The sequence below is a fragment of the Paenibacillus sp. 19GGS1-52 genome (assembly GCF_022369515.1).
Taxonomy (GTDB): domain Bacteria; phylum Bacillota; class Bacilli; order Paenibacillales; family Paenibacillaceae; genus Paenibacillus_AQ.
On the sequence record NZ_CP059724.1, the window covers coordinates 4,728,713 to 4,786,383 of the forward strand.

The 57,671-nt window shown below is 47.8% G+C and carries 55 protein-coding genes and 1 tRNA gene (2 of these 56 running past the window's edge); 12 read left to right on the forward strand and 44 right to left on the reverse strand.

Going from position 1 to position 57,671, the window contains the following annotated elements:
• The 13 genes from H1230_RS22150 to H1230_RS22210 all read right to left on the reverse strand — a co-directional run.
• A protein-coding gene (locus H1230_RS22150) for a response regulator (RefSeq protein ID WP_239712040.1) crosses the window boundary here: on the reverse strand, positions 1 to 1,546 show its 5' portion. It extends 56 nt beyond the left edge of the window; 1,546 of the gene's 1,602 nt are visible here — the first part of the coding sequence; it begins with the start codon at positions 1,544 to 1,546; its stop codon lies beyond the left edge, outside the window.
• On the reverse strand, positions 1,521 to 3,269 hold the full coding sequence (locus H1230_RS22155; RefSeq protein ID WP_239712041.1) for a sensor histidine kinase: 1,749 nt from the start codon (positions 3,267 to 3,269) through the stop codon (positions 1,521 to 1,523). Before H1230_RS22155 ends, H1230_RS22150 begins: the two co-directional genes overlap by 26 nt.
• A gap of 82 nt (positions 3,270 to 3,351) precedes the next feature.
• Positions 3,352 to 4,710, reverse strand: a complete 1,359-nt coding sequence (locus H1230_RS22160; protein WP_239712042.1) for an ABC transporter substrate-binding protein — start codon at positions 4,708 to 4,710, stop codon at positions 3,352 to 3,354.
• A 136-nt stretch (positions 4,711 to 4,846) separates the two neighbouring features.
• The gene (locus tag H1230_RS22165; protein WP_239712043.1) at positions 4,847 to 5,683 is read right to left on the reverse strand and encodes a carbohydrate ABC transporter permease; all 837 of its coding nucleotides are present in this window, start codon (positions 5,681 to 5,683) and stop codon (positions 4,847 to 4,849) included.
• Positions 5,684 to 5,706: 23 nt separating this feature from the next.
• The gene (locus H1230_RS22170; RefSeq protein WP_239712044.1) at positions 5,707 to 6,645 is read right to left on the reverse strand and encodes a carbohydrate ABC transporter permease; all 939 of its coding nucleotides are present in this window, start codon (positions 6,643 to 6,645) and stop codon (positions 5,707 to 5,709) included.
• Positions 6,638 to 8,011: an FAD-dependent oxidoreductase gene (locus H1230_RS22175; RefSeq protein WP_239712045.1), complete on the reverse strand. Its 1,374-nt coding sequence runs from the start codon at positions 8,009 to 8,011 to the stop codon at positions 6,638 to 6,640. Before H1230_RS22175 ends, H1230_RS22170 begins: the two co-directional genes overlap by 8 nt.
• Positions 8,012 to 8,486: 475 nt before the next feature.
• On the reverse strand, positions 8,487 to 9,695 hold the full coding sequence (locus tag H1230_RS22180) for a M14 family metallopeptidase (protein ID WP_239717480.1): 1,209 nt from the start codon (positions 9,693 to 9,695) through the stop codon (positions 8,487 to 8,489).
• A gap of 237 nt (positions 9,696 to 9,932) precedes the next feature.
• On the reverse strand, positions 9,933 to 10,739 hold the full coding sequence (racE, locus tag H1230_RS22185; protein WP_275590928.1) for a glutamate racemase: 807 nt from the start codon (positions 10,737 to 10,739) through the stop codon (positions 9,933 to 9,935).
• Positions 10,740 to 10,954: 215 nt separating this feature from the next.
• On the reverse strand, positions 10,955 to 11,377 hold the full coding sequence (locus H1230_RS22190; RefSeq protein ID WP_239712047.1) for a YtxH domain-containing protein: 423 nt from the start codon (positions 11,375 to 11,377) through the stop codon (positions 10,955 to 10,957).
• Positions 11,374 to 11,865, reverse strand: a complete 492-nt coding sequence (locus tag H1230_RS22195; protein ID WP_239712048.1) for a hypothetical protein — start codon at positions 11,863 to 11,865, stop codon at positions 11,374 to 11,376. The genes H1230_RS22190 and H1230_RS22195 overlap by 4 nt, the downstream gene beginning before the upstream one ends.
• A gap of 95 nt (positions 11,866 to 11,960) precedes the next feature.
• On the reverse strand, positions 11,961 to 12,611 hold the full coding sequence (locus H1230_RS22200) for a helix-turn-helix transcriptional regulator (RefSeq protein WP_239712049.1): 651 nt from the start codon (positions 12,609 to 12,611) through the stop codon (positions 11,961 to 11,963).
• A gap of 26 nt (positions 12,612 to 12,637) precedes the next feature.
• A complete protein-coding gene (locus H1230_RS22205) occupies positions 12,638 to 13,063 on the reverse strand; it encodes a DUF86 domain-containing protein (RefSeq protein ID WP_239712050.1) in 426 nt (141 codons plus the stop codon).
• 316 nt (positions 13,064 to 13,379) lie between these two features.
• Entirely contained in the window at positions 13,380 to 13,667 is a 288-nt protein-coding gene (locus H1230_RS22210; RefSeq protein WP_154117843.1) for a Dabb family protein, read from the reverse strand.
• Positions 13,668 to 13,833: 166 nt separating this feature from the next.
• Between H1230_RS22210 and H1230_RS22215 the strand changes: the two genes are divergently transcribed.
• Positions 13,834 to 14,433, forward strand: a complete 600-nt coding sequence (locus tag H1230_RS22215) for a helix-turn-helix domain-containing protein (protein ID WP_239712051.1) — start codon at positions 13,834 to 13,836, stop codon at positions 14,431 to 14,433.
• 158 nt (positions 14,434 to 14,591) lie between these two features.
• On the opposite strand, the gene H1230_RS22220 is transcribed toward H1230_RS22215, so the two are convergent.
• A complete protein-coding gene (locus tag H1230_RS22220) occupies positions 14,592 to 14,810 on the reverse strand; it encodes an SDR family NAD(P)-dependent oxidoreductase (RefSeq protein ID WP_275590929.1) in 219 nt (72 codons plus the stop codon).
• 191 nt (positions 14,811 to 15,001) lie between these two features.
• On the opposite strand from H1230_RS22220, the gene H1230_RS22225 reads away from it, so the two are divergent.
• Both H1230_RS22225 and H1230_RS22230 read left to right on the forward strand, forming a co-directional pair.
• Positions 15,002 to 15,565: a TetR/AcrR family transcriptional regulator gene (locus H1230_RS22225; protein WP_239712053.1), complete on the forward strand. Its 564-nt coding sequence runs from the start codon at positions 15,002 to 15,004 to the stop codon at positions 15,563 to 15,565.
• Positions 15,566 to 15,653: 88 nt separating this feature from the next.
• Positions 15,654 to 16,457 (forward strand): MBL fold metallo-hydrolase, encoded by an 804-nt coding sequence (locus tag H1230_RS22230; protein ID WP_239712054.1) that lies wholly within the window; start codon positions 15,654 to 15,656, stop codon positions 16,455 to 16,457.
• 69 nt (positions 16,458 to 16,526) lie between these two features.
• Here H1230_RS22230 and H1230_RS22235 read toward each other — a convergent pair whose 3' ends face one another.
• The 9 genes from H1230_RS22235 to rpmG form a co-directional block, all read right to left on the reverse strand.
• A complete protein-coding gene (locus tag H1230_RS22235; RefSeq protein ID WP_239712055.1) occupies positions 16,527 to 17,156 on the reverse strand; it encodes a class I SAM-dependent methyltransferase in 630 nt (209 codons plus the stop codon).
• Positions 17,157 to 17,180: 24 nt separating this feature from the next.
• On the reverse strand, positions 17,181 to 17,927 hold the full coding sequence (locus H1230_RS22240; RefSeq protein WP_239712056.1) for a GNAT family N-acetyltransferase: 747 nt from the start codon (positions 17,925 to 17,927) through the stop codon (positions 17,181 to 17,183).
• Between the two features lie 182 nt (positions 17,928 to 18,109).
• The gene (locus H1230_RS22245) at positions 18,110 to 19,348 is read right to left on the reverse strand and encodes an MFS transporter (RefSeq protein ID WP_239712057.1); all 1,239 of its coding nucleotides are present in this window, start codon (positions 19,346 to 19,348) and stop codon (positions 18,110 to 18,112) included.
• A 323-nt stretch (positions 19,349 to 19,671) separates the two neighbouring features.
• Positions 19,672 to 19,941, reverse strand: coding sequence for a 30S ribosomal protein S14 (rpsN, locus tag H1230_RS22250; protein WP_239712058.1), 270 nt, complete (start codon positions 19,939 to 19,941; stop codon positions 19,672 to 19,674).
• Positions 19,942 to 20,000: 59 nt separating this feature from the next.
• Positions 20,001 to 20,975 (reverse strand): metal ABC transporter substrate-binding protein, encoded by a 975-nt coding sequence (locus H1230_RS22255; protein WP_239712059.1) that lies wholly within the window; start codon positions 20,973 to 20,975, stop codon positions 20,001 to 20,003.
• Positions 20,976 to 20,997: 22 nt separating this feature from the next.
• Positions 20,998 to 21,831 carry a metal ABC transporter permease gene (locus H1230_RS22260; RefSeq protein WP_239717482.1) on the reverse strand — a complete coding sequence of 278 codons (834 nt, stop codon included), beginning with the start codon at positions 21,829 to 21,831 and terminating at the stop codon, positions 20,998 to 21,000.
• Positions 21,777 to 22,484 carry a metal ABC transporter ATP-binding protein gene (locus H1230_RS22265; protein WP_239712060.1) on the reverse strand — a complete coding sequence of 236 codons (708 nt, stop codon included), beginning with the start codon at positions 22,482 to 22,484 and terminating at the stop codon, positions 21,777 to 21,779. Before H1230_RS22265 ends, H1230_RS22260 begins: the two co-directional genes overlap by 55 nt.
• Positions 22,485 to 22,625: 141 nt before the next feature.
• Positions 22,626 to 23,828: a GTP-binding protein gene (locus H1230_RS22270; RefSeq protein ID WP_239712061.1), complete on the reverse strand. Its 1,203-nt coding sequence runs from the start codon at positions 23,826 to 23,828 to the stop codon at positions 22,626 to 22,628.
• Positions 23,829 to 23,878: 50 nt separating this feature from the next.
• The gene (gene rpmG / locus H1230_RS22275; RefSeq protein ID WP_239712062.1) at positions 23,879 to 24,028 is read right to left on the reverse strand and encodes a 50S ribosomal protein L33; all 150 of its coding nucleotides are present in this window, start codon (positions 24,026 to 24,028) and stop codon (positions 23,879 to 23,881) included.
• Between the two features lie 189 nt (positions 24,029 to 24,217).
• Between rpmG and H1230_RS22280 the strand changes: the two genes are divergently transcribed.
• The 3 genes from H1230_RS22280 to H1230_RS22290 are packed head-to-tail and all read left to right on the forward strand — an operon-like array spanning position 24,218 to position 27,112.
• The gene (locus H1230_RS22280; RefSeq protein WP_239712063.1) at positions 24,218 to 25,243 is read left to right on the forward strand and encodes a CobW family GTP-binding protein; all 1,026 of its coding nucleotides are present in this window, start codon (positions 24,218 to 24,220) and stop codon (positions 25,241 to 25,243) included.
• Positions 25,240 to 26,229: a permease gene (locus tag H1230_RS22285; protein WP_239712064.1), complete on the forward strand. Its 990-nt coding sequence runs from the start codon at positions 25,240 to 25,242 to the stop codon at positions 26,227 to 26,229. Before H1230_RS22280 ends, H1230_RS22285 begins: the two co-directional genes overlap by 4 nt.
• Before the next feature lie 37 nt (positions 26,230 to 26,266).
• A complete protein-coding gene (locus H1230_RS22290) occupies positions 26,267 to 27,112 on the forward strand; it encodes a TIGR03943 family putative permease subunit (RefSeq protein WP_239712065.1) in 846 nt (281 codons plus the stop codon).
• On the opposite strand, the gene H1230_RS22295 is transcribed toward H1230_RS22290, so the two are convergent.
• The 3 genes from H1230_RS22295 to H1230_RS22305 all read right to left on the reverse strand — a co-directional run bounded on the left by H1230_RS22295 (position 27,105) and on the right by H1230_RS22305 (position 31,274).
• The gene (locus H1230_RS22295) at positions 27,105 to 27,509 is read right to left on the reverse strand and encodes a NusG domain II-containing protein (RefSeq protein ID WP_239712066.1); all 405 of its coding nucleotides are present in this window, start codon (positions 27,507 to 27,509) and stop codon (positions 27,105 to 27,107) included. The two genes, H1230_RS22290 and H1230_RS22295, sit on opposite strands and share 8 nt — an antisense overlap.
• 79 nt (positions 27,510 to 27,588) lie before the next feature.
• A complete protein-coding gene (locus H1230_RS22300) occupies positions 27,589 to 27,777 on the reverse strand; it encodes a DUF6954 family protein (RefSeq protein WP_239712067.1) in 189 nt (62 codons plus the stop codon).
• A gap of 38 nt (positions 27,778 to 27,815) precedes the next feature.
• Positions 27,816 to 31,274, reverse strand: coding sequence for a PAS domain-containing hybrid sensor histidine kinase/response regulator (locus H1230_RS22305; RefSeq protein ID WP_239712068.1), 3,459 nt, complete (start codon positions 31,272 to 31,274; stop codon positions 27,816 to 27,818).
• A gap of 179 nt (positions 31,275 to 31,453) precedes the next feature.
• On the opposite strand from H1230_RS22305, the gene H1230_RS22310 reads away from it, so the two are divergent.
• Complete coding sequence (locus H1230_RS22310; protein WP_345773369.1) at positions 31,454 to 32,569, forward strand: oxidoreductase; 1,116 nt, start codon at positions 31,454 to 31,456, stop codon at positions 32,567 to 32,569.
• A gap of 216 nt (positions 32,570 to 32,785) precedes the next feature.
• Here H1230_RS22310 and H1230_RS22315 read toward each other — a convergent pair.
• Both H1230_RS22315 and H1230_RS22320 read right to left on the reverse strand, forming a co-directional pair.
• Positions 32,786 to 32,869: transfer RNA gene (locus tag H1230_RS22315), tRNA-Leu, on the reverse strand.
• A 114-nt stretch (positions 32,870 to 32,983) separates the two neighbouring features.
• Positions 32,984 to 34,234 carry a CynX/NimT family MFS transporter gene (locus H1230_RS22320; protein ID WP_239712069.1) on the reverse strand — a complete coding sequence of 417 codons (1,251 nt, stop codon included), beginning with the start codon at positions 34,232 to 34,234 and terminating at the stop codon, positions 32,984 to 32,986.
• A 197-nt stretch (positions 34,235 to 34,431) separates the two neighbouring features.
• On the opposite strand from H1230_RS22320, the gene H1230_RS22325 reads away from it, so the two are divergent.
• Positions 34,432 to 36,147 carry an ABC transporter ATP-binding protein gene (locus H1230_RS22325; RefSeq protein WP_239712070.1) on the forward strand — a complete coding sequence of 572 codons (1,716 nt, stop codon included), beginning with the start codon at positions 34,432 to 34,434 and terminating at the stop codon, positions 36,145 to 36,147.
• Positions 36,148 to 36,456: 309 nt separating this feature from the next.
• On the opposite strand, the gene H1230_RS22330 is transcribed toward H1230_RS22325, so the two are convergent.
• The 8 genes from H1230_RS22330 to H1230_RS22365 all read right to left on the reverse strand — a co-directional run bounded on the left by H1230_RS22330 (position 36,457) and on the right by H1230_RS22365 (position 46,381).
• Positions 36,457 to 37,620: a M20 family metallopeptidase gene (locus H1230_RS22330; RefSeq protein WP_239712071.1), complete on the reverse strand. Its 1,164-nt coding sequence runs from the start codon at positions 37,618 to 37,620 to the stop codon at positions 36,457 to 36,459.
• Between the two features lie 115 nt (positions 37,621 to 37,735).
• Positions 37,736 to 38,533 (reverse strand): carbohydrate ABC transporter permease, encoded by a 798-nt coding sequence (locus H1230_RS22335; RefSeq protein WP_239717486.1) that lies wholly within the window; start codon positions 38,531 to 38,533, stop codon positions 37,736 to 37,738.
• Positions 38,534 to 38,632: 99 nt separating this feature from the next.
• Positions 38,633 to 39,514: a carbohydrate ABC transporter permease gene (locus H1230_RS22340; RefSeq protein ID WP_239712072.1), complete on the reverse strand. Its 882-nt coding sequence runs from the start codon at positions 39,512 to 39,514 to the stop codon at positions 38,633 to 38,635.
• A gap of 350 nt (positions 39,515 to 39,864) precedes the next feature.
• The gene (locus H1230_RS22345; protein WP_239712073.1) at positions 39,865 to 41,085 is read right to left on the reverse strand and encodes an IS110 family RNA-guided transposase; all 1,221 of its coding nucleotides are present in this window, start codon (positions 41,083 to 41,085) and stop codon (positions 39,865 to 39,867) included.
• A gap of 296 nt (positions 41,086 to 41,381) precedes the next feature.
• On the reverse strand, positions 41,382 to 42,692 hold the full coding sequence (locus tag H1230_RS22350; protein WP_239712074.1) for an ABC transporter substrate-binding protein: 1,311 nt from the start codon (positions 42,690 to 42,692) through the stop codon (positions 41,382 to 41,384).
• A 164-nt stretch (positions 42,693 to 42,856) separates the two neighbouring features.
• Complete coding sequence (locus tag H1230_RS22355; protein ID WP_239712075.1) at positions 42,857 to 43,672, reverse strand: response regulator transcription factor; 816 nt, start codon at positions 43,670 to 43,672, stop codon at positions 42,857 to 42,859.
• Positions 43,673 to 43,684: 12 nt separating this feature from the next.
• Entirely contained in the window at positions 43,685 to 45,466 is a 1,782-nt protein-coding gene (locus tag H1230_RS22360) for a cache domain-containing sensor histidine kinase (protein ID WP_239712076.1), read from the reverse strand.
• A gap of 147 nt (positions 45,467 to 45,613) precedes the next feature.
• Positions 45,614 to 46,381 (reverse strand): helix-turn-helix domain-containing protein, encoded by a 768-nt coding sequence (locus H1230_RS22365; RefSeq protein WP_239712077.1) that lies wholly within the window; start codon positions 46,379 to 46,381, stop codon positions 45,614 to 45,616.
• Positions 46,382 to 46,471: 90 nt separating this feature from the next.
• Between H1230_RS22365 and H1230_RS22370 the strand changes: the two genes are divergently transcribed.
• Positions 46,472 to 48,778 (forward strand): FAD-dependent oxidoreductase, encoded by a 2,307-nt coding sequence (locus H1230_RS22370; protein WP_275590931.1) that lies wholly within the window; start codon positions 46,472 to 46,474, stop codon positions 48,776 to 48,778.
• Between the two features lie 177 nt (positions 48,779 to 48,955).
• Here H1230_RS22370 and H1230_RS22375 read toward each other — a convergent pair whose 3' ends face one another.
• Both H1230_RS22375 and H1230_RS22380 read right to left on the reverse strand, forming a co-directional pair.
• Positions 48,956 to 50,401, reverse strand: a complete 1,446-nt coding sequence (locus tag H1230_RS22375) for a DEAD/DEAH box helicase (RefSeq protein WP_239712079.1) — start codon at positions 50,399 to 50,401, stop codon at positions 48,956 to 48,958.
• A gap of 86 nt (positions 50,402 to 50,487) precedes the next feature.
• Positions 50,488 to 51,141 carry an HD domain-containing protein gene (locus H1230_RS22380; protein WP_239712080.1) on the reverse strand — a complete coding sequence of 218 codons (654 nt, stop codon included), beginning with the start codon at positions 51,139 to 51,141 and terminating at the stop codon, positions 50,488 to 50,490.
• Between the two features lie 302 nt (positions 51,142 to 51,443).
• On the opposite strand from H1230_RS22380, the gene H1230_RS22385 reads away from it, so the two are divergent.
• From H1230_RS22385 to H1230_RS22395, 3 genes are all read left to right on the forward strand, one after another.
• On the forward strand, positions 51,444 to 52,406 hold the full coding sequence (locus H1230_RS22385) for an ATP phosphoribosyltransferase regulatory subunit (protein ID WP_239712081.1): 963 nt from the start codon (positions 51,444 to 51,446) through the stop codon (positions 52,404 to 52,406).
• Positions 52,394 to 52,729, forward strand: a complete 336-nt coding sequence (locus H1230_RS22390; protein ID WP_239712082.1) for a His/Gly/Thr/Pro-type tRNA ligase C-terminal domain-containing protein — start codon at positions 52,394 to 52,396, stop codon at positions 52,727 to 52,729. Before H1230_RS22385 ends, H1230_RS22390 begins: the two co-directional genes overlap by 13 nt.
• Positions 52,730 to 52,899: 170 nt before the next feature.
• Positions 52,900 to 53,298: a GNAT family N-acetyltransferase gene (locus H1230_RS22395; RefSeq protein WP_239712083.1), complete on the forward strand. Its 399-nt coding sequence runs from the start codon at positions 52,900 to 52,902 to the stop codon at positions 53,296 to 53,298.
• A 192-nt stretch (positions 53,299 to 53,490) separates the two neighbouring features.
• On the opposite strand, the gene H1230_RS31440 is transcribed toward H1230_RS22395, so the two are convergent.
• The 6 genes from H1230_RS31440 to H1230_RS22420 all read right to left on the reverse strand — a co-directional run.
• Positions 53,491 to 53,625, reverse strand: a complete 135-nt coding sequence (locus H1230_RS31440) for a hypothetical protein (RefSeq protein ID WP_275590932.1) — start codon at positions 53,623 to 53,625, stop codon at positions 53,491 to 53,493.
• A gap of 15 nt (positions 53,626 to 53,640) precedes the next feature.
• Positions 53,641 to 53,859, reverse strand: a complete 219-nt coding sequence (locus tag H1230_RS22400) for an SHOCT domain-containing protein (RefSeq protein WP_239712084.1) — start codon at positions 53,857 to 53,859, stop codon at positions 53,641 to 53,643.
• 327 nt (positions 53,860 to 54,186) lie between these two features.
• Positions 54,187 to 55,167: a carbohydrate kinase family protein gene (locus tag H1230_RS22405; RefSeq protein ID WP_239712085.1), complete on the reverse strand. Its 981-nt coding sequence runs from the start codon at positions 55,165 to 55,167 to the stop codon at positions 54,187 to 54,189.
• A 19-nt stretch (positions 55,168 to 55,186) separates the two neighbouring features.
• On the reverse strand, positions 55,187 to 56,026 hold the full coding sequence (locus tag H1230_RS22410; protein ID WP_239712086.1) for a carbohydrate ABC transporter permease: 840 nt from the start codon (positions 56,024 to 56,026) through the stop codon (positions 55,187 to 55,189).
• 11 nt (positions 56,027 to 56,037) lie between these two features.
• Positions 56,038 to 56,958, reverse strand: coding sequence for a carbohydrate ABC transporter permease (locus H1230_RS22415; protein WP_239712087.1), 921 nt, complete (start codon positions 56,956 to 56,958; stop codon positions 56,038 to 56,040).
• 18 nt (positions 56,959 to 56,976) lie between these two features.
• Positions 56,977 to 57,671: the end of a glycoside hydrolase family 32 protein gene (locus tag H1230_RS22420; RefSeq protein WP_239712088.1), read on the reverse strand. It continues 1,144 nt past the right edge of the window; 695 of the gene's 1,839 nt are visible here — the last part of the coding sequence; its start codon lies beyond the right edge, outside the window; it ends in the stop codon at positions 56,977 to 56,979.

Consider the following 57,671-nt stretch of genomic DNA (forward strand, 5'->3'; position numbering starts at 1 on the left):
TTCCACTGTACTTCTTGAACACCTTGGAAAAATAGGCGCGGTCGGAGAAGCCGAGGGTATACGCAACATTCTCGACGGTTTCGTTACGGCGCCCCAGCATCGTGATCGCCATATTCATTTTGTACTGATTAACGTAATCGGTAAAATTGATACCCGCTAATTTTTTGAAATATCTGGAGAAATAGCTGGCATTCAGATGCAAATGTTCCGCCATATCGACTGAAGTCACGATCTGGTCGACATGCTCCGCAAGAAAACGATCAACAACCTGTAACCTCATATCCTTCTCCTGAGAGAGGATAGGCGCAATCGTATGCTGCCCCCACAAATTCCGCAGTTCCCGTTTGGTCAGTCGGGCGACCTCATCAATATGGACTGTTTGTTCCAGATGGATGAAGAAATTGTCCTCCGCATACCCATTGACCTCAAAAGCCATCTGGCGGACAAAGTTTCCGCAGATTTCCTTCACCAGACGGGGGAGCAGCATCTCCGAGGAGACGTGTTGAATCCAAGGATTAACGGCCAGATCAATCCATGCGGCATTGTATTCCTCCAGCGACAGTACCAGCATACCCCGCTCCTTATCCCCTCTCCATTCCGTCGTTTGTTGGAAATGAATGTGGGATTCTAAAGCGGCCACCGGCTTGGTCGAGGTGTAAAAGTTCGAATCACGAGCTTCTATTAACATCTTATACAGGGTATCGAACTCCCGGACTGGAACCACATCCTCCGAATAGAAACCGCGCACAGAGATCTTTAGATATTGCTCTGCCTTTTCCCGCACCGATTCCATAAATTGAACCAGTTCGTTATCCAGATAGCCGGGGCCTGCAACATTCCAGACTAAAAAAATATCGGCGTCTTTGGTCATAATTGGCGTGATGGAGGTCAGGCCGGCTGACAATTCCATGGCAATATTGTTCACGGCAAAATGAATCAGCGGCATATCCTTATACTGGTAACGCTCAATCACGGAAGCCGCGTCGATATGGATAAAGCCTTGACGAAAAAAAGGAAGCTTCCAGGATATCCCCAGACGTTCGCCAAACTGAAGCGTGTTCTCCCAATTCGCTCCAGACAGCAGCTGTTTCAGGAAGCTCTGCTTCAGCACCTCCTTATTACGCTCAATCGCCTGCCGGAACAAATACCGCTCCAGCAATTCCTCATGACTTTGAAAACGGCTAATCGCCTTGCAAAGACTGGCCTTCAGCTGTTCGGGAGATAACTCGTCCTTTATGAGATAATCATCAGCTTCCAACTGGAAGGCCCGCTTCGTATAATGAAAATCCTCATAGCAGGTCAAAAAAATAAGGCGCACCTCCGGTTTCGTAATGCGGAAGGCATCTGCCAGTTCCAGACCGTCCATACCGGGCAGTCCAATATCGATGATCACCAGGTCGGGCAGTTCGATATGAAACTGCTCCAGTGCCTGCTCACTACTGGATGCGGAGGCGACTAGCAATAGATCCAGCCCAAGCGGCTGCAACAAATATTCTACATATTCCAGCATGGGAACATCATCATCGATCAGCATTAAAGTCATCATAAGGGACCACCTCCTTGACATTCGTCACCGGAATGCAGAGTGTAAAGACCATGCCCCCGCCAGTGCGTGCTTCTGCGCTCAGACGCGCCCGATAACCGTACAGTACCTGCAGTCGCCGTGCCGTATTAATAAGACCTACACCCTTATCAGGCCACTGCGTCTCATCATCCGGCCCGAGCAGCCGACGGTTCAGGCGATTGATCTTATCCTCTGTCATCCCCCGGCCATTATCACCAATTCTAATTTCCAGCATATCGTTCACAAGAGAAGCTTCCAATGTTATGACCGGGTGGGTAGGACGGGCAGAGAACCCATGACTAATTGCATTCTCAACAACAGGTTGGAGCAACAGTCTTGGCAGCATGATCGATTCCGTCGCCGAACCCAGCAAGCAATCAAAGCCAATATCCAGCCGGTTACGGATTTGCATCACTTCCACATAACTGCCCAGCACCTTGCACTCCTCGGCTAGCTCGAGCGGCTTGTCGACATGAACATAAACCCGCAGCAGCTTCATCAAAGAGTCAATCATTGAGCCATGGGAATGGTCTCCGGCAAGCAGCAAATCCACTTTGATTGAATTCAGGGTATTCAGCAGAAAATGAGGCCGGATCTGTGCCGCCAGTGCCTGAAGCTCAAGCACCCTCTTCACCTCCTGCTCACTCTCCACCTGCTGCAGAAGCTGATTAATATCATCCAGCATCTGATTGAAGGCGGCGGACAGAACAGCCACTTCATCCTTGCCCTTGACCGGTATACGCACAGCACGATTGCCGCCAACGTACTGTTTGATACTCGTGCGCAGCAGGCTGATCGGTTTATTCATGTATCCAGCCCACAGCATGGACAGAATCAGAAATGCCAGGAAGAACAGACCCACTAATGATGTGGACACCAGAAACTCACGGTTGATATGGCTGTCAATGGAACTGCGCGGAGTTTCACTAGACAGCAGCCAGCCCACCTTCGGAATCTGAACCTCGCTCACCAGCATATTTTCCACAACCTGTGATTCGTGCTCTCCCTTGAGAGCGATCATTCTTCCCTGCTGATCATGCAGTGAGAGGATATTGGCGGGGTTGCGCGTATCCAGCAAATTTTGAAAATAATGATTTGGAATCCCGATGAACAGCGTCGCCAGCTGCTCATGATTCCGTGGGTCGGTAATGAAACGCGCAGCATAATAATATTCTGGAGCGGAATTGACAACACCGACGGGAAACCACTGCAGCACCGTCTTTTCACTCTCGTTAAGCTTACTGCTCTCTTGCAGGAACCGCTCCGGCATCGCCGAGAAGACGGGAAGATCCAAATTACCCATAATGATCTTATTCTCGCGGTTAACCATCATAATCTTCAAGTCTGCATCCAAGGACTGCACGGACAGAATATTAGCCATGGACTTTAGCTTGGCATAGTGGCTGTACACTTCATAATTCCCAAAATTCTTAGCATCTTTTAAATATCGCAAGCTTTCCAGCACATCTGGATCATAAGTCTCAGAGAAATAAACAGAGACAAAAGAGATGCTGTCAACCGTTTTTTCAATTTGATTAGCGATAACCGTAAGCGTCTCTTCATTGGAACGTATGATTTTATCACTCACATTTTGTCTTACGGAAGTGTAAGACCAGAAGGTTACGACGATAAAAGGCAGCAGAATAAGGATCAGGAACGAGAACTGCAGTCTACGATGGAAAGAAAAACGGCTTAACCATTTCATAATGTATCCATCCTTGTCCTGAAGTATAGAATTAACGTTCCTATTATAATCCATATCGCTGCCACCAGTATCAAGTTAAACTTTATTTATTGGACTCTACAACCTTTTCAACTTCCTTCGTCATTTCTTGCTTAACCTCTTCAAACTTGCGGTTATCCAGCATGTAGCTGGTAAAACCGTTCTCTACAATCGTTTTCAACTCGCTGCCATAAGGCACACTGAAAGTATCCGGCATTTTAATACGGGTATCGAACAGTGTTTTGGACAACGAAACCGTATCGATCAAGTTCTCATTTTCTCCGAAAAATTCCTTCACCAATGCTGCTCCGTCCACACCTTTGAAGGCTGGAATTTCTTTCGTATATTTATATGACTCCTTGGACATCCATCTGATGAAATCATACGCGGCTTCCTTATTCTCCGATTTCGCGCCCATGGCCAACCCACCACCAGCGATGTTCGTCATCCCGATATCTTTTGAATCCACTGACCGCGGTAGAGGAGCATACATTGTCTGGAACTCGTGCGGGAATTTCTCCAGATTCAGAGTTGCTCTAACTGCATAGCTAGGTACAGCCAACATAGCGGCTTTTCCGGCAAAAAATTGCTGCAGTACATGATAGTTGGAAGCGAGCACATCCGCATAGGGTTCTACACTCTTGTCCTCCTGCTCCATAACGCGGCGAAGATTGAAGAAGTACTCAAAGGACGGATCATTAAAAATCGGCTTCAATTCAGCATCAAGCTGTGGATTCGGGCGTTCCGTATAAGCGATAATATCCGCATATTCTCCCCAGGTATGAAAGTACGTTCCGTAATGTTCTTTCGTTGTCAACTTCTTGGCATAATCGCGGAAGTCATCCCAAGTCCAGCCCATTTCGGGCAGTGTAAGTTTGGCTTCTTCCAAATAATTCTTGTTGAAGATCGTAAACCACTGCGTGGAACTAGGCATAAGGCCATATACTTTGTCATCCAGCTTCAAGACCTTGAAATACTCATCCTCCGGCTTTACGTTCTCCTTCTCAAAGTAAGAGTTAAGCGGTTCCACAACTCCGCGGGAAGCGCGTTCCATCAATTCATCCTCATTACCGGTCATAAACACATCGACCACTTCTCCGCCGGCAACCATAATATCCAGCTTCTTCATGAAATCGGTGCTGTCGCTATTCTGAACCAGCGAAACATATTCCACTTCCACCTTGTCCTGTACTTTGTTATACGCCTCAACAGCTTGAAAGATCGGCTCTTCCGGCTTGTCGGATTTGTACGTATAGAATTTGATCTTCGCTTTACCTGCAGGTTGGTCGGCATTGCCGCCTTCAGTGGCAGTCGGATCGGCCGACCCATTTGTCGCGGCAGAATTATTGCCGTTGTTCCCTCCGCACGCACTGACGGAGAGAATCAGGATCAAGCTGACTAACAATAATGATAATTTCTTCAAAGCAATACCCCCTCGTATTGGTTGCTGCAGGCTCATTATACTATCTAAATCTGGCGTACACCGTGTACAGTATTGCGGTGTACGCGTACACATTTTTGACCTTTGGATATTCAATTTCGTCCTTGGCGGATAGTAGCTAGCCTTTGACTCCACCAATCGAGATCCCTTCAATCACCTGCTTCTGCAGCACCAGGAACAGCACAAGCAGTGGAACAATTGCCGCGACGGAAGCCATCATCATGACCGAAATCTGTGTGCCAAACTCTTCTTTAAAAAACTGCATGCCCAGCGGAATCGTATACAGTTTCGTCGAATTCAGCATAATCAGCGGTCCCTGGTAATCGTTCCAGGTCCAGATGAATTTGATAATGCCCACCGTAGCCAGTATGGGCCGGCTGAGTGGCAGCACGACGCTCCAGAATACACGGAAGAATCCGGCACCGTCCAGCTCGGCGGCTTCCAACAGGTCATTATGGATGCCAACCATAAACTGGCGCAGCAGAAACGTGAAATAACTGGAGAACATGCCCATCAGGATTAACGCGGCATGGGAATCGTATAGCCCCAGCTCTTTGATCATAATATAACGCGGAACTAGCGTCGCCTGCTCCGGAATCATCATGAAGGCAAGCATTAAGGTGAAGACCATGCCCCTGCCTTTAAAATTCAGTTTGGATAGCGCATAACCGGCCATGGCAGAAATGACAATAGTAGCCAGTGTTGAAATAACCGCTATTTTGATGGAATTCATATAAAATAAACCAAAAGATATATCTCCCATCCACACGGTCTTGAAATTGTTGATAAAGTTCCAATTCTCCGGAATCCATTGGATAGGGAACGTCCAGACATCCTGCTCCGTTTTGGAGGCGGCAGACAGCATCCAAATTAGCGGCAGAAGAAAGAATAACGAGATAACGGCGAACAGGATAGTCAAAATAACGCTGCCAGTCTTTAATTTTCTCTTAGTCATTGCATGTGTTCCTTTCGTCGGGACTAATAATGGACTTTCCGATTCTGTGAAATCCAGGTAATGGACGTTACGAGCATGATGATGAGGAACAGCACCCAGGACATGGCCGAGGCGTAGCCCATTTTAAAGTGCTCGAATCCTTCCTCATAGATTTGGTACACGATTACCGTACTGGAATAATTGGGTCCGCCGTCCGTCAGGAACTTGATCATATCAAAGATTTTGAATGAAGAGATGGTGCTTGTAATAGCTAGGAAAAAAGTAGTTGGGCCGAGCAGCGGCATCGTAATACGCCGAAACTGCTGAATGCCGGTTGCGCCATCAATCGTTGCGGCCTCATACAATTCTTCCGGAATATTCGTCATTCCGGCCAGAAAAATAATGATCTGATAGCCTAACAGCTGCCAGACATAAATAATCATAATCGCAATCAGCGAGTAGCTGGTATCTACCAGCCAGCGCGGCGGATCGGAAATACCGATCTGCATAAGAAGTTGGTTGAAGGGGCCTTTAGATGGATGATAAAGCGCTTGCCAAACTGCGGCGATCGCCACCGTCGAACAGATATAAGGTACAAAAAAAGCCACTTTAAAATACGCTTTTGCATACAGCTTCTTATGGATAACCGCAGAGAAAATAACGCCCAGCAGCATCGTCAGCGGCACCGTGCCGATCGTGAACAGCACATTGTTCTTCAGCCCCTGAATAAAGCGATTATCATGAAACAGATTGATATAGTTATCCAATCCAATAAAGTGGATGGCGGATAATCCCCCCACCAGATTCCACTCGGTCAGGCTTAGAACCAGACTGAACACAAGCGGAAACACCGCAATAACCAGCATGCCGATCACTTCAGGTGCTATAAAAATCCAACCAGCCAATTGCTCCCGCTTTTTTCGTGTCCAGAATATTTTGGGTGGCGCCTCGGCCGTTTTGCGGATCATTGCATGTTCACTCATTGTGTTCGCTCCCCACAGACTTGGGCTGTAATTCTGGTAAATATGCGCCTTCTTCCCGCAAACGCCCGCGCAGCAGTTCAACATTGACGGCATGAACGTCACCGTCGTTGTGTCTGACGGCCAGTGCTGCGGCCAACCCCGCTGCTTCTCCCATGGCCAGACAGACTGGCATTACCCGGACGCTGCCCAGTACCCTGCGATCGCAGGAAATGGAACGGCCGGCTACCAGTACATTGCGCAGCCCAAGTGGCGTAAGGCAGCGGTAAGGTATCCCGTGCGATTCCCCCGGCCCGTAAAGCGTAATGGACAGGCCCGACCCTTCGCCGCACTGCTGCTCTGTCTGTGTACCGTGCACATCGATGAAGTAGCTGTTGCGGCAGATCTCATCGCTAAAGCTTCTGCGGGAAATGTAGTCTTCCGCCGTCAGGATGTAGTCACCGGTAATTCGCCGTGATTCACGCGTTCCAATAAGTGTGCCTGTACTCATGACAAATGCATTGCCAAAAGCAGCGGGCTGGACAGCCGCGAGCATATCCCGGTAGTCCGCCGCCATCTTGCGGCCCTGAATCAGCGCTTCTGATACCGAGAACGCATTGGTGTTGTCAATTCCCCAAAGATGACCGGCATTGAAGCCTACAGCGCGTGGAGCGACCATATTGTTGCACAAATGGGTATCCGGAATCCCCGGGTAATCCCCCGACCGGACGACTTCATGTATCGGGCTCTGCAAGTTGTCCGCATGCAAATTTGGACCATTCAAATAGGCGTAATCGTCCACGTTGCCAAGGATGAAGCAATGGGTGGCTGGCTGAAGCTCGCCGGTATCTTCATCTCCCTTGCGATAGTCGGCCCCTGCCCATGCAGCGACATCGCCATCACCTGTACAGTCGACATAAACCGCTGCCTGGAACGCCTGCAATCCACCCTTATTCAGGATAATGAGTGCCGTGATGTTACCTTCAGCATCTCTCTCCACATCCGCCAGCATGCTCAGGAACAAGACATGCGCGCCTGCCTCCGATACAAGATCGTCATAGACTCTTTTGAGTTTCTCCGGATCGATCGGCACCCAATCCAGCGCGTCCTCCTTCACATGCGGCATCTGTGCTTTCAATGTATCGAACACCTTCGCTGCAAGTCCCCGGTAGATCACTTTCTGCTTGTCAGAGAATGGGCACCAGGCGGGCACTAACCCGGACGTTCCCATCCCACCAAGACTTCCGGTCGCTTCGATCAGCAGTGTCCGCGCTCCTTCTCTTGCCGCCGCGGCCGCTGCAGTACAACCCGCCGGTCCTCCTCCGACTACAATGACATCATAGGAGGAATAAAGCGGTAGTTCTTTGCTCTTCAGCGTATAGTTCTCCATATGGGCCTCTCTTCCTGGCAGACAGCTTTATTGTTATTGCAGCCGTCCGCCACTCTTCTATGTAACTTATTGTAACAAGAGAATTTTTGGAGTACGGTATAGCTTTCATACGCCTTGATGTGCATTATTTTGACTATCCGTATAGCAAACCTGAATTTAAAGAAGAAGAGGCTGTCCCATAAACTATGAAATGGCCATGGACCCACTACCTACCAATGTATTCAGAAGAAGATATCCCGAGCCAGCACCCCAAAATGCTAACCAAAGTCATTATTCACGCCTACACTCAGCGCATGAAGATGTCCTCGAAACCGTGTTTACCGCCGCGTTGCAGTTCTTGGCTAACGAAAACGAGCCAGTCTCCAATAACCCGGAGACTGGCTCGTTCTTTAGCTTTTAAGGCTTTGAAGTACAAAAAGCTCTCTATTCAAAATATCTACTTTTGAGACAGCCGCTTCTACGAGAAATATTATGTTCACTTTAAATTCGAGAGGATATTCGCCAAAATAAGTCCGGTCTCCAGCGCCATATCTTCAAAATCAGCAAGCGGTAGCGGATTTTTGCCGATGCCCAGCTCCACAGTGAAGCCGGGTCTGCGGAAACGCTGAATGAACCAATCCTTGTAACCAGCGTCACTGCCGGTCAACTCAACCGCCTTGTACCCGCTGGCCGCTGCCAGACTTAACGCAAGCTCCTTGCTCTCAGGTGGTTCATACCCTCGGTAATTCCAGTAAATCTCTCCCCCCTGGCTATGCAGGGATACAGCAGCAGTGCCGGGAACCTCCTCCGCTAGTTGAGCCAGTGCGGCGGCTTCCGGCTCACTGAGCGGAGCGGGTCCGCTGTAGTCACGTGGAGCCGGCCCAGGCACTCCCCGTCGGGTCCGCTCCTCTTCCCAGTGGGCCGGAAACTGGTCACCTAAATCCACTCCGTGGATATTGGCCTTCCAGTGCCGGAAGCTGCGCCGTCCACCATTCCATTTCATCAGTTCCTCATAAAAAGGATGGCCAGATAGAACACCCTCCTGCACCAGCTCCACACCATCAGGATTGACCATGGGCACAGCCCAGATCGTCCAATTGCTGTACCATTCTTCAGGATGGTGGCCATTCCAGGCTTTGCCTTCAGCATAAGCCGCCGCATACTGCTCTATAAATGACATCAGACAAGGTGCAGTCAACCATTCATTGGCGTGCAAGGCGGCGTTCACATGGAGATGGCGGGAACCGTTGCCGATCTTCAGCAAGTGAAGCGGCTTGCCTAATACGCTTGTGCCGACGCAGTCTTTTTGAATAAAAGGATACTTGTTCTGCAGCTTCCCAATATCTGCTTCGACCTCGACGGGTCCGTATTCACCACGCAGATATACCTCTGTCCGGGGTGCGGCGAGAGGTATAACTAGCTCTTTACCGGGAACGCACAAACGTCTTGAGGTCACCCCCGGATTCAGCCTCTCAAGCTCATCCACGCTTACGCCAAACAGAGCGGAAATGCTCTCCGCATCGTCCCCCTCTTGCACAGCATAACGTTTGCGCGGGGCGGAAGGCAGGAACAGCATTTGTCCCGGGAATAAATAAGGCTGCCTGCTAGCCCATGGGTTTCCTTGAACTACATGCTCCGGCGTTAGTCCATGCCTCGCGGCGATCCGGCTTACGGTATCTCCATGATGGGCAATATATTGCTGCATAGGTCTCATCCTCTCGGCCCTCTAGTTGCCGTCATCCACTGCCTTCAGCCGGATACTTCCGTGAAGACAACGGGACACAGCCCTCAAATCTATTGTATGCAGACCCTGGGGTCTCGCATGAAAGAATCAAGAACGGTGAACAATAATACATAACAAGACCGGAACATCGCTGTCCCGGTCTTGTTATGTACAGCTCTATTAGGGGTTTGTCCCTATTCAATTCGTCACTGATACTGTCTATAGTGTGGATACTTGCCATACGACAGGCGTACGTTTGATTTGCTCTCCCAGCCAATCCCGGGCAATTCTCTGGAACATTTCAGCATCCCCACTGCAGAAGAACTGGTGTATGGGACTCTCATTCCCGCTGGCCAGCTTTCCTTTGTCGTACAGGATCGTGCTGATTTCGCGTGCTGTCTCATCGGCAGAACTGATCAGCTTTACTCCTGGACCCATCACTTTCCCGATTGGATCAATTAAAAAAGGATAGTGGGTGCAGCCCAGAATTAGTGTATCAATAGATTCATACTTGATCCCGTTTAGGGATTCTGCCACGGCGATTTGACTTTCTTCCGAGCGAAACATCCCCTGCTCCACAAGTGGAACAAGCGCTGGGCAAGCTTGACTAACAACTTGAACAAACGGAGAAAGCTGCTGCAATGCCACTGTGTAAGCCCCGCTCCCAATTGTTCCGACGGTGCCGATCACACCGACCTGTCCGCTTTTGGTGGCGCTGATTGCCGCACGAGCACCGGGATGAATCACTCCGATTACGGGTATGGATACCTTGGTAGAGATATAATCAAGAGCTGCCGCCGTTGCCGTATTGCAGGCGATAACAATCATTTTAGGATTGAATTGTATTAAATAATCCACGATTTGTTCGGTAAACAACTTCACTTCCTCGGTCGAACGGGGTCCGTACGGGGCTCGAGCAGTGTCTCCGAAATAAATGATTTTCTCCCTTGGGAGCTGTCTCATCACTTCTTTGGCAACCGTCAATCCTCCCACACCTGAGTCTAATATTGCTATTGCTTGCTGCACGAACACACCGCTTCCTTCTACTTGTTTTGTGTAGCTTATGTAAGGCTTATAGAAAATGTACCTAGCTTTAAGCCCCAATTGCAGATAATACTCCTTTTACTCCTTCAGTTCAAGGCCAAACAGGTAGAGCCGCCTTCCGCCCGATGCGAAAAAGCGGCCCCACTCTAAGAGAGCGTATGTTTTGGAATGAGCAAAAAAAGCGACAGCACACTGATTTATAGAATGCCGTTATTATCCTTGTCATCCACATCAGTGTTATTTACATCAGTGTTATTTACATCAGTGTCATTTACATTAATGTCATCAGCCTCAACCGTAATAACAGATTCCTCAGTAGTAATTCCACTAACCACAAGTTTATCTTCTTCATCTTCAGCAGATGTACATTGTTTAGTCCATTCCCGAACTTCCTGCACAACTTGTTCTACGCTCTCTTTAGCTTTGCTATACAGTTCGACGCTCTTATCTCCTGCCTGTGTGGCAATTTCCTGTGCCTTCTCGAGTGTCGAAGCAGTTCCTTCCGCAATATCTTTACGCAGCTCTTTACCCGGTTTAGGGGCGAACAGCAAAGCTGTCACTGAACCCACTACACTTCCGACGACAGCTCCCCACAGCAAGCTTTTTGTATCCTTCTTCATCGTTTCATCTCTCCTTTTAGATTCATTGTGCCCCCAGCAGGGTGAGAGTCCGAGTTCACGCCTTGAGTTCGCGATCGCAAGGCCTGCCATAAGGAGAACCCGGCATCCAGAGTGCGCAGCGTGATTTCCAGATCGTGTTCATTCCGTTTGTGGGCCCGCTTTAGCGTCTCAGCAGCGGATTGGGTACACTTTCGGCTTACCTCCCGAAGTTTATCTCCCGCTTCAGTCAAAGAGTCCCCTGCACGCCCTAGCCCCGCAGACAGCGGTCTTAGCTCCTGCAGTCTTTCCTTGGCTTCTTCTGCTGTTGTTGACGTTGTCTGCAGCGTGCTCTTGATATCAGCAGCCAAAGCAATGCTCAGCCCTTGTAGATTACTTGCCAGTACCCGCAGCACTGACAATGTCTTCAATACGGCTAGCGTCAACAACACGACCGCAACACATAGAATGCCAAACCCGATCACCATGACTATGTTTATCCAGTCGTCCATGGCCTTGCCTCCTCTCCCACCCAACCAGGCGAATGCCTATATCTGCTTTATTATAAGCAGGGAGAGTCTGTTTTGTGACTGATTCTACAATCTTTTCAAGAAGGTTTGCCCGTTGATTTCGGAACGATAGCATACCGGCAGCATTGGCCGCCTTCAGCCATACATTCACCACGAGTTACTGTTGCATCAAGGAGCTCTTCAAATAGATTCTGTTCGCATTGGCAAGCCTTACGGTATTGAGTAGCAACTTGACGAATAGGGCAATTATATTCCCGCATGACATACGAGCCATCTTCTTCACGGTTCCATTCCGCCATGTATCCCCCTGCATTTTGAATGGAGGATAATTCGGCTACCCGTTCCTCCAAATTCCGGCGTTCCATCATTGGGGAATATTGAGCAAGCATCCGGCGACGGCGGCCTTCAAACAACACATTAACCGCCTCGGTGCCACTGATATGATCCAACTCACGCAGCAGCTCCAGCGCCAGATTATGATAGCTTTTTGGAAAATACTCTTCTGCCCGCTCAGTCAGCGAATAGACATGCATGGGCCGCCCCATCGCTTGACGCACTACTTTGGTCTTGGCAAGAGAATCCTGTTCCAGCTGCAGCACATGACGGCGAACACCCATCTCGGTGATTCCCAACTCTTCTGCCAGCGCGCTGATGGTCAGCGGGCCTTTCATCTTCAGGAGCGTCATAATCATGCGTCTAGTCGAGCCACTTTCCTGCCCCTTCTTCATTGTTAAGGCCCCCTTTTCATTCACAGCTATCCCAGCTCCTGATCTAAATATCGATGTACCTGAGTGGCGAATTGCTCCAGCACTTCAGGAATTGCCAAGGTAAGAGGATGCAGTTCGCTGCGGTCCCAGTCGAAATAGTCCTGCACCAGCGGCTTGCGGAGCGCGACCAGCTCTTTAAGCAACTCGAAAATCTCAGTTCCGCCAAACACCTTCTCTTCATGAATAATCGAAATGATATCTTCATAGCTGCCCGCATCGCGCATAATAAATCCGTCAATCACACAGCTGCCGACATCGGTAATAACCTCAATGGCCAAATGAAGACAACGCTCCTGGACCAGTCCCATGATCGTACCGCCATCCCAGGATGCTGCCGCTGTCCGAAGACCTGTATTAATGTCTGGTATTTGACCAAGAATGGTATCTATTTGCTTCCGGTTGACATAATACACTACAAGACCTCCACCTTAAAATAACTAGTAAGAAAAATTGATTTCTGTCTACTTTCTATGTTTGCCGCGGCGTTTTAACCAGAAAAACATGATCAAACTGGCCGCTAGAAACACAACCAAATAAGTTAACGCTTCCATCGGATACTCTAACTCACGCATTCTGCCACCGCTTTCTTAAAATATAAGAATTTATATGTTCCACACGATAAATTTTCCTTATATTTCTCGAAGAAACGGCTACCGTCCATAAAAAGGACATCCAAGCTGTTTCTTCTTGATATATAATGGTGATGCCGCATGTCAGCGACCTATCCCTTTAGAGTTCGTAATCAACAGCCAGTGAAAGCTCTTTAACTTCGTTAATATGTGCAATAACTTCCTTATGGGCGGGATGCACCTGATAGGCCTGCAAATCCTCCAGAGAAGCTACAACAGTCACCAGTGCAATATCAAACGAACGCTCGGAATGAATGATATCTGCACCAACTTCGACCGAGAGAAGCTGTGGAATTCTGCCTTCCATATTCCGTAGTACCGCGACGGTTACCGCCACACTCTCAGGAGATCGGTCCTTCAATTTGAAAAACACAATATGCTTGATCATTCTATTTCGCTCCCTGTTCTTTAAATATTGTAAATTGGTTACTAAAAATATATCATAAGACCAACCGTTCTGAAAGAAACTTAACTTAGAACTCAGCGTTACACTATTGACAGATGCTAAAAATTAATAAATAGTGTAAACCATTTTTTTAATAATTGGAGGAAGTATGCCTAAAAATCAACTAGAACCTCATAAGATCCAGGCCTGGTCCCTAATCAACCGTAAATACCTTGGAAAAGGCGTTCGTGTCAAAAGATTCCGGCGTCCTACGCGCAGTCAGATCCGTAACCGAGTACTGCTAGCAATACTAATGGCTAAGGACATGAAACTCTCCCGATTTGCCGAAGAGCTTGACGTATCCTCTCGCAGTGTAAGTGCCTGGGTATACGAAGGACGTATTCCTTCTAAAAATAATCTGGACAACGCCTGCCGCCTGCTTGGTTATCCACAACACGTCTTGTTCAATGAGGCGCTTTTGCGGCAAAGTCCAATTGTGTGCCAGCCTAAGCCATCCCGATTTATGAAAAGATCCCATAGCAGCTCCCCAAGCAGCAATATCATTTTGACGGGTCTCTGCATGGTATATGACTTCTCCGTTACCGACGTCAGCAACTGGATTGGTATTCATCCCGGCACGTTCCGCAAATGGCTGCATTATAGTCATCTGCCAACCCCGGCTATGCAGGAAAAAGCGGAGGTATTCTTTCGGATTCCGCGGAATATTCTGTTCGCAGATTGTGAATTCCGCTCTTCCTCCCATAATTAGTTGAACTGTGAAATACAAATAGCAGCCAAAACCTGTAAATAGGTTCTGGCTGCTATTTGTGCGCAATAGTTCATGATAATTGGAACGTTTAATCCAAATACAGTTTGAGATATTCTAGGGGTAATTCAAAAGATCATTGGATCATACACTCCAATATTTCAATAGCCGGCATTGTTAACGACAACATCGAGCGCTCCGAATTCATCGAGTGCCAGTTGAACAGCGGCAATTGCGGCTGCGGCGTCGGTCACATCAAGTGCGGTAGCGCGGATACTTGCGCCATACAGCTGCACAAGCTCATCAAGTTTCTCTGGACGACGGGCAGTTGCGACCACTCTCTCTGCTGTCGAGCACAGCCTTGGCGAGTTCCCATCCAAAGCCGCGGAAGCTGTCCGTGATTAAGCATACTTTAGACATACTGGTCATCTCTATCACTATTTTGGAATTTTTATTCCAAAGTGGTTGTAACGCTGTGGAAGAATTAAATCAATATAAATTGAAATGAGATGATGAGATAGCTATTATTGTATGATATGAGGATACGAATGTGGAATTAGAGAGGTGTAAGATGAGTAAACGTGAGGATATTATGAATGCTACACTGGATCTGATCGATGAAGAGGGCTTGCAATCCGTAACTTTTGCCAAAATATTAAAAAGTGCAAAAGTGGGCTCTGGGACCGTCTTTAACTATTTTCACAATAAGGAAGAATTGGTCAACGAAGTTTATAGGGATGTACGAATGCATATGGGCCAGTGCCTTCTACTTGGCTACAATTCAGAATTAAGCTTGTATGAACGCTTCAAATGCCTTCAGCTGAATCGACTGAAGTTCGCCATTGCTTTTCCCAAGGAATTCCGCTTTATTGACAGCTATTCTTATTCACCGTACATTTCGACTGAATTACGCATGATGGATGATCCTAGTTCTTCACGGGAAGTCGTAATGTCGCTCATCATTGAAGGGCAGAAACAGGGAATGATCAAAGAAATGGATGCCCAATTATGCCATTCGGTTATCCATGGTATCATTACCGCAATTGTCAAAGGTTATTATGTCCAAAAATATCCGCTGAGCGAACAACAGGTGCAGCAAACGCTAGAGTCCTCCTGGAAAGCGATTCAGGTATAAATTTATTGACATGCTTTTTTTTCGGCAATATTGGCAATGCTACTCCATAAGAAATCCTTAAGCAATTCGGGAAAACAGGAGGAGCAATATGAAACATAGAAGCATGATCGCTTCCGGCTTTACCGACATGTGGGAGGTAGCTCCCCAAGTTATTGGCCTTCGCACTTTGTTTGTCAATCTTGCTTATGTAGGCTTGCCCTCTAAGGAATGGATTCTCGTAGATACGGGACTCGGCCAGTTCGCAGACAGCATTCTGCATACGGCACAGGAACGGTTCGGCAAACCTCCACTATCCATCGTCTTGACGCATGGTCACTTCGATCATGTCGGGACGCTGAAAAAACTTATAGCAGAATGGGATGTGCCTGTCTATGCCCATCCGCTGGAGCTTCCGTACCTAACCGGTAAAGAGGATTATCCTCCAGCCGACCCTTCTGTAGGCGGGGGACTGATGGCAACAGTGTCGCCTTTATATCCGCATCGCGGTATTGACTTCGGCCCAGCGGTGATTCCGCTGCCTGCGGATGGAAGCATTCCGGGGATGGAGGGGTGGAGCTATATTCATACTCCGGGGCATAGCCCGGGGCATATTTCACTGTTCCGCGCTGCGGATAAGGTAATGATCGCTGGCGATGCTTTTATCACAGTTAAACAGGAGTCGGTATTCGCCGTTCTAACCCAGCAGCAAGCTGTTCATGGTCCACCCGCCTATTTCACCACGGACTGGGATGAGGCGGAGCAGTCGGTTCGTCAACTTGCTCTACTTGATCCCAAGGTCGTTCTAACAGGGCACGGAGCTCCCATGTCTGGTGCAGAGCTGTCCAAGCAGTTGGCGCATTTATGCAAGAACTTCAAGGAAGTCGCTGTCCCAACTCAAGGAAAGTACGTTTAATAACAAGGAAAAGGACAAAAAAGGCAGGTGCGATTCCTGAAACCTCAGAATTTCATGCCTGCCCCGCCATTACAAAGTGCTCTTTCGTGCAAGGATATATCTTAGTATGTATGTATGAGTAACGCCTTGGGGACTACGCAAAGTCTCCAGCTGAGTACCCGTCTCCAAGACTTCTGTCTCTGCAAAATGCTCTCTTAAACCAATTTCGCTGAAGAAGTGGGCATATTTTCCCTCTTTGTATTCATAGGTATCAGGCTCAATCATTCTTCCGCAGCCATAATTGAGATCTTCATCCGAAAAGCTGGTGAAAAACAGTAGTCCGCCGGGACGAAGCTGCTCCAGACAATTAGCTACTAGCCTGCGACGGTCTTCCTCCAGAAATAAATGCAGCACATCATAGCAGTAAATAGCATCTACTTGCCTATCCAATTTGCAGTACAAGGCAGAACCAGCGATATAATAACTCATTGGGTCCCATTCCACTGCCATTTCCAGTGCGATCTGGCTTAATTCAATGCCGTAGGTCTGGAACTCCTCTGAGAATACCTTCGTATTCCGACCATATCCAGCACCAGGAACCAGCACAGACTTCAGTTGATACTGCCGGAATGTATCTCTTGCCAAGAGAGCTGTTGGGCTAGGCTCGCTTCCCCAGATCATGCCCTCCTGCCTAAATCTTTGACTCCAGTATTCTGACATACGCTCTTCCCTCCCGCATACTTCCTAACCTTTGACTCTGTACCAGTATTGATAAATCTCCTGAAAACCCAGCTTATCATACAGAGCAGAAGCTCCATAATTCGCCAACACCACTTGCAGAAAGAAAGTCTTCGCGCCTTGCTCCCTGCCCCACTGAAACATTCCAAGCAGCAGCTGTTCGGCTATTCCCTGTCTTCGATGAGCGGGAGACGTGACAATATCATAGAGCCCTAAATAGCCGTGTTGAATGATCCCTAGGCCGCAGGCCATGGGTTTGCCATCTTTTAAAACATAAGCATAACCTTGCTTCAAATGAGATGCTGATAACATTCTGCGCAACGTATTTCGGTTAGCTGCCGACAGTTCCGTAAATTCAGCGAAAATGTCCAGCCATGCTTCGCTCAGCTCGTCCTGCACCTGAACCACATACCGAGAATCGGGAACCGGCAAACCTTCCAGATCCAGCACCCTTACGGATGAAGGTTCGACCTGATGGTAACCGCGTTCTAACAGAATCTCATCCAAGTCTGCCGGCTGAATGTAGGGTGTGATTTTGAATACTGGCTTCAGACCGGCTCCCTCATAATACTGTTCCGCCAGCTTCACCTTTTCCATAATGTTATTGCTGGGTTCAGCGGCTTCATATAGTGGATTGACGGAATTGGCCCGCTTCGTATACCCGGATGCTGAACGGAGCACCCAACCATCCAGCAAAACACTTTGCTCCGCAGGCCAGGTATTCAACGTAATCTCTTCAATAAACTTGGACATTGGCTTCCTCTCCTTATAAGTCGCATTTATTCCCATAGCGGACTGTTCTTTTATGATAATCCACAGTCACCATAAAGCATAGCAAAGCTAGGAAATCTCGTTCTTAATGAAGATAGGCGGCTAAGCTGCAACCGGAGCAAGTATGGTATATTGATTCGGCTAGAAATGACAAAGTAGGTAGGTTATATATTTACTTGCGTACGCTTATTATATAAAACTGGTATGGCCGCTGCTATAAGGATCATCCCCATAAAAGCGGGGGCGGCAGACCCAAGCGATACATAGATTTGACCTCCAATAATAGGCCCAATCATTCTTGCTAAAGCTTGAATAGATTGGCTACCTCCTTGAATTCTTCCTTGTTCACTAGAATCGACAGACTTGGAGAGCATTCCGTTGAATGTAGGCCCAAAGATCGAATCACCAAAACCAAATATAAACATTCCAGCTATAAACAGAGGATAGAAGGAGAACAATGTCGATGCCGCAATAAGACTGTAGCCTATAATCTCTGAAACCATTCCAAGAATTGCTATCTGTTTATCACTAAGTTTTTTCAACAGCTGTGGCATGATGAAACCTTGTGAAACGATGTCTTGGACGCCCATAATTGAAAACATAAGTCCGATTAGTGCAGGCTTCCAACTGAAAGAATCCATTGTCAATTGTGAAAAAACGGCCTGTAAAGATCCGTTGGGGATCCAGATTAAGAACGCTGAGATAAGCAGCCGGTTTAAGTTCTTCATGGAAAGTAGGTTTGCGAGCTGTATAAATGGATTCAGTCTTACCAAGGTGATCTCTTTCAATCTATTCTTCTTGTCAAGACTCTCAGGCATAAAAAAGAATCCATAAGCAACATTCAATAATGTTATTACTGCTCCAAAATACAGGGGTACAGAATAACCAAACTTGGCAAGTAATCCGCCTAGAGTTGGGCCAATGACGGTGCCTACACCTACAACCGCACTCACCCATCCAAAGTATTTGGTTCTCTGTTCTGGAGGAATGATGTCTGCAAAATAGGCGAAGATAGTGCCTATGCTACCGCCTGTTATACCTTCTATTATACGACCAGCGAATAGGACCCATAGAGCTCCTCCTATACCAAATACTACGTACCCGATGGCGGAACCCAAAAGACATACTAAGAGCAATGGACGACGGCCATATTTGTCACTCAAAGCTCCAAGTACGGGGGCCGCAAAAAACACGCAGAGTGCATAGACAGAGGTCAGCAGCGTAACAACTATAGCTTGTTCTCCCGGATTGCTTGTATAAGGCTGCACTAAGAATGGGATGACAGGCATTATGATAGTGAAGCCTATTCCGCAAAGAAACACAGAGATCAAACCGAATATTAAAGCATGTTTATCTACGGTTTGTTCAGTATTCTGTTTATTGTGTGATCTTGATTTAGACATTAAATTCTCTCCTCAAAAGTTGTGTTTTTAGTTCCTAGGAAACAAATTTATCGTATCGCATTTTTGTTTCCTTGTCAACAAAATAATAACAATAAAAAAGCAACCTGTTCTCAATAGAGTCGGGCTGCCTGTGATTTCATTTTCATTATTCAAATTTATTCTGCTTTCAAATGCCTACATAGATTTCTTTCTTGTTATCCGGCTTCGGGAAGACTTATAACCCTAGAATTGAGCTATATGTGAAAAAAGAGAGCCAAAAGCGCCTGCTGCTGGAATGCTATTCTGTTATGTTCCTATATATTCTTAGCAGCGCACTTCAGCGATTACCAGCTCGACTTGGTGATGCCGGGAATCTGGCCTTTATGGGCCAGCTCACGGAAAATGATCCGGGAAATCATAAATTTGCTCAAATAACCGCGCGGTCTGCCGGAAACCTGGCATCTATTCTTCTGGCGGGTTGCCGAGGAATCTCGGGGCAGCTTTTGCAGTGCCAGATAATCCCCGTTCGCCTTTAATTCTTTTCTTCTCTCCGCATACTTCACGACCAGTGCCTGTCTCTTTAATTCTTTGATTACTTTGGATTTCTTCGCCATGTTGTGGCCTACCTCCAGCAGGTTTAATATTCGGTATCTCGTAATTAAAATAGGTTAACTTATTCGTTTAACGCTAATTGGAGTGCTTTAAGATTCTGACGCATAATTCCTATATAATCAAGATTGTTGCTGCGATCCTCATCGGTCAGACCTTCGATCGGGTTCAATACAGCCGACTTAGCACCGATTTCCTTGGCGATCGTGTCTGCTACACTGGAGGATACCAGCGTTTCAAAAAAAATCGTCTTCACGTTATTCGCTTTGGCAAAATCCACAATTTCAGCCATTTTTGCAGCGGAAGGCTCCTGTTCTGGAGACAGCCCAGCAATTGGTACCTGGATCAGCCCATATTCTCTGGCCAGATAACCGAATGCGGCATGCTGGGTAATGAAATCTTTGCGCTTGGTATCCTTTAGGCCATCCTTGAATTCTTGATTAAGTTGTTCCAGCTTTGCTACATAAGCATCAGCATTCACTTTAAATGCTGATGCATTCTCAGGCGTGGCTGCAGACAATGCAGCTTCAATGGTCCGTACTTCCTGTATGGCCAGTGCAGGGTCCAGCCATAAATGCGGGTCCAATCCGCTGTGCTCATGTTCTTCCTCTTCAAAGCCATCCATAACCTGAAGACCTTTACTAGCCTCTACCGTGACCAATTTGCTGTCAGACGCACTATCCAGCACTTGGCCTACCCAGCCTTCCATCCCGGCTCCGTTATATACAAGGATATCGGCATCGGTAATTTTGGCCATATCTTGTGCGGTCGGCTCCCAGTCATGCGGCTCGATGCCTGCAGGAATCATGGCTTCTACATCAGCCAGATCACCAGCTACATTCTTGGTAAACTCGTACATTGGATAAAAGCTGACTTTAATGTTCAGCTTCGCTGCTACCGGAACCGCAGTAACTTCTGTCGCTCCCGCGGGGGCATTGGTTGCGTTAGTCGCAGCGTTATTGTTGTGATTGCCGCAGCCAGCGGCAATCAACAGGGAAGACAGAGACAGAACAGCAAGATGGCGGATACGAAATTTCATGGGTAATATGAACTCCCTTTCTTTATATAGGTTTATGAATAATGCGCCGATTCTTTCGTCTGATCAGCTTCTGCACTGCAATGGAAATTAACAGGAATAAGAGCAGAATGAGAGAAATAGTGCCTCCAGGTGGTGTATTGATGTAATAAGATGCGGTCAGACCGCTGAAGACTCCAATCAGTCCAACGCCAATCGAGATCAAGATCGCGGCAGTGAAGCCAGACGCTATACGCAGAGCAATCGAAGCCGGCAGGACAATCAGCGCCGATACCAGTAGGACACCAACAACAGGCATCGCTGCAGCCACGGTCATCCCGGTCAGTACAGCAAAAGAAAAGGATAACAGACCTACACGCACGCCGCTGATACTGGCCGTTTCTTCATCAAAGGTCAGGTTGTACAGCGGTCTGCGCAGCACAATGAAGAACGCCAGACCTATAGCAGCTACGATGGCAATAATCAGCAGTTGGGTATTGCTGACTGCCACAATGGAGCCGAACAGATAGGAAGTAAAACTTTTGCTTAAATTCTGTTTTAGACTCATCAACACAACTGCCAGCGCCAAGCCAGAGGTCATAATAATAGCTACCGGAAGCTCACTGTATGTACGATAAGAACGGCGAAGCTGTTCAATGACCACCCCGCCAATTACAGCAATAGCGAAACCGCTTAGTGCTGGATTCAAGTGCAGTACAGAGCCAAGCGCCACACCGGCGAGTGAAACGTGCGAGAGTGTATCCGCCATTAACACCTGACGACGAAGCATGAGATAAACACCGAGCAATGGGCCGATGATTCCGATTAACCCTCCGGCCCAAAATGCACGCTGCATGAATTCGTAACTAAACATTTCCAGCCTTCGTTCTCCTTTCGTTCCAGACTGATTACTGAATCCAGATAGGAACTTGTCTCCTCCAAGCCGTGCGTTACCATAATTACCGTTCGTCCGTGCTGGCTGACATAATGACGCATCAATTGATAAAACCCCCTGCGGCTCGCCAGATCCATACCCGTTGTTGGCTCATCCAGCACCAGTATCTGTGGCTGCTGCGCGAGTGCACGGGCGATGCAGATCCGCTGCTTCTGGCCACCCGACAGCTCCCCGATTTTACGGTTGCGGAATTCCCACATATCGACCTGCTTTAGGCTCCGTTCTACAATATGCTCTTGTTCCGGTGTAAAGCGTCTGAACAAGCCCAACCGTGAATAACAGCCCGAGCGAACCAGCTCGATGACCTTACTGGGGAAGCCCGCATTAAATGAAGCCACTTGCTGCGGTACATAGCCAATGATGAGCTTCCCGTTATCTTCCAGTTCCATATTCAGGCTAACGGTTCCGCTCCACGGCCGCAGCAGTCCGAGCATAAGCTTCAGCAGTGTTGTTTTGGCTGCGCCGTTCGGACCGGTAATTCCAATAAATTGTCCTGCATGAATATCAAGTGACATGTTATCAATTACAGGCTCATTTCCGTAACCAAACACTACATTTCGCATCGATGACAAAATCATGGTTAGGCAACTTCCCTTCTGACTCAGCTAATTTGCTAGATCAGCTAAAAAAATTGAAATAAAAATCCTACGATTGTTTAAATCGTAATTATTACGCATTAACTTTTATGATCATATCGTAATGATTACGATTTGTAAACCCTAAAACGCCGCCAGCAGTTCCTCGGCAGGCCAAGGGAGCGGATTGTTAAACTTGCTCCAATTCTGCTGCATTTCTGCCTCAGTCAGCAAACACCTGTCCAATCTCGCCTCAATATCAGTACGATCCATGCTGACACCGATGAAGACAACCTCATTGATGCGGTCGCCCCATTGATCGTCCCATTTTGCCTTCACATCAGGCTCGCTCTCCAGCACCTCTTGCTGCTGATCTTCCGGCATCGTAGCTAGCCAATAACCTGCAGGCCCAAACTGAATGGAAGGTCCGGCCTGACTTATCGTAGCTGCAAGATCACCTTCAGCGGCCAGCCATACAAGCCCCTTCGCCCGCACAACCTCCTCCGGCCAATTGCTGAAGAAGTAGCTTAATCGTTGTGGATGAAAAGGTATTCTGCGGCGGTATACGAACGAGCTAATGCCATATTCTTCTGTCTCCGGCGTATGCTCCTCCTTGCCTAGCTCTGTGATCCAACCGGACGACATGCTGGTTCTCTCAAAATCGAACAATCCAGTATTCAGGATTTCCTTAGGATCAACGATCCCTTTTACGGTACGGATGATTTTGGCTGTAGGCTGAAGTTTGCGCAATACAGCTTCAAGCTTGTTCAATTCTTGCTCGTCGACCAGATCACATTTGTTCAACAGTAGTACATCACAGGTTTCAATCTGGTCAATCAGCAGATCCACAATATCCCGGAAATCTCCTTCACCAGCCGTCTGATTACGGTCGATCAGCGTGTCACCCGAAGCGAAATCATGCCAGAAGCGATGGGCATCCACCACAGTAACCATCGTGTCCAATCGGGCGAGCATGGTCAGGTCTATATCCAACTCGGGGTTAGCGTAGGTAAAGGTCTGGGCCACCGGAACAGGCTCGCTGATGCCGGAGGACTCGATCAAGATATAATCAAAACGACCCTCCGCCGCCAGCTTTTGCACCTCAACAATTAAATCATCACGGAGTGTGCAGCAGATACAGCCGTTAGACATTTCCACCAGCTTCTCCTCTGTTCGGGAAAGGGTATTTCCAGACTTCACCAGATTGGCGTCCACATTCACTTCGCTCATATCGTTGACAATAACAGCTACCTTAAGGCCATCACGGTTATGCAGGATATGGTTCAGCAAAGTTGTCTTCCCGGAGCCCAGATATCCGCTGAGTACGGTAACAGGAATTCTTTTCATTATTCAAACCCCTTATGTTTATTAGATTTAAAGGTAATAGCGTCTTGCTCTTAGCGAGTCTCGCGATGCAGGGTAACTCTCTTCAGACGAGGGCAATATTTCTTCATTTCAATGCGTCCTGTTTGATTTCTCTTATTCTTCGTAGTGGTGTAATTGCGGTCACCAGTTTCTGTACACGCCAATGTAATGATTACTCTCACTATATTCATCTCCTTATGTTAATCGTAATATTTACGATTAACATATCGTACACGGATTGTTTACTCTCTGTCAACCCCGATCTTCGGAGAAACATAACTCTCTTATATTTGTGGTCTTTCCGGCGGACAATTTACGTATAGATGGAATTATAAAAATATGAATCTTTAAATGGAGCGGGAGTGTGGGAAATGAAGATACCGGTCATTATATTGAGTGGATTTTTGGGGAGTGGGAAAACGACCCTGCTGCTGACTCTGTTACAGGAGAGCTTTGCTAGAAGTCTTAATCCTGGCGTAATCATGAATGAGCTGGGAAAACGGGATGTGGACGGGTATATTTTGCAGGAGCATACTGGCACCAATGTGGAGAAGCTGTTGGACGGTTGTGTCTGCTGCAGCCGCAAGGAGGAGCTTGCGGACAGTCTTTCCGAACTGCAAAAACGACGTCCGGATGCCATCTATATCGAGCTTACTGGTGTGGCTGATCCGGAGGAAATCATCAAACTGTTGCACGAATCACCGCTCAGGGAACGGCTAAGCCTGCATTATTCTGTCACCCTGCTGGATGCTGAGAATGCCTTGGAATATAACAGCCGTCTCTCAGCTGACAAGCAGCTTATCCAAACACTGCGCAAGCAGCTTAGCTCTGCCGATCTCATTGTCGTCAATAAAAGTGACCTCGTAGAACCAGAAACCTTATGGAAAATTGAAAAAGTCGTCCGCAAGCAAAATAAAAAAGCCGAAATTGCCTTCACTCATTACAGCAAAATCAATCTGTACCCGGTGCTGGCCGGAATCATCCCGCAGGCGCCCTATGCCCCTGCTCCGCAACGCGCACACCAAGACTTTACAGGAGCTCCGCTAAAGCGCCTGAATTCCGACCGAGGAAGTATAGCTGTAAAAGAAGCGCCTGAGAAACATAATGCCTCTTACTCCCAAGTGTCTGCCGTAACCTTGACCTTTCCACAATCAGGGGCTAGGCTGCTCTCCAGAGAAAGGCTCGAAGCGTTCTTTCAAGAATGGGAAGGTATTCTACTGCGGGCCAAGGGACATGTTCAGCTCTCGGAGCCAGAGCCTGTTCAGCTTGTCCAATATTCAGGCATGCACACGTCTTGGGAAGATTCGCGTTATCCCGGTTCACCATACGTGGTATTTATCGGTATAAATCTGAATGAGGCCACACTCATCGAACGCTGGACTGCCTTATTCCTTTGACAACCCAATCTCCATTCAAAATATTGCCGCTGCTGCTACCCGCTGCCTTTCTTATTATTCTCGGCGTCTTTTGGCTGCCAGATCATCTAGAACTGCTGGATAATGCCTATATCGACACCTTCAAAACAGCCTTTATCGGCATTTTGCTGGAAGCTTTACCGTTTGTGTTAGCCGGAGCACTACTCTCCTCGCTGCTGCAGGTGTTTGTACCGGATGAAATGATCTCACGCTGGATTCCGCGGCGGCCAGTACCAGCGATTCTATTCGCCTGCCTGCTCGGAATCCTCTTTCCAGTCTGCGAATGCGGAATGATCCCACTCGTCCGCCGCTTAATTCATAAGGGCATGCCGCTTTATGTGGCTATTGTATTTATTTTAGCAGGACCGATCTTAAATCCGGTTGTTTACGGGGCGACGCTGACCGCCTTTCGCAGCCACCCAGAACTGGCTTATGCCCGCATGGGCTTAGCTTTCAGCGTGTCCTGCATCATTGGCCTGATTATCTATGCAACCGTGAAGAAATCACCGTTACGACTGTCTGTCCAACGTGAGAGTGAGGATACGCATCACCGCAGTACACGTGGGGGAAGACTGGCATCCGTCTTTGTGCATACCTCTGATGAGTTTTTTGAAATGGGCAAATATTTGATCATTGGCTGCCTGTTAACCTCAGCTATCCAGACGTTTATGGTGCGTGACAGCTTAATTGCGATAGGTGATAAACCACTTGGCTCTTATCTTTTTATGATGGGACTGGCCTTTATACTCTCCCTTTGTTCTACTTCGGACGCCTTCGTCGCCTCGACCTTTGTGCATACTTTTTCGGCGGGCTCCCTGCTTGCCTTTATGGTGCTTGGTCCGATGCTCGATTTCAAAAACTCAATGATGCTGCTGGCGCTATTCAAAACCAAATTCGCCCTCTATTTGTTCTTTCTGATCATCTCTGGCGTATTTATCGGTGCCGTGTTGCTTTCCGTGTGGCTATGACAATCCAATCCTTTATATAACAATGGAGAGAAGGGACATGATGAATGACTCCAAGAGCATCCGGATTCACTATGGTTTACGCGCAGTTATTCTACTGGCCTTCGCCCTCTACATTGGGCATTTGGTCCAGCAGGATGCTCTGAATTATTATGTAGCGCCCAAGCTGGCGCGGTGGGTGAAGCTCTGTCCGGTGCCCCTGGTGCTGATGGCGTTCAGCCTAGTCGTGCAAGCGTTATTCGGCAAAGGCAGCGTATTATGCGACTGCGACCATCGACTCCCCCGCTCAGGTCATAGAAGCGTTGTTCTATACGGATTGTTTCTTTTCCCGCTATTGCTCGGATTTCTCCTCCCTGACCGGGCTTTAGGCAGCATGGCCGTAGCCAAAAAAGGAATTTCGCTTTCCTATCCGTCCTCCGATCCTTATCAGGAAGAATTCGCCATACTGGCCCAGAAATTATTCGCACAGCCTGTCATACCCGTATATCCAGCCATTTTCTCCGAAACCTTTGGCGCCATTGATATCTACAAACACCAATTTGAAGGTAAAGAGGTCGCTGTTGCGGGCTTCCTCTATCCTACTGAAGCCGGATCCGCGAACAATACGTTTGCAGTAAGCCGTTTTCTGGTACAATGCTGTACGGCAGATGCCGCTCCCTTTGGAATTATGGTTGATCCAGGCAAAAAAATAAGCCTGCCGGCCGATACCTGGATAAAGGTTCGGGGCAAGCTTCATATTGTGCATTACAAGGGCCAGGAAATCATGCAAATCACCGCAGAGTCCATCACACCGATTTCTCAGCCTGCTACACCCTACATTTACACGAGCACTGACTCCATTGCTGCATGGGATCAGTTACAGACTGCAGCTAAGACTGCTAAATAACCGCATCCAGCTCATCCTCGTCATCTGCGGACTTATTGGGATTGAAGACCTCAACCATGATGCGGGCCGGAATGCAAATAATCTGCTGCTTGGGTTTGGAGATAAAGCCCATCTCCAAAGCAATTCGCAGCGGCGCATCAGAATATGTCATTTGAATCCCATAATTGAATACTTTAAGCGTATTATGACCAAATTTGGTTTGGATATCGATAATTTGCTCTTCTTTCGTTAACGATACGGTCTTGTACTCTTTGCCATTCACTGTAATAATAGCCTGCAAATCACCCTGTTGATAATGCTCGTTGTGGTTTTTGTATAATTTGACTCCATAGATAGAGGCGGCTGCCAGCAGAACCAGCAGGATGATGAACAAATCACCGCGTTTTATTTTTTGCAATATCGTTACCCTCTCGCTGACTCATTTCAAAACGTAATAATTAAGAACATTACAAATATATTAAGCTTAAAAACAATTGTCAATGCTTACCCCGCCGCTTTAGCACGATCCGCAATAATATTGTGATGGCCACGTAGATTAGAAGAACCACAACCAGTGTTACAGTACGCTCTATATTCGAGCCATCAGCGAACAGGACTGGACCAAGACCGAACAAGGTTGTCAATGCATATAACAATACAAATAGGACATTTATCAACCATATCATTACAAACCCACTCCAATTCGAAATATTACCATAACAACTCATCTGCGGATGCGGACTGAACATTCCTTCAGAACTCTATCCAGCTCAATCACTTGAATCGGCTTCGAGATGAAGTCGTGCATCCCAGCCTGCAGACACAATTCCTCATCCTCTTTCCCCGCAAAGGCAGTAACAGCTACAATCACAGGATTTAGCCCACACTGCTCACGGATAATTCCCGTTGCTTCAATACCATCCATAACTGGCATTTGAATATCCATAAAGACCAGATCATACGAATGAAGGAGCACGGCTTGTACGGCCTCCTCTCCATTTACGGCCACATCGGCCACGTAACCCCGCTTCTTTAGATAAGCCAATAGCAGTTGACGGTTCACAGGATGATCTTCCGCAATCAGAATGGACATAGGTCCGTATTTCCCTTCAGGGGAAATCTCCGCAGCAACAGTTCGCTCCTTATCCGCTGAATAATCGTTCCTGACAGCTTTCTCTTGTTGCTGTTCCTCGACCGGAAGGGAGGCCTGCACTGTAAAATAGAATTCCGAGCCCTCTCCTTCATGGCTGTCCACACCTATAGTTCCCCCCAATAGCTCAGCCAGTTTCTTACTGATAGCTAGTCCAAGTCCCGTGCCGCCATACTTTCGGTTGATGGTCGGATGTAGTTGCGAGAAGGATTGGAAGAGCAGCCCCTGACTTGCTTGCGGGATACCAATTCCGGTGTCATGAACTATAAATTTAATGATCAGATTTCCTGAATCCTGTGACGACACAAGCTTCACTGAGAGGCTTATATCACCGATCTCCGTAAATTTAACCGCATTCCCCACTAAATTCACAAGAATTTGGCGTAATCTTGCCTCATCCGTCACAATTAATGCCGGAAGATCAGGATCAACTTCAGTGTTTAGTAATAGCCCTTTTTCCTTCACCTTCGAATAGAATAGATCGCTGACGCTTTGCATCACATAACGGAGGTCTACCAATTGCTGTTCCAGTGTCATCATGCCAGCTTCAATTTTACTGAAATCCAGTACTTCATTCAAAATATGTAGCAGCGCTTCACTACTTTTATTAATAATCTGCGTATAGTAGTGCTGTTCATCATTAAGCTCTGTTCCCGAGAGCAAATCAGCCATGCCAATAATACCATTCATCGGAGTACGCAACTCATGACTCATGATAGCCAGAAACTCTGATTTAGCCCGGTCTGCCTGTTCTGCCGATTCCTTAGCACGCATAATGGCTTTCTCCTCGGTAATATCCCTGAAGACAACCACCGCACCCTTGCGCATGCCGTTATCAAACAGGGGTGTCATCCGGTATTTCACCAAAAAACTGGAGCCATCCTGTCTCCAGAATACTCCCTCTCTTTCTTCATACGAGAGACTCTCTGAAAGCGACTGGATTAAAGTCTTCTGCCCAGGATACGGATCACCAACAAGCCAGGTCTGTTGAATGGTATGCAGTTGACTGTTGGTGGACAATTCCCGGGGGTCATAACCCAGCATTACTGCCGCTGAAGGGTTAATAAACATCGTTGTCCCCTCAAGGTTAATACCAAAGATACCTTCCGTAACCGAATTCAATATTAGTGCATGCTCATAGCTAAGCTTCTCAATTTGCTCCAGATGACGTTTACGCTCGGTGATATCACTAGTGATACTGAATACCCCTACCACCTGATTGTTTACCATAATCGGTACATAAATAACACTAACCTCAACAGGATGCCCTTCCCGGTGAATCAGCCTGCTGTCGAAGATCTGGGCCTGTCCGTTCGCAGCCTTCCAGAAACGTTCATTCACATCATCCAGCGCTTCTGAATCAATAATTTCGCTATAGTAGGACAGAAGCAGACTTTCACAGGAATAACCCGTCAGCTGCTGCAAACTGGAGTTGACTGAGAGTGTACGTCCAAGCAAATCCATTGCGCTAATCGCCGAAGGGTTGTATTCAAAAAGGGACTTATAGCGATTCTCACTTTCCTGAAGCTTCAATTCGTAGTGTTTGCGCTCGGTAATGTCACGAGTTACGCCCACAACCTCCTGAACCTCACCTTCGCCGGTATAGATATGCCGCAGGGTAGTTTCCACCCAAATATAAGAGCCGTCCTTGCGCAAGAAACGGAAGACTATCGGCTTAAGATTCAACCCCTTCATACTGCTCTGCATATAGTCCAGAACTCTAATGGCATCCATGGAATGAATGTAGTCTTGTCCACTGGTCTCTACCATCTCTTCAGGCGTATAACCAAACATAAAGAAGCAGATCGGAGAAGCATACAAATATGTAATTTGCTCATCCGCAGTACTGCGGAAAATAAAGTCCTGTGAATTCTCGGAGATCAGACGGAAGTTCTTCTCACTGTCCCGCAACTGTTCCTCCATCTGGTAGCGTTCAGTCACATCCTGTACAACGCCGCTAATCCGGATAGGTCTCCCTGCTTCATCTACTACCACTTCCCAGTGGGCCTCGATGATCTTCGGCAACCCCGAAGAGGTTCTGATACGAAATACCGTTTCGCCGTTCTTTCCATTCTCCAAAGAGTAAGTTAAACCTTCAATGGTCTTCTGGTAATCTTCCTGATGAATAACGGAACGAATCAGTTCGTGATCATACACAGATTGGTTGCTGCTATATTCAGGAAAGCCAAAAATATGGCACATTTCCTTGGAAAGGGTTGCATACTGTTTCACTAAATCCCATTCCCAGGAACCCATTTGGGCCAGATGCTGTGATTTAGCCAGCATATCCTCATACTTCTTCCGCTCCGTTACATCACGAGCAATCGTCACTACCTGCTCCGCCTCGCCCGCTTCGTTACGCAGCACCTGATAGGAGCTCTCAATCCACAAATAATGTCCGTCTTTATGTCGTACTCTGCGGGTAAACACATCGCTATCCGAATAAAGATTGCCTTGCTCCCTCATCATTAAGGCGTCCTCAGGATGATAATATTCCGGTCTTTTTTTACCGATCATTTCATGAGGCGGGTATCCCAGCAACTTCTCAATCGAAGGAGACACGTAGTGCAACGTTCCATCCAAGTCACCAAAAGAGACCATATCCGGTGTATTCTGCGTAATCAAATTGTACAGATATTGTTTCTCCTGCAGCTTAGTCTCTGTAAGCTTCCGGTCCGTAATGTCGGTCATTTCTACCATCATAAAGGAAGGAGTATTCTCCTGAAATAATAAGAAAATATGAAGCGCTACCCAAATTATACTGCCGTCCTTGCACATGAGACGCTTCTCTTTGTCGAAAGCCGCTCCTGACCTCTGCAGCAGGTAATTTATGATATCTTCATGATCAATGGCCTGCTTATCCTCAGGACAAACCATATCAAGATAGCGTATCTGATGAAGCTCACCTTCAGTATAACCAAGCATTTCGCAAAGAGCCGGATTGGATTGAAGCACCGTCCCGTCTTTCGAAGAGACCACTGCAAACCCGATAGAAGACCGCATGTACAGCTGCTCAAAAATAAAGTCAGACACTGTGAGCTCCTCCTCTGAGATTGTGGGACTAAATAATTATTATTATACCTTTTCTTCGGAATATTTGCTGTATATATGAAGGATTTTCGAGCCTTTGAGTGCTGAATCCTCTACTAACAATTCAAGAGAATAGGCTGCAGATCGGTTAGCGATCTGCAGCCTATTTTACTAAAGAGACAGTGGTTTGCAGCTTTAGGCAATTTTCAGGCAGGAACGGTCTACTTAGTCTCGTCATTTCAAGTAATAATAACCTTATAACAAATTTATGGAGGTCTATTATGTTAACACAACAAGTTCCGATTGGCTCCGGTTTTGGAGCTTCCACGACAGCTGACGAGATCATTCGCGGCATTGATCTGAGTGGCACAATCGCCATCATCACCGGCGGTTATTCCGGTATCGGTCTGGAGACCACACGTGTACTTCGTTCAGCAGGTGCGAAGGTTATCGTTCCAGCCCGCGATCTTGACAAGGCTTCCGCTGCGCTGAAAGAGATAGACGGAGTAGAGATCGAAGCTATGGATCTGATGGATCCAGCTTCAATCGATGCCTTTGCCGAGAAGTTTCTGGCCTCTGGCCAGCCACTGCACATTCTAGTGAACAGCGCAGGCATCATGGCTACTCCCCTATTGCGTGATGCGCGGGGATATGAGTCGCAATTCGCAACAAACCATCTGGGGCACTTCCAGTTGGGGGCACGCCTATGGCCTGCTTTACGCCAAGCGAATGGGGCCCGGGTAGTCTCAGTATCCTCCTGGGGTCATCGCCAATCCCCCATCGTGTTTGACGATCCCCATTTCGAACGCCGCGACTATAGTCCAATGTCAGCCTATGGTCAGTCGAAGACGGCCAACATCCTCTTCGCACTTGCGGTGGACGAGCGTGGTAAAGCTGCGGGCATACGTGCATTCTCGCTTCATCCGGGCAGCATCGTCGAAACCGGCCTCTCCAGATTCGCATCGAAGGAGCAGTTGCAAGCGATCGGGGTGATTGATGGAGACGGAAAACCTATCCTTGACCCGTCGAAGAACCTGAAGACGGTCGAGCAAGGGGCTGCGACCAGTGTCTGGTGCGCAATAAGCCCGCAACTGGATGGCATCGGCGGCGTCTATTGCGAGAACAATGACATCGCCCCGTTGGTGGAGGATGCGGCTAAATGGAACAATGATTCGGTGCGCCGAGTTGGATCATTGGCTCTTGGTGTCATGCCTTATGCCGTCGATCCTGAAGCCGCTGATCGCCTCTGGAGCTTGAGCGAAGAGCTATTAGGATGGACGCCAAGTTATCGGGGATAAACACATATAGAAGAAGCTGATCATCTGACCGATTTGACAAAAACAACCCGCCGAGAACATAATCTCAGCGGGTTGTTGTCGTAGAATCTATGAAATCTTAATTGTGCGAACCATTATCCAATTCTGAGTCAAAAGCAATCATATACAAATAGAAATGGATGGATGTAAGACAAAATAAAAACCCTTCCGAAGAAGGATTTCATGTGTAAAGTATGATGCGGTCAAGAGGACTCGAACCTCCACGATATTGCTATCACTGGCACCTGAAGCCAGCGCGTCTGCCAATTCCGCCATGACCGCATATTATGTATAGTAGTGATTAATGGTGCAATCACCGTAATTAAGACTTTACTCCTTTTTAGAATAAAATGCAAGATATTTTTCTCATGCACCTTACTTTGGGCAATACCAACTTCAATCCCCTACATAACGATTGTTTGCAGCGCCAAGTCCCACTACCAGCAGCAGTACACTTGCACCCAGCAGCAGCACCAGCGGAATACTCCAGCTGTTAGTCATATCGTGGAGTAATCCGAACAACACCGGCCCTGTTGCAGCCAATAAGTAGCCTACAGACTGGGCCATTCCGGAGAGTTCACTGGCTTCTTGGGTGCTTCTTGTGCGAAGACTGAAGAACATCATCACCAGTCCAAAAGCAAAACCACCAGCAATACCGATACAAATTGCCCATAAGGCCATCCAGTCGCTACTTCCGAGCCAAACTCCGCTAATCCCAAGGATGAATAGTACAGAACTAATAATGACCAGCGGACGCTGATTCTTCATACGTCCAGCCCATAGCGGTACGAAAAAGGTAAAGGGCAGCTGAGCCAGCTGCATCAGCGAAAGAATCCAGCCGGCATGGCTTGAAGTCATTCCGCGTTCAACCAGGATCACGGAGAACCAAGCAATCAAGACGTAATAGAGCAGCGACTGCAAGCCCATAAACAAGGTAACCTGCCAGGCCAGCTTGGAACGCCACATATTTCCTGTAGTAGACAAGGCGTTATTCCGACTCCCTTGACCCAGTTTACACATTTGCGGAATCCAGAACAGGGTGGCCAGAGCAGCGATCACGAACCAGAGGGCTAAAGTCCCTCTCCAGCCCAAGCCGGAATTCGCCAAGGGTACACTTATACCCGAGGCAGTAGCAGCACATATATTCATGGAAACTGTATAGACCCCAGTCATTAGACCAATATGATGCGGGAACTTTCCTTTGATTAACCCTGGCAGCAGTACATTGCAGACGGCTATCGAAAGTCCGAGCATGGCCGTACCTGTTAATAACATTACCGCTCCTGCTGATGAGCGAATCAGAATACCAATAGCCAGTGTTAGCATGGAAACTAACAGAACATTCGCCAAGCCGTAACGATGCGCCAGCTTCGGTGCAAACGGTGATACCAACGCAAAAGCAAGTAAAGGCAAGGTGGTAATGGCTCCTGCTAATGTATTGGTTAACCCGAGATCATCGCGGATCGTTTCCAGCAGAGGTCCAACAGAGGTAAACGGAGCACGTAGTGCAGCTGCCACAAATATAATTCCCAGCACCAATAGCCAATGCTCATACCTAGAGCCGGACAAGCCTGTAGATAGAATCTTTCCTTCTATTAAAGCGTTTTTTTCTACTCTCATGTTTCTCTCTTGCTGCGTTGCCTTCATCCTGTTTCCTCCCGGTTGCCCAAAAAACACACGATATCATTATACCTCTCATCCATAGTTGCTGTACAAAGTTTCGTTTAAATTTAGTTCAGGATTGACAAAGGGGTTAACCATCTTTAGTATCCATAGAATAACGTTCAGTTGAGAATCAGTCTCAACATAAGGATACATAAAAATACAGAAAAGAGTGAACACCGATGCTGCGTCGTTTTTTTTCCTACTATAAGCCTTACAAAAAGCTGTTTATTCTGGACTTCTCCTGCGCTGTGGGCGCGGGTCTGCTCGAACTTGCTTTTCCGGTTGCCGTCAACAAATTCATTGATGATCTGCTGCCAGGACAAGATTGGCCGTTAATTCTAATCGCTTGTATTGCTCTCATGGTTATTTATGCTGTAAATACGGCTATGCAATATATTGTTACCTACTGGGGGCATATGCTGGGGATCAACATCGAAACGGATATGCGCAAAAAAATGTTCGAACACATCCAGAAGTTATCCTTCCGCTTCTTCGATAATAACAAAACCGGTCATTTAATCGGCCGCATTACCAATGATTTGAATGATATCGGCGAGGTGGCGCATCATGGGCCCGAGGATGTTTTTATCGCGTTTATGACGCTGATCGGCGCTTTTCTCCTGATGGCCCAAATTAATCTACAGCTAGCCATCATTACTTTCGTTATCGTTCCTTTGATGGGCTGGATCATTATTCACTTTGGACGCAATATGACCTCCACCTACCATCGGCTCTTCGGAAATGTAGGCAGCTTCAATGCCCGCATCGAAGACAATGTAGGCGGAATCCGGGTAGTGCAGTCTTTTGCCAATGAGAACTATGAAAAAGAGCTCTTTGCCATCGATAATCAAATGTTCCGCCAAACGAAGCTGCTTGCTTATAAGCTTATGGCCAAAAGCTTATCGATCAGCTATATGATGACACGTCTGATCACTATTGTTGTAATGGTCTGCGGGGCCTGGTTCTTCATTCAAGGGAAACTGCAAATCGGAGAATTTGTCGCATTCATCCTGCTGTCCAATGTCTTCTTCCGCCCGATTGAGAAGATCAATGCCGTGATCGAGAGTTACCCGAAGGGAATTGCCGGCTTCCGACGTTACCTGGAAATTATGGATACGGAGCCTGATATCAAGGATAAGCCAGATGCTCTTGAAGTAGCCTCTCTGCGCGGAGATATTGACTTTACAGATGTCTCCTTCGGTTATGATGACAACCGCAACGTGCTGGAGCATATTAACCTGAAGGTTAAAGCTGGGGAGACCATTGCATTTGTCGGCCCTTCTGGAGCAGGTAAAACTACCATTTGCAGTCTGCTGCCCCGTTTCTATGATGTGACTAGAGGCGGGATCTCGATTGATGGAACCGATATCCGCGAGTTGAAGCTCTTCTCCCTGCGGAAGCAGATCGGTATTGTGCAGCAGGATGTATTCCTGTTCTCCGGCACGATTAAGGAGAACATTGCCTATGGTAAACTGGATGCGGAGTTGACGGAGATCTGGGAAGCGGCCAGACGCGCACATCTGGAGGAATTAATCCAGAGCTTGCCGGATGGCATGGATACGGTCATCGGGGAACGTGGTGTGAAGCTGTCCGGCGGGCAGAAGCAGCGGCTGGCGATTGCAAGAATGTTCCTCAAGAATCCGCCGATTCTGATCCTGGATGAAGCCACCTCCGCACTCGATACAGAGACGGAAGCGGCGATTCAGCAATCGCTAGCCGATCTGTCCGTGGGCAGAACAACCCTTGTGATTGCCCACCGTCTGACAACGATCAAAAATGCGGACCGCATTATAGTCGTGACGGAAGAAGGCATTGCCGAAGAAGGCCGGCATGAGGAACTGGTTAACGCTGGCGGAACTTACAGCCGGTTGTATCAGGCGCAATATAATGCCTAGAATAAAAATTGACTAAAACTCGAAATCAGTGATTGACAGCCGCTCCATGAAGCCGCTACGGGTACGGAGGGTTCTTGCGATCGCTGTTAAAGCCCGATTTCTTTATTGTAAAGGGATTATAGGTTGAAATCGGTCTTTAAAGGCGAACACTATCGTTTCTCCAGAATCCCTCCGACCCTCCGCTGCGTTGGCGCATAAAATGAAGCACTGATTTTTAGATTGAGCCGATAATTCTTAAATCCTAAAATAAACAAACAACCTTCTGCTATTACGCCATTGTCGGCAGCAGAAGGTTATTTGCTGTACTAGTTAAAGCTCAATTGTACCCAGAAAACGAATCGCCAGCTCTCGATAGAAGCTGATCGATTGCAGATAAGCCTCAATATCGACCCATTCATCAGGCTGATGGGCTAAGCTCTGGTCGCCGGGTCCATAGATCAGGATAGGCAATCTGCCATGGTCATGCAGCACCGAGCCGTCCGTATAATAAGAAACACCCTGCACCTGTTCAGTTGCTTCGCCGCTAATATCAAGCGCGGTGCGAATCAACAGCTGTGCTGGATCTGTATACACGGAGCTGCGGTCCAGCACAGACTCCACTTGATAGCGGTACTCAGGGTGAAGCTGCTGAATGTCCTGCAGCTTCAGCTCTATTTCTGCCAATAATTGTGCATGGTCTAGCGGCGGAACCGTACGAATATCCACATCAATAGAACATCGATCCGGTATGACATTCGTTTGGATGCCTCCTTCGATTCTGTTCACGGATAGGCTGCTTGTGCCAAGCACAGGATCGGTTGCTTTCCATTGCACGGAATGGAGTTGTAAGAGCTTAATGATCTCAGTCATCCCTTCGACAGCGTTCAGGCCGAGATGCGGCATAGAGCCGTGTGCGCTGCGCCCAAATAAGGAGATTCGCAGCCATAAAGCTCCCTTATGTCCCACGGCCACCTTGCTGCATGTCGGCTCGCCGATGACGAGCCCATCCAGTTCGTGCAGGCTGTTATGCTCTGCATACATGCGAGCTCCGCAGCTATCTACCTCTTCCCCTGCGGTGGCCAGGAAAATCAGATCGCCGTCCAGCCGGATGCCTTCTTGATGGAGCGAGGCGGCGGCGAGCAGCATGGCCGCCAGTCCGCTTTTCATATCGGAAGTTCCCCGTCCATACATACGGTTCCCTTCAATCACTGCACCATGAGGATTATATGTACCGGCGGTGGAGGTCCAAGGACTGACTGTATCCAGATGTCCACAGAACATTAGCCGCTTGCGCCCACTCCCTGTAAGCACCAGCTCCAGATTGCTGCGCCCTTCTTCCAGAGAACTTATCCTGCTGGTCATTCCGAGTTCTTGCAAAAAATCCTGCAGCACCAGTGACAGGCGATGTTCGTTCCCAGGGGGATTGCATGTATCCACTGCTATCAGTCTCTGCAAGAAAGGAATGGCGATTTCCCGACCCATCACACTCTTCATTCTTCTAGTTCCTCCTGTACCTGCTGATTCCAGCTCTACTAAACTGAAATCTACCTTATTCCGGTAACAAGCGCAAGCCCGAAAAGAGAAACCATCCAGTTGCAGAGCAGCTTCCTCATCCCTTTACCGCACTCCCTGCCACACCTTGGATAATGTACCTTTGCCCAATGAGGAAAATGATCAGCATAGGAATAATCCCCGCCGTAGCCGCTGCCATCATTCCGTTATAGTCCACATTGTTCTCCAGAATGAAGTTCTGCAGTCCTAATGGAACTGTATACAGGTCTTTGTCCAATAGGAAGACAAGTGCGTTCTCATAATCGTTCCAGTGCCAGGAGAAATCAATGATGGCTAGGGTAGCGAGTGCAGGCTTAGCCAGTGGCAGGATAAGCTGGAAGAAAATACGGAAATGGCCCGCCCCATCAATAAACGCCGCTTCGGAGATTTCAGCTGGTACCGTGAGGAAGAATTGCCGCAGCATAAATACTCCGAAGATGGTAAACATGCCCGGAAGAATCAATGCCCAGTGAGTATTGTAAATGCCCGCCCATTCGAACATAATGAATTTCGGCACGAACAGCACCTGCGGCGGCACCATCATCATAGACAGGTAAACTAGGAATAACGCCTCCCGTCCTTTAAACTGTATCCGCGCAAACCCATAGGCGGCAAAGGAGGATAGAAACACGGCACCGATCATGCTGATCAGTGATATTTTTAAAGAATTCAAATAATAGGTCACAAAGCTGTCGCTGCCTGTCCACACCTTGATATGATGCTCCCAGTTCAAGCTCGATGGTATCCATTGAATCGGGTATACAAACACGTCTGCGGGAGATTTGAACGAAGTGCTGATCATCCAGACAAAGGGCACAATCATTAATATGGCGAAGCCGGACATGATCAGTGTCATGATTATTTTTCGGATATTGATGAAGGAATCCGCTTTGATCTCAGGTGTGTTCCGTGTAGCCGGTTCCACAGTAGTTACTCTCTCCATTGCTATTCCTCCTCAATAATGAACCCAGCGTTTTTGTCCGAGCCACTGGAGCACGGTAAAGATCATGATAATCACGAACAATGCCCAGGAAATCGCTGCAGCATAACCCATTTCGTAGTAGCGGAAGGCATTCTGATATATAAACAGTGACAGTACCGTGGTACTGTTCCCAGGTCCGCCTTGGGTAATGGCCTGAATGATTCCGAAGTTCTTGATCGTCATAATCAGACCGGTGATCAGCAGCAGAAAGGTTGTCGGGCTCACTAATGGCCACATGATCCGCCGGATAATCTGCCACGGCCGGGCTCCGTCAATTTTGGCCGCTTCCATCAATTCTTCGGGAATTTCCTGTAGGGCAGCCAAGTAGATGATCATATTGTAGCCGAGCATAAACCAGACCCAAATGATGTCGATGGCATACATGGACGATTCTGTAGTAGACAGCCAGCCGGGCGGATGTGCAATCCCGATCCCTTTCAGAAAGCCGTTAATGGGACCGGAGGAGGGCTGAAACAGCAGCATCCAGACAAAGGCAACGGCAACCCCACTGGTTATATAGGGCATGAAGTAGAGCGCCCGCAGAGTTTTTTGAAAATAAACGGATTTGTTTAGCGCCACAGCCACAATAAAAGACAGAACGATCGATATCGGAACGGCTAGGAGAAATACAAATGTATTCTTCAGCGCCACATAAAACAGCTCATCTCCAAGCATCCTTCTGATATTGGCCAGCCCGATAAAATGCGTCTGTGGACTCATAAACTTGTAATCGGTGAACATCAGATAAAAAGAATAGGCCGCCGGTATAATAAAAAACAGCAATACCCCGAGCATATTTGGACCGATAAAAATATATCCCAGCCTGCTCTGCCTTTTCATCCATGATTTGTTCATTGTTCCCCCACTCCTTATATGTGTGATCTCGCATTAAGCATAACAAGAGCACCTGTGTCTTATAAGGAACATAACCGCTGACCTAATAACACAGAAATACACAATTTCGGCAGAGCGTTTATTGTGGCACAAGTGCAGAAATGTTCTATCGCACCCCTTCGGGGTTGTATTTATACAAGATGAAACGGCTTTGCCGTCCTTTTAGGGACGGCATCCGTTTCTTCGAGAAATATAAGGATAAGTTATTGCGTGAAGCATATAAATTCTGCCCTGAAAATAAAATTGCTCTAGAACACTAAAATTACGCATACGAAAACAAACCCCATGTTTTGTTTTTTTAATTTCGGCCGTCAGGCCGTTTGCTCACTCAGATTCACTTGGTATCCCAAGGATTCCAAACGTTTAATAGAACGGTTCATTACCATATCGTGGTTTCGTTGGTCGAAGTAGTCAAATCCTAGTTCCTTATATTCTTGTCTTCGCGTTAACAAGATGTATACAATCGCTAAAATGCTGTGTCCAACGGCCACGGCCGCTCTGTTTTTCCCTCGCCTGCCTGCGATTCGGTGATATTGCGCCGACAGGTAGGTGTTCTTTTTTCGTCCTGCGGCTCGCGCTGATTCTACGAGTGCACTTCGTAGTTTTTTGTTCCCTTTTCGGGTTTTGGCGGATCTCTTCTTCCCCGCACTTTCATCGTGACCTGGAGTCATCCCTGCCCAGGAACATAAATGTCCTGCACTTGGAAACCGTGTCATGTCTGTCCCAATTTCCGCCAGAATTTGCTCAGCGGTTCGCTTACCGACACCGGGGATGGTATCCAATAACTTCAGATCCTCAGCAAAAGGGCTCATTCGGCGCTCGATCTCTTCATCCAGTTCCGTGATTAACTCATTCAATTGGTCGATATGCGACAACTGTTTTTCCAGCATTAATAATTGATGGGGACCTAGGCTTCCCTCCAGTGCAAGTTTCAATTGCTCTTTCTTGGCCTTTAACTTCTTTTGCGCAAAGTCAGCCAGGATGGACGGATCACTTTCTCCTTGAATCATCGCTTCCAGCATGTTTCGTCCAGACACGCCTAGCACATTAGACGCTACCGACGAAAGTTTGATATTGCCGCCTTCTAGTACCTTTTGCAGCCGGTTCACTTCACGCGTGCGTTCTTCAATGATACTTCGGCGATAACGGATAATTTCCCGAAGTTCTCGTTGATCCCGATTCGGAATGTAGCTGCCTTGCACCAACCCATGCCGGAGTAATTTCGCTATCCATTCTGCATCTTTCACGTCCGTTTTGCGTCCTGGCACGGCTTTGATATGCTGGGCGTTTACGACCAGTGGCTCAAGGTCTTCCATTTCTAGCAGATTATAAATGGGTTTCCAGTAATCTCCGGTACTCTCCATCGCGACATGGGTGCACCGTTCGCTTTTGATCCAATCTACCAGATCAATCAGCCGACGAGTCAATGTTTCAAAACTCCGAATCTCCTTTCCTTTCGAGGTGATGATACATGCTGTGATACTCTTCTTGTGCACATCCAATCCACAGCAACGTTCAATGAGTATTTCCACGGTTTGCGTCTCCTGCCTGCTGGCGGTAATTAAGGCTGGTGCAAAGACCAATGCTAAGGTTATTCTGCCCTGCGTGCTTCCCCGTAGGGAGCAACAATCTGTGATGCACCGGGTCGTTGGGGTCCGTCTTATATGCGGGTTCGTGACACCAAGAATTCCCGACCTACCTTCGCCAGCCCAGTAACCAGTATAGACAATATTTTCATTCCTCAGTGATGCCGCGCAGCGGCATGGGTGTCTTATATTTTAAAAAACAGCCGCCCCCAATTAGGGGCGACTGTGCTTAAGCCTATCAATTACTTGCCTTGGAGCTTCAGGAAATCATTATGACGCTTCACCATATTCTGTACCGTTTCAGCCGCGGTCTGATTCCCAAGGAAGTATTTCTCGTATTCCTGGGCGCGCATATCTACTATTTCTTGAGCAATTCCACGTACAAAAGTTGGTGTCTTATCATTGTAGAGTACGAACTCCAGGGATTTCTTGTCATAAGAATCCGCGTGGTCACCCAGCAGATGATCAATGGCGGTCTGTTGATCGACTGCATTCGAAGAAGGTAGACGACCTCCGGCTGCCATCGGAAGCATACCTCCGTCAGCGTACCATTTCAGAAACTCCCAGGCAGCATCCTTATTCTTAGATTTTGAATTAATGGAGATAAAGTCACCCAAGCCGCCGCTTTTCACGAAATCCGCTTCATTCCCAGTCAATCTCGGCACAGGTGCAAAAGCGATCTGAAAGTCACGCGGGAATTCTGTTGTATTGTTGGAGCTGCGGATCAGCCACTCTCCGATGTTGATCATTGCCGATTCACCGCCGAGAAACATATTTTCCACAGGCATTTTCGAGGTTAATTGCTCACCCAGCGGTGGCGTGGTTAGATCGTCCTTCATCATGCCATTCAGGGTTTCCAGCCACTTTGTCACTAGCGGATCATCCATATTGGAAGTGCCATCTGCCTTTACATAACCATCCTTGACCAAGACGGAATCCAGGGGATCGACCAATGAGGCGGTGTGTTGCACCAGACCGTATTTAAAGCCCTCCGCTTTAAGCTTTACCGCGTATTCTCTTGCTTCATCCCAGGTCCAGGCCGTAGGAATAGCTAAGCCTGCTTTATCCAGTGCTTCCTTATTAAGCGCAAAGAAAAATGAATTTTTCTTGGTCGGCATTCCATAGTATTTATCATCAACTTTCCAGGAAGCAGCGTCCGCGCCCATTTTCTCATCAATATTGTAATCCGTATATTCACTCAGATCGAGCGCAATGTTGCCCTTTACACGCTTATCCAGATTAGTCAGTGTGTAATTGACATACAGATCGACATTTTGTCCTGTAGAGAGCGCAGTATCCAGCTTCAGATTGCCATCATCATCATTCACAAACCGCACATATTCTACCTGAATATCAGGATGTTCGGCGTTCCAGGTATCCATGACCTCCTGCGGACCATTCTCCGGCGGCACGGCACCCCACATAGTAAGCTTCACTGGCCCACTGCCCGATCCTTCTCCACCGTCTGCCTTATTGTTGCCTCCGCATCCGCCTAGCACACCGAGCATCAACACACACACTGTTAGTACGGTCAACCATTTTTTATTTCTCATAGCTCCTGCGACCTCCCTGATTTGAAGTGGATTGTACTTCCCTTACATCGTAGCAGGGACACCGCATGCATTTTAAGCAACAAATCCACCTTCCTTAGTGAACAAATATACGGAATTTGCTGCTCGCAGGACGATGTTCAGATACACATATTTCTTCTACTCTACTAAGGCCGGTGGCGATACTGACTCGGTGTGCAGCCCGTCCAGCGCTTAAATATTTTGATAAAATAATTATCATTGGCAAAGCCAACTCTATGTCCAATCTCGTGGACCGGCAAATCTGTTTCCCGCAAATACTTCGCCGCCCTCTCCATTCGCACACCATGCAAATAATGGATTAAGGTATGCCCTGTTTTCTTTTTGAAGAGCGCACTCACATAATTCTCCCCCATCATCACATAGCGGGACATGAATTTGACGGTTATATCCTGGTCGTAATGCTGGCCGATGTATTCGATGATTTTATTAATCTCAGGATGGGTAACGACTGGCTCACCCACAGGCTCCAGCAGGGATTGAAAACCGGAAGTTGAGACAGCCGCAACCTCATCATCAGCCGGTACAATCTCCTCTGTCACCGAATTCACGACTGGCTGGGCGCTAGCATCCAGCTCAGAGCTGACCTTGCGCAGCGTATCCCGCAATGAATTCACGCTCATCGACAGCTTCAGAATATAATTGGAGGCTCCATATTCCATCGCTTGACGGACATATTCGAACTCGCTCATACAGGTCAGCATAATAAATTTGGTATTCATTCCTGCTTGCCTGGTTTGCTTCAGCAGCTCGATACCGTTCATCCCAGGCATCACTATGTCTGCAAGCACCAGATCTGGAGAGAGCCTTGTGATCATTTCCAGTGCTTCCGTACCATTGCCGGACTCACCGATCACGGTGAAGCCCAACTCCTCCCAGGAAATGATCTCCCTCACCGACTCTCTTACGAATACTTCATCCTCCACTAGCAGTACGCTCCACATGGCCTGCCCCCCTTAATCTTCCGTTAGCTGTCCCTGCTTATAGGGCGTTGATAATAAAAAGGGAATACTGAACCGGATCAATGTACCCGGTGTAAGGCTGATGATCGTAAGCTCGCTTTGCCCCTTGAACAGCAAGCGCAGACGTTCCTTGAGATTGGACAGCCCAATCCCCGGTCTGCTGCGTGTGAGCTGTATCCGTCGCGACTCTTCCATCCCAATCCCGTTATCCTCTACTTCAAGTGTAAGCTGCCCATTATCATTCTTATAGATCCGGATACGAATCATCCCCCGCTCCGTAAGCTGCCCGACACCATGGCGGATCGCATTCTCGACCAGTGGCTGTAGACTGAGCTTCGGCACTAACGCATACTCCAGTTCATCAGCAAACTCACAAGTTACTTCGAAGCTGTCACGATAACGAATACGCTGAATATGCAGATAAGCCTGCACCAGCTCAATCTCGTCTTTCAAATATACCAACTCCACCTGTGCATTCAGGCTGACCTCCAGCAGCTTGCCTAGGGAGACGCACATCTCGGAAATCTCTTCATTCCCACTGCGAATGGCACTCCATTTCATCGTATTTAACGTATTCAGCAGAAAGTGCGGATTCATCTGGGCCAGCAGCATGTGGAAGTGGACAGCCTCCTTTTGCCTTTCCTCAGCTTTTAATTGCCCGATCAGCTTATTCGTATCATCGAGCATTGTATTAAAGGTCCGGGTCAGCTCTAGGACTTCACCGCGGCTTCTCCCTTCGGGAATACGAATCTTCAGATTTTTGCGGACGACATCCTTCATCTTGTTCTGCAAATGGGACAAGGGACGTGTAAAGGTGGCCGAGATCATAAAAGCCATCAGTACAAACGCAGCAGTGAAGCCAAAAAAAGTCAGAAAATAGCGCTGCTTAAGTCCCGAAATTTCATCAAAAAGTACAGTAAGCGGAATACGGTTTACCATATACCAGTCCAAGGATTCAATATATACGTAATTGACCAGCGTGCCCGATCCCTCGTCAGTCAGATAAGCCTGGGTAGGGTTCTGGGCAATTTCCCGGGTGATTTCCAGAGAAAGAGCCGCATCCTTGGAAGAACGGGCTACCGTTTCACCCTTGCCTGTCATCAGAAAATATTCTTGGTTACTCATTGAGGCCTTCAGAACCGACTGGAACCAAAAGGAATAGTCGATACTGATTCTAGCCAGACCATATGGCTTGCCACTGCTATCTTTCATATAAGCGTAGAGCGACAGCAGATAGGGGCTTGCGGAAACCTCACGCAGCACATTGTTCTCGTCTCTGGAGTCCCACTGGTAAAATAGCTCATCATTGCTAAGATGCTGGCGAAACCGTTCCCTGTAAGGAGCATACGCCAAAGCTTTTTTGGGCAGATAAGAAGTGTATACGCTCTCATGGAAGTCCATCAATGTAAAATACACGGACGGATTATATAGAAAAAAGCTATTATTAAGCATTTTAAATTTCTCTTCGATCAACGACTTGTTCTCCAAAGTAGTCCGACTTAGGGGTGAAGTCAATACATTGCGGACCACCGAATCCTGCTCCAGAAAGATCAGTGTCTTAAAGGCAATGCTCATCTGATCCTCCAGCGTTCCGTACATCTGCACCAGCTGCTCGTGACTCTGCTGGCTGATTTTTTCCTCGACCAGAGATTCGATCTGCCTGTAATTATAGACATTGAGCACACTGAAGGGCAGCAGAATGAGAATAAGGAAGGCTCCGAACAGCCGGTATCTCAGCTTTTGCGGTAAAAAGGTTTTCCAGTCCGGCTTCTTCATTCTAAGTCAGCTCTCCCCACTCGTTAGTGCCCCAATTATATCATCAGCTCCAGCAACCCAGCCGAAATTACCTGAAATTGCATTGTTTTGTTGCATCTTACGCCGCAGAACAAGCTTGGCCTACACAGATTTGTTCTATCCATGCCACTAAACACGGTGCCGTTTTCTATATTCCGCAGGGCTTATTCCCAACGTCTTTGAGAACACCCTGCTGAGATAGAACCCGTTCTCATAGCCGCATCTTTCAGCAATCTGAGTCAGGTTCAGTTCACTTTCCTGGAGCAGATTCTTGGCTCTCTTTAAGCGAATCGACTTTAAATACTGGGAAGGCGTCTCCTGAAAAGCTTCCTGAAAACGGCGGGTCAGCTGTACAGGGCTTAAAGCCAGACTACGGGCGATGTCCTGCAGACTTAGCGACGTTCCGGCATGCTGCTCCAGCAGTGCTGCAGCCTCCGCCATCAGGGCATCCTCGGTAAATTTCCGCTCTCTTACAACCTCCAGCCTGCTTTCCAATTGATGCAGCAGCCAAAGATCCGCGACGAGATGTGTCTTCCAGTCCTGAACGAGCGGGGCGCTGTCCTCATTGGATTGGCGTAAATAGGCATAGTTGGAGCTAAGACGTTTCGTATCGTTGATATGAAACTTGCCTGCCGAGAGCACCATTCTTAGTGTCTCCTCCTCATTACAGTTGAACTGAATATAATGAAAGGTTAGCGGCGTAACTGTTTCTCTGTGAAAGGTGACTCCGGGAGGGCAGACCACGAGATCCCCAAAGCCCGCACTTCCGCTATGCTGTCCAATCTCATACTTGAAGACACCCTCCTCTACGGCAAAAGCTACCCACGAATGATAACAATCACTAGGGAGCGCGAACTGCCCCTTCTGCTTCCAGTAGATATGGTTCAAGAGCTCCATAAATTTCTCCTTCTGAAATAAAGTATATGGATAATGATATATTAGTGCATTTTAAAAGTAAATGAACAACGTCAATATGAAATTATAGATATGCTAATCCAATCCTATACAAAGAGGTGCGAAATCATGAAACAGGAGCTTGTGCAAAAAGACATCACCGTTATCGGCGGTGGCTTGGCGGGAGTCTGTGCAGCGATTGCTGCGGCAAGACTAGGGCAACAGGTGGCACTCGTGCAGAACCGCCCGGTATTAGGCGGTAATTCTAGCAGTGAGGTTCGTGTCTGGGTCTGCGGCGCAACGGCACACGGAACCAACCGTTATGCCCGAGAAACCGGGATTATGGGCGAATTGTTCGTGGAGAATCAGTACCGCAATCCTGAAGGAAATCCCTATCTCTGGGATCTGGTTGTACTTGAGGCTATTAAAGCCGAATCCAACATTACGTTATACCTTAATACGGATGTGCATGAGGTTGAAGCAGAGGGGAACGAGACAGATCGGAGGATTATTTCAGTGACCGGCTGGATGATGGGCTCGGAGCGAAGAATTCGCTTCGCGAGCAGCATCTACCTCGACTGCACGGGCGATGGCTTAATCGGATTTCTGGCCGGAGCCCAATTTGCCTTAGGGCGGGAATCCCGCAGTGAGTACGGCGAAGAATGGGCCCCGGAGCTAGCGGACAACATTACGCTCGGCAGTACCATCCTGTTCTATACCAAGGATGCCGGAATGCCTGTACGCTTCGTTCCCCCTTCCTTTGCCAAAAATATCGCCGACACCTCCATCCCCATCCGCCGTGTCATCAAAAGCGGTGACTCCGGCTGCCATTACTGGTGGATTGAATGGGGGGGTGAGCATGATGCCGTGCACGATAACGAGCTGATCCGTGATGAGCTATGGTCCGTTATCTACGGGATCTGGGATTATATCAAAAATTCCGGCAAGTTTGCGGCGGACAATATGACCTTGGAATGGGTGGGCTCCCAGCCAGGCAAACGGGAATATCGACGTTTCACCGGCGACTACGTGCTGAATCAGAATGATATCATCGAGCAGCGTGATTTCGCAGATGCGGTAGCCTTCGGGGGCTGGTCGATCGATTTGCATCCGCCACAGGGTATGTATGCTGAAGCCAGCGGCTCCAAGCATATGCACGCCGATGGAGTGTATCACGTCCCGTTCCGTTCCCTGTATTCTGCGAATGTAAACAACCTGCTGATGGCCGGACGGGATATTAGTGCCTCACACGTCGCCTTTGGGACAACGCGCGTAATGGCGACCTGCGCAGTGATTGGCGAAGCGGCCGGAACCGGTGCCGCACTAAGTGCCAGTAAGGGCATATCTCCGCGCCAGCTTCATTACCACCATCTTGCTGAATTAAGACAAACCCTGCTAAGACAGGATGCTTCCATTATCGGACTGCGAAACAGCGATGAGCTGGATTTGGCTCGCACAGCTGCGGTAACAGCCTCCAGCACACTGTCAGCCATCGAAATCAACCATCCGGGGTCAAACTTCCCTTTGATTCAGGATGCCGCTCTCCTGCTGCCTATTGATCCATGTTTATCCGGATTCCAGCTGCTGCTGGATATCATGCAACAGACTGAAATCACCGTTGAGCTGTGGGATACCGGACGCAAGGAAAACTATGTACCCCATACGCAGATAGCCGCTGCAACAACCCGTGCAGAAGCAGGCCAGCAGCAGTGGGTATCCTTCGATCTGGAATGGCATCCGCTGGAGCCGCAAAATGCTTTTATGATCATCAGAGCCAACGCTGCTGTGAACCTCTATCATTCTGAGGAGCCGCTGAACGGTGTGCTTATCTTCTTCAAGAATGACCAAGCCCATGTCTCCAAAGATCTTGAGGATCACTCAACGGATCAGCTGGTGGTCCTCTGGAAGATGCAGAATAAAGCCCGCCAGCCCTTCTGCTGCCGGCTTCACTCGGCAACCGCTGCGTTCGCGGCCCATAATGTTATTAACGGATATCACCGGCCGTTCGGCGGTCCGCAAGCCTGGCTGTCGCAGCCTATGGCAGATGGAGTGCCAGAATGGCTACAACTCCAGTGGGAGCAGGAGCAAACCTTGGCTGAAATTCATCTGACCTTCAATGATGATGTTAATGAGGATCTTGTGAATCTGCATCATCACCGCACCCCATTCGCTGTTATCCCAGAGCTGGTGCGCAATTATAGAGTTGAAGCCCGCTCAGCAGATGGAGAATGGAACGTAATCCTCAGAGGCACCGATAACCATAAACGTAAATGTGTGCATAAGTTACCTCAGCCCATCCAGACTGACTGTCTCAAGGTTGTGATAGAATCCACTAATGGCAGCCGCCACGCAGAGTTAATGGAGATGAGAGCTTACGGAGAAGCAGCTTTGTTCGGATAATTTCAGTTGCAACAAGATGAAACGGGTGCCGTCCTCTTAGGGACGGCACCCGTTTCTTCGAGAAATATAAGGATAAGCTATTGCGTGAAGCGCATATAAATTCTTATATTTCAAAAAAAGCTATCGGATCGTCCATTGGACGTTGCGATAGCTTTTCTTCATAAACCGTAAAATATCCTATTTATTCGCAATATGCACTTTCAGCAATTTGCCCTTCACGGTGGTATCTTTCATCGCTTGCAGCACCAGTTGGCCTTTGCCATTTAGGATGTCCACATAAGACACGTTATCCTGAATCGTGATAATGCCGATGTCGTCCACAGTCATTCCTTCAAGCTTAGCCAGTGTGCCGACAAAATCGACCGCTCTGAGCTTCTTTTTCTTACCGCCATTGAAGTACAGCTTCATGATCGCTTCGTTCAGATCCTCGCTTTTGTTCTTCTTCTGGACAGGCTTCTTGTTGATCTTCTGTTCGAAGGCATCCTTCGCAAAAGCTACGGCAGTATCGGATGGTGCTTTCATAATCGGCAGACTGAAGCCGATAAAGCTTTCGATTTCTCTAACCCATTTGTGCTCATTTGGCGTAGCAAAAGTAATCGCTTTGCCGGTCTTACCCGCACGTGCGGTTCTGCCGGTACGATGCACATAGCTTTCTTTTTCCAGCGGAATATCATAATTAATAACATGGGTGATATTCTCAATATCGATGCCTCGAGCAGCTACGTCGGTGGCGATCAGATAACGGAACTGCCCTCTTTTGAAAGCATTCATGACCTCAAAGCGCTCATCCTGCATCATGCCCCCGTGGATTTTGTCACAAGGATATTCCAGATCAGCCAGCCCTCTGAACAACGCATCCACCTGATCTTGCGTCCGGCAAAAGATAATGCAGCTATCCGGATTCTCCACAGTGATGATATCACTCAGCAGTGAGAATTTGGCAGCTTGTACCACTTCAATCAAAGCATGTTCAATGGTTGCAGTGGTAATTCCACTCGCCTCAATCTCAATATCCACAGGCTCGCTCATATATTTGCGGCATAGGTTCTTCACGACCTCCGGCAGGGTGGCGGAGAACAGCATCGTTACGCGATCCTTAGGCAGCAGCTTGATGATTTTCTCTACCTGCTCGATAAAGCCCATGTTCAGCATTTCGTCGGCTTCATCAATAACCAGATATTTAATCCGGTTTAATGGCAGTGAGCCTCTTTCAATATGATCAAATACACGTCCGGGTGTACCCACGACAACATGCGTTTTTTGCGTCATTTCGGCTTTCTGTGGAGCAAAAGGCTGTTTGCCGAACAGGGCAACCGCCTTAATCCGTTTGAAGCGTCCGATATTGGTAATGTCCTCTTTCACTTGTGCGGCAAGCTCCCGTGTCGGAGTGAGGATTAAGGCCTGCGGCTTATTCTCCGCCCAATCCACCAATTCACACACTGGAATGCCGAACGCGGCGGTCTTGCCACTACCGGTTTGCGACTTCACAATTAGATCCTGTTGCCGCAAGGCTACAGGGATCACCTTGCGCTGAACCTCTGTCGGAGTTTCATATTTCAGAACATCCAACGCTTTGATAATTTCCTCATTCAATTCATAATCTTTAAACTGTAATTCGCTCATATCTCAACCTCTTCTATGCTTATCGTTCTTGGTTAAAGCGGAAGCTCCGCGTTCCTTCGATCATGTGCATGATATTATTATAACAGTTAATGGCTCCCTTGATTCCATTCCTTATAGAACTGTTCGAGAAAAATCAACATAAAATCATGCCGTTCTTCCGCCAACTTACGTCCATAGGCTGTATTCATCAGGAATTTCAATTTCAGCATCTTCTCATAAAAATGATTAATGGCGCTGCCCTTCGAATAATCTCGATATTCCTTCTGCAAGGATTCCTCCCGTGGAGCAAGCTCCGGGTCATACATCGGACGCCCCTTGGCTCCCGAAAAAACAAAGGTTCTAGCAATACCAATCGCTCCGAGCGCATCCAGCCGATCGGCGTCCTGTACCACTTGCCCTTCAATAGAAGTCATCGGTGCACCCCCGCCACCACTGTAGGACATGGTTTCGATGATATGCATCACTTGGTCGATAATCCCCTTATCCGTAAGTTGACCTGTGAGGAATGTTTGTACCTTTTGCAGTCCAGCTTCCTTGGACGTATTGAGCTTCTCATCTGCAACATCATGCAGTAAGGCCGCCAAGTTACAGATAAATGCATCTGCCCCCTCTATCTCTGCAATAGCACAAGCAGTATTACGAACCCGGTCCGTATGCCACCAGTCGTGACCAGTAGTATCCTGTCCAAGCTGTTCTTTAGCATAGGCTTCAGTCTCAGCAATAATTTGCGGTTGGTTCATGGTCTTCAGGCTCCCTTTATCTATCTCAATAGTGAATCTAGAATCCTTACTTGCATGACTTCTTACGATCCGCTATAATCGGCAGTAATCTAGTAAGAGAGAGGATTTGATTCCGATGAATACAATATTAATCATACTGAATCAACTCCATCATCACAAGCAGCGTTAGCACTCCTGTAATTCTCAGGGTGGGCTAACGCTTTACGCGTTGTCCCACCTGCCGCATATTAAAGCGCGCAGGACCAAAGGGTCCAGCGCGTTTTTTAATTTCGGAAAGTTACTAAGAGAGGGAGCTGTTAAAGATGCAAAATGTTAAAGGAACCTACGATTATTTCGGTAAGGAACAAGCCATTAGACAACAAATCCAAACCACTTTACAGGAGACATTTACGCTTTATGATTTTGAAGCGATGGATACTACGCTACTGAATGAGCTGGAACTGTTGACTTCGAAGTATGCCGGTGGAGACGAAATTCTGCAGGAGATGTACCAGTTGACAGATCAACGTGGCCGCAGACTTGGACTTCGCTATGACTTGACCATACCTTTTGCCAAGGTGATTGCCTTAAACCCGGGAATTGAACTCCCCTATAAGCGCTATGAGATCGGAAAGGTATTCCGTGATGGACCGGTGAAGCGCGGAAGGCTGCGCGAATTTCTGCAATGTGATGCCGATGTTGTCGGAATAGCCGGACCGGAGGCGGAAGCGGAGCTGATGCTGCTGGCAACTGATGTTTTTGCCAAACTGGATCTCCCAATTCTAATAAAGTGGAACAATCGACGTTTTCTGGGCGAAATCCTCCAATCCCTTGGTGTAGCTGCAACAGATAAACTATCCGTAATGCTGACCTTAGATAAGCTTAAAAAAATCGGCAGCGACGGGGTCATTAATGAACTTGTCCGCAAAGGGATAGATTCAACAACCACCAATGCTCTTTTAACACTAATCGAAATGGACAATCCTGGCTTTGAGCAATTGTGTGCGCAATATGACTTAGCCGAACAACCGGGAGCTTTAGAGGTGCTTGCCCTGCAGAAGTTAATCCAGAATATGGGTCTCAAAGCGACCTGTATCTTCGATCCCTTTCTTTCCCGCGGCCTTTCCTTCTATACAGGTACGGTCTATGAAATCTTTGATGCTTCTGGCTCCTTTACTTCAAGCCTGGGGGCGGGGGAAGATATGACTCCATCATTGGGCAACTGGTGGGTCGGGAGGATATCGATTATCCGGCAGTCGGGCTTTCTTTTGGTATGGAGTCGATGATGGCGCTGCTCAGTGAACGTCCCATAGAAGCACCCGCTGCTGCCGTGATGATTATTCCGATTGGTGGAGACACGCTCTCGCAAGCGTTGATTACGGCCACCAAACTGCGTGCAGGCAAGATTCGAACAACGGTAGCCACCGGTAAACGAAAATTGAAAAAGTCCCTCGCCACCGCCTCAGCCAAAGGAATACCGTTTGTCATTCTGATTGGTGAGGATGAAATGCTCCTGGGCAAAGTACGACTGAAGGATATGCGGCAGCAAAGTGAAAGTCTGGTGACTTTAGAGGAAGCACTTAGTTTTATCTCTCCAATCTCGCTATAAATCTCAATAAACGTATCTTTGGACCTATTAAATATCCCTAAAGTGGCTCTTTTTATTGAGCCTCTTTTTCTTCATAATGAGCAAAACCACACCTATACTTTTTTATAGCGAGACTCCAGAGCCGTTTTTCTCGAAACATAGGCTGGTAAACTTTCCTAGGGAGTGTACTCATGACAATCACCTACAAAATCAACGCCCCGCTTACAGCGGCCGAACTAGCAGCTGTATTCACCAGTTCCGGGATCAATCGTCCAGTTATGGACTTGGATCGTCTGCAGAGAATGATAGAGAACGCTGATATATTGGTCTCCGCATGGGATGGAGAGCAGCCGGTGGGTATTGCCCGGGCAATTACCGATTACGTCTTTTGTAGTTATTTATCGGATCTGGCCGTGCGTAGTGAATATCAGAAGCAAGGAATTGGCAAGGAGCTGATAAATGTGCTACGGGGGCATTTGGGTGAGGAAGCGATGCTACTGCTATTAGCAGCGCCATCAGCGATGGAGTATTATCCGCAGCTTGGTTTCGAGAAGCTCGTGAATGCCTTTTTGATTTCTCGCAGCAAATAAAGCTGTTCCTCCGGCGAATGCTTTAAACCAAGAGAACAGCCTCTTATTTTATAGGGTATTTTCCTGAATTACGTTAGTTATCGTCCTGTGTCTCTGCATTGAGCGCATGGATCAAAAGGAGCGAGGCTACCGTTCTCCTGGGCGAAATCAGTTCCTTCCGGCTCTTATACCCAGGAGTCCGCCGCTCATGGGCTACGCAAAGTCAACATGATCAAAGGAATGACCATCCGTGCATCTGAGTGTCTGCTTGCGGAAGCCGCGGACAAAGTGAATCATCCTATGGTCGCTCACCTGATTTTTCTTCGAATTCCAATCTGATCCACCCAAAGTTAACCTCTTCTATCAGTCACGTAAAATCTTTTTCATTTGTATATATTCTTCGTCGGTTATTTCACCTGTCGCATAACGCTCTGCAAGTATCTTCTCAGGAATTGTATCACTTGTCCGAACAATCCCCTCCCCTTTAACTAATCTAATTACCACGTACACCACCCCGATAATAATAAGGAGATTAAACAACATACCGAACCCGCCCATACCGTTACCATAACCCGACATCATAGCTGTTCAATCCTTTCGCATTTAACTTCTACCTCTTGAGAAAACGAACATTGTGCTCGCTTCCTTATAGTTACAATATAAAGCATTGATATGAAGAACTCATTTGCATCTTGTGAAGAAGTTATTAAGGACTAAATGAATGATGCTTCTTCTGAAACGGCAGTACAGAAATATAGCCCGCAGCGCAAGATCGATAGCTATGGATAGTCAGATACCTGCGATACCCGATCCTAATTGCATGCCCAAGATATAAACTCCAATGACCCGGATAATCTATATGTCGATTGCTGTGCTGTACATAGGGTTTTTAGTGAAATTTTCATCCAATTAATGTATGTGCTTGTCTTCTGACATGCTTTGCAGTTTCTCAATCCTTTCCAGCGTAGCCAAGGAGGATATTGCCCCTTTACGTGTTGCAGCTAAAGCTCCCGCGGCATTCGCGAACGCCACTGCATTTTCCAGCTCGGCTTGTTCCCATTCCGTAACAGGCTTGTCCATCTCCAGTAGCTGGTACATAAAAGCGCCCATGAATCCGTCACCTGCCCCTGTAGTATCTATAGCAGATACGGGGTAAGAATTCACTTGGCCTGACAACCTTAACGTGCTGTAATAGGTTCCCTCCGCCCCGAGTGTGACGAGCACAAGATTTAGGGAGAAGCTCTGAAGGAGTTGTGTTACTCCTTCCGGCAAAAGTTGGCTCCCTGTTAGGAAGAATAACTCCTCCTGCGATACTTTGACGACATCCGCCAGCCGTAATCCTTCCTCCATGGTCTTCCTGCTATGCGCATCATCCTTCCATAACGCAGGCCGCCAGTTGGGATCGTAGGTGATGAGCGCACCCTGCGACTTGGCGAAGCGAACAGCCTGAACCGTTGCGCTGTAAGCAGGCTCAGAGGTCATCGAGATTGACCCGAAATGAAACAGCCTTGTATTACATAGCAGCTCTTGATCAACCTCATCGTATGCCAGGGCGATATCCGCTCCAGGCTGGCGGCAGAAATGAAACGATCTTTCGCCATGTTCATCCAAATGTACAAACGCCATCGTCGTATGCGCTGCCTTCGTGTGGATCAGGCCGCTATCGTCGATTCTTTCAGCAATCAGTGCTGCTCGTAGATAATGCCCGAAAGGATCTTCTCCGACCTTCCCGATAAAAGCCGTCTTCTTGCCCAGTCTCGACAATGCGGCCAGCACATTTACCGTTGCTCCGCCTGCATTCCGTTCAAATAGCGGATTGCCCGCTGGTGACACTCCGGCTGGAGTAAAATCAATCAGTAGCTCACCAAGCGCCACAACATCGTATTTCATAGCTTGTTGCTCCTTTCTGTTACCCTTTTACCCCGGACATCGTAATTCCCTGAATGTAATAACGCTGCAAAAACAGAAAGAGAATTAGAATCGGCACTGTAGAAATAGTACTCGCCGCCAGAATTTTCGACCAATCTGTTCCCTCTACTGAGGAGAAGGCGGCAATAGCAACCTGGATCATCTGTTTTTTGTCATCATTGATTACAATTAGCGGCCACAGGTAGGAATCCCAGTTTCCGAGAAAGGTCATTAGTCCAAGTGTGATCATCGGAGGAATGGCTGCAGGCAGCACAATACTGGAAAAGGTACGGGCCATGGTCGCCCCGTCGATCTTCGCCGCTTCAAGAATCTCATCTGGAATTTCCGCAAAAAATTGCCGCAGCAGAAAGATCCCGAACACCGATAGCATAGACGGAACAATTAACGCCCGGTAGGAATCCAACCATCCAAAATAGTTCATCAACAGATAGTTCGGCACCAGAGTTACTTCGCCAGGGATAATCATGGCCGACATAAACAGTGCAAAGATGAGCCCTTTTCCCCGAAAGCGGAGCTTGGCGAAGGCAAAGGCTGACATGGAATTAATGAGCAGCACCATCACTGTAACGATAGTCGCTACAAACAGCGTATTTCCTATATAACGGAGAAAGGGATTCCGCTCATTGAATATGACCTCTTTAAAGTTATCCAGCGTCGGCTGGACAGGCACGAATAAGTGAATATTGAAGCTGGAGGCGTACTTGAACAGCTCCTCATAGGAGCGCAGAGAACCCGAAATCATCCAGAGGATCGGTATAATTGAAATGACGGCCAATACGATCATAATTGTATATTTGGCTAGGCTTGCCAAGCGATTCATCGGTATCCCTCCTAATATTCTGCGTTTTTGAACAATCTCATCTGCACCAGCGAGATCGCCAGTACAATGGCAAATAATATAAAGGCGGCTGCGGTGCCATAGCCCATCTGCATTTGCTGAAAGGCCATTTTATAAATATAATAGACAGCGGTTTCGGTAGCACCGTTAGGTCCGCCGGCAGTTAGAACAAAGACTAGCCCGGAAAGTTTAATGGCATCGATCGTGGTCATGATGACTACAAACGCTGTTGTACGGTTAAGCAAGGGAAGGGTAATGCGGAAGAATTGCTGTACTTTCGTAGCGCCATCCACTCTGGCAGCCTCATACAAATCCTGTGGGATGTTGTTCAGCCCGGCTAGAAAGATAATCATAAAGAAGCCAGCGGCTTTCCAAATCCCAAGCATAATGACACCGTTCATTGCCGTATCCGGGTTGGACAGGAAATTCGTAGTCGGCAGATGCAGCAGCTCGAGAAAATTATTCAGAATCCCAAATTCCTTGTTATAAATCAGCTTGAAAACAGTCGCTGCCACTGCCGTCGAAATGACGACCGGTATGAAATACAGTGTGCGGAACAGGCCGGTCAGCACGATCTTTTTCTGAATTAACAGAGCCATGCCTAAAGAGATACAGGTCTGAATCGGAATCACGATGATAGCAAAATAAAACGAATGCCGCAGGCTGCTCAAGAACTCCCTGTCGGTAACCAGCGTTTTATAGTTATCAAGGCCCACAAAGCTCCGAGTAGAACCAACCAGATTATAGTTCTGAAAGCTAATTACAAACGCCTGAAGCATAGGATAGAACACAAACACTAACAGTAAAGCCAGGGAAGGAAATACAAACCACCAGGCCGTCCTTTCCTCGCCTTTTAAATAACGGTGCGGCTTTCTCGCTGGAGCAGTTTTGGCTGCCACCGTGACACTTGCCATGATCTTCTCATCTCCATTTCAATCTGGGTTGTACACAAAAACGGTCATCACTGCTTTAACTTTGCCGCCTGGAGTTAGGGCTTTAATCTCTGTTTGCCCCTCCCCCAGACCCTTCACGAGAGCCGTTGTTCCACCAGCACTCTGCACCTTCGCGACCGTCTCGTCACTTGATACCCAAGTGAGCTCCTGCGGAGCCGTAAGCGGAATTACCGCCGCTATCGCCGTAACACTCTCTCCTAGCGGTACATCTATGCTGGATTTATTGAGCAGGATGCGCAGCGGTTCCGTACCCTCTAGCGCTTCATCCCGCCAAACGCCGGCGAGCGGATAACAAACGGCCTGATCCAAAGTGACCTCCCCGTGGCCGAGAAACAATTCCAGCCCATTGCTGGTCGCATCCGGGAACAGAATGCTGGAAAGCACTGTCTCCCCGTCAGCCCCAAACACTTCAAGTGTCGATTCATCCACAAAGATACGCAGCTTGATCTTTCCATTCACCGCTCTCAGCGGCGCTTGGACAGCTTCGGCAAATCCGGCCTCAAAGGAGCTGTCGCCTGATTTCGTGCGATCAACTGTTAATGTTGAAGTTACACTGTTATAAGAGACAACAGTCTCTTGCTCTCCACCTTTTCTTAGCTTGAAACCGAATTCCGCTTCTACTTGCACGGTGAATTCGGCATCCAGCTCGTAGGAGGTGCCGCGCACTTCCGATA

What these genes read in the sequence shown, in the direction of transcription:
- H1230_RS22405 (WP_239712085.1), bottom strand. Translation starts at nt 55,167, where the DNA reads ATGAAATACGATGTTGTGGCGCTTGGTGAGCTACTGATTGATTTTACT.
- H1230_RS22240 (WP_239712056.1), bottom strand. Translation starts at nt 17,927, where the DNA reads ATGTCCAAGTTTATTGAAGAGATTACGTTGAATACCTGGCCTGCGGAG.
- H1230_RS22270 (WP_239712061.1), bottom strand. Translation starts at nt 23,828, where the DNA reads ATGAAAAGAATTCCTGTTACCGTACTCAGCGGATATCTGGGCTCCGGG.
- H1230_RS22195 (WP_239712048.1), bottom strand. Translation starts at nt 11,865, where the DNA reads ATGGACGACTGGATAAACATAGTCATGGTGATCGGGTTTGGCATTCTA.
- H1230_RS22165 (WP_239712043.1), bottom strand. Translation starts at nt 5,683, where the DNA reads ATGACTAAGAGAAAATTAAAGACTGGCAGCGTTATTTTGACTATCCTG.
- H1230_RS22355 (WP_239712075.1), bottom strand. Translation starts at nt 43,672, where the DNA reads ATGTGGAGCGTACTGCTAGTGGAGGATGAAGTATTCGTAAGAGAGTCG.
- H1230_RS22385 (WP_239712081.1), top strand. Translation starts at nt 51,444, where the DNA reads ATGCAAAATGTTAAAGGAACCTACGATTATTTCGGTAAGGAACAAGCC.
- H1230_RS22360 (WP_239712076.1), bottom strand. Translation starts at nt 45,466, where the DNA reads ATGAAGAAGCCGGACTGGAAAACCTTTTTACCGCAAAAGCTGAGATAC.
- H1230_RS22320 (WP_239712069.1), bottom strand. Translation starts at nt 34,234, where the DNA reads ATGAAGGCAACGCAGCAAGAGAGAAACATGAGAGTAGAAAAAAACGCT.
- H1230_RS22230 (WP_239712054.1), top strand. Translation starts at nt 15,654, where the DNA reads ATGAAACATAGAAGCATGATCGCTTCCGGCTTTACCGACATGTGGGAG.
- H1230_RS22330 (WP_239712071.1), bottom strand. Translation starts at nt 37,620, where the DNA reads ATGAAGAGTGTGATGGGTCGGGAAATCGCCATTCCTTTCTTGCAGAGA.
- H1230_RS22255 (WP_239712059.1), bottom strand. Translation starts at nt 20,975, where the DNA reads ATGAAATTTCGTATCCGCCATCTTGCTGTTCTGTCTCTGTCTTCCCTG.
- H1230_RS22170 (WP_239712044.1), bottom strand. Translation starts at nt 6,645, where the DNA reads ATGAGTGAACATGCAATGATCCGCAAAACGGCCGAGGCGCCACCCAAA.
- H1230_RS22210 (WP_154117843.1), bottom strand. Translation starts at nt 13,667, where the DNA reads ATGATCAAGCATATTGTGTTTTTCAAATTGAAGGACCGATCTCCTGAG.
- H1230_RS22225 (WP_239712053.1), top strand. Translation starts at nt 15,002, where the DNA reads ATGAGTAAACGTGAGGATATTATGAATGCTACACTGGATCTGATCGAT.
- H1230_RS22395 (WP_239712083.1), top strand. Translation starts at nt 52,900, where the DNA reads ATGACAATCACCTACAAAATCAACGCCCCGCTTACAGCGGCCGAACTA.
- H1230_RS22235 (WP_239712055.1), bottom strand. Translation starts at nt 17,156, where the DNA reads ATGTCAGAATACTGGAGTCAAAGATTTAGGCAGGAGGGCATGATCTGG.
- H1230_RS22350 (WP_239712074.1), bottom strand. Translation starts at nt 42,692, where the DNA reads ATGAGAAATAAAAAATGGTTGACCGTACTAACAGTGTGTGTGTTGATG.
- H1230_RS22180 (WP_239717480.1), bottom strand. Translation starts at nt 9,695, where the DNA reads ATGCAGCAATATATTGCCCATCATGGAGATACCGTAAGCCGGATCGCC.
- H1230_RS22335 (WP_239717486.1), bottom strand. Translation starts at nt 38,533, where the DNA reads ATGACACTGATCATGTCCGGCTTCGCCATATTAATGATTGTGCCCTTT.
- H1230_RS22340 (WP_239712072.1), bottom strand. Translation starts at nt 39,514, where the DNA reads ATGAACAAATCATGGATGAAAAGGCAGAGCAGGCTGGGATATATTTTT.
- H1230_RS22400 (WP_239712084.1), bottom strand. Translation starts at nt 53,859, where the DNA reads ATGATGTCGGGTTATGGTAACGGTATGGGCGGGTTCGGTATGTTGTTT.
- H1230_RS22215 (WP_239712051.1), top strand. Translation starts at nt 13,834, where the DNA reads ATGCCTAAAAATCAACTAGAACCTCATAAGATCCAGGCCTGGTCCCTA.
- H1230_RS22410 (WP_239712086.1), bottom strand. Translation starts at nt 56,026, where the DNA reads ATGAATCGCTTGGCAAGCCTAGCCAAATATACAATTATGATCGTATTG.
- H1230_RS22265 (WP_239712060.1), bottom strand. Translation starts at nt 22,484, where the DNA reads ATGATTTTGTCATCGATGCGAAATGTAGTGTTTGGTTACGGAAATGAG.
- H1230_RS22415 (WP_239712087.1), bottom strand. Translation starts at nt 56,958, where the DNA reads ATGGCAAGTGTCACGGTGGCAGCCAAAACTGCTCCAGCGAGAAAGCCG.
- H1230_RS22300 (WP_239712067.1), bottom strand. Translation starts at nt 27,777, where the DNA reads ATGATATGGTTGATAAATGTCCTATTTGTATTGTTATATGCATTGACA.
- H1230_RS22190 (WP_239712047.1), bottom strand. Translation starts at nt 11,377, where the DNA reads ATGAAGAAGGATACAAAAAGCTTGCTGTGGGGAGCTGTCGTCGGAAGT.
- H1230_RS22200 (WP_239712049.1), bottom strand. Translation starts at nt 12,611, where the DNA reads ATGAAGAAGGGGCAGGAAAGTGGCTCGACTAGACGCATGATTATGACG.
- H1230_RS22390 (WP_239712082.1), top strand. Translation starts at nt 52,394, where the DNA reads ATGGAGTCGATGATGGCGCTGCTCAGTGAACGTCCCATAGAAGCACCC.
- H1230_RS22380 (WP_239712080.1), bottom strand. Translation starts at nt 51,141, where the DNA reads ATGAACCAACCGCAAATTATTGCTGAGACTGAAGCCTATGCTAAAGAA.
- H1230_RS22290 (WP_239712065.1), top strand. Translation starts at nt 26,267, where the DNA reads ATGATGAATGACTCCAAGAGCATCCGGATTCACTATGGTTTACGCGCA.
- H1230_RS22325 (WP_239712070.1), top strand. Translation starts at nt 34,432, where the DNA reads ATGCTGCGTCGTTTTTTTTCCTACTATAAGCCTTACAAAAAGCTGTTT.
- H1230_RS22370 (WP_275590931.1), top strand. Translation starts at nt 46,472, where the DNA reads ATGCTAATCCAATCCTATACAAAGAGGTGCGAAATCATGAAACAGGAG.
- H1230_RS22365 (WP_239712077.1), bottom strand. Translation starts at nt 46,381, where the DNA reads ATGGAGCTCTTGAACCATATCTACTGGAAGCAGAAGGGGCAGTTCGCG.
- H1230_RS22280 (WP_239712063.1), top strand. Translation starts at nt 24,218, where the DNA reads ATGAAGATACCGGTCATTATATTGAGTGGATTTTTGGGGAGTGGGAAA.
- H1230_RS22155 (WP_239712041.1), bottom strand. Translation starts at nt 3,269, where the DNA reads ATGAAATGGTTAAGCCGTTTTTCTTTCCATCGTAGACTGCAGTTCTCG.
- rpsN (WP_239712058.1), bottom strand. Translation starts at nt 19,941, where the DNA reads ATGGCGAAGAAATCCAAAGTAATCAAAGAATTAAAGAGACAGGCACTG.
- H1230_RS22375 (WP_239712079.1), bottom strand. Translation starts at nt 50,401, where the DNA reads ATGAGCGAATTACAGTTTAAAGATTATGAATTGAATGAGGAAATTATC.
- H1230_RS22245 (WP_239712057.1), bottom strand. Translation starts at nt 19,348, where the DNA reads ATGTCTAAATCAAGATCACACAATAAACAGAATACTGAACAAACCGTA.
- H1230_RS22175 (WP_239712045.1), bottom strand. Translation starts at nt 8,011, where the DNA reads ATGGAGAACTATACGCTGAAGAGCAAAGAACTACCGCTTTATTCCTCC.